Below are 45,845 nucleotides of genomic sequence, written 5' to 3'. Positions count from 1 at the left end.
GGGTTTTTATTTGAAGCGGATGTCCTTGTGTTTTTGTTTGTAGTTGAAATACGTGATTTAAGTGGGATTACCGTAATATTTATGCCGCTATCGTCACAGTATGCTTTCTTCAATATCAACTCTATATAGCGTTATTATAAACTTGAGTTTTATTTGGGGTGTTACATTATCGTAATTAGGGCTGAATAATTACTATTATTGTAACTGTTCAGGGGTCCGGAAATCGGGCGCTAATGAATCATTTGCTGGGCCGCTCAAGCCATCCATGGTCGCTATATAAGCGCTCCTAGCGCTTAAATGCCCAGAAAATAACCCATCAGCACCCTGTTGAGAGGTTTTTTGGGTTCGGCTGAATAGTTACTATTATTTTACATTATGATGAGTATAGGGCACTAAAAAATGGCACCCTATTTTACTGTTTACTCTAAAGTGCTTAAAATTTTAATGTCTGATTTTTTTGCCACTGTAAGGCTGATAGCAAAGCCACCACCAGGGGCTGAGTATTGGGTGAGTGTGCTTTTTTTACTGACAATTTTTTTCTTAATTGTATAAGCTTGTGGGTTGGTTTTAAAGTGGGCGTCGTCGGCATCGGCATAAATGGTCGCGATATACTTTTTTCCCTCTTCTAAAAAGTCAAAAGAGAGGGTGGTTGTTCTTTTTTGTATGCCGTTGACATTGCCCACAAACCAGTTGCTGCTGCCCTTTTCTTTGCGGGCAATGGTAATGTAATGGCCCGGCTCTGCTTCTAAATAGCGACTCTCATCCCAGTCAATAGCGACATCTTTGATAAATTGAAAAGCATCCAAAAAACGATTGTAGTTTTCGGGTAAATCGGCTGCCATTTGTAGAGGGCTATACATTGTGACATACAACGCTAATTGATTAGCAATGGTGCTGTTTACGTGCGAGGTATTTTTGGGATTTAATTTGCTAATATCCATTTCAAAAATACCCGGCGTATAATCCATAGGGCCACCGAGTAAGCGAGTAAATGGAAGCACCGTGACATGATTAGGTTTTGAACCGCCAAAAGCTTGGTATTCGGTGCCGCGGGCAGACTCATTGGCTATGAGGTTGGGGTAGGTTCTGGCTATACCGGTAGGGCGAACAGCTTCATGTGCATTAACCATGATTTTATAATCGGCGGCTTTTTCGAGGGCGTATTGGTAGTGGTTGATCATCCATTGACTGTAGTGGTTTTCGCCTCTGGGGAGTATGTCGCCGACATATCCGCTTTTAACTGAGTGATAACCATGCTTGTTCATAAAGGCGTATGCTGTATCTAAATGCCGCTCATAATTGCGGACAGAAGAGGAGGTCTCGTGGTGCATAATCATTTCGACACCTTGACTTTTAGCATATTGCTTAATAGCCACGATATCAAAATCGGGGTAAGGCGTTATAAAATCAAAAACATAATCTTTGGAATGGCCAAACCAATCTTCCCAGCCGATATTCCAGCCTTCTACTAATACAGCATCAAAACCATGCTCTGCAGCAAAATCAATATAGGTTTTTACGTGCGCGGTATTTGCACCATGGCGCCCATTAGGCTTTACCTTGCTAAAATCTGTTTGGCCTAAGACTACGGCGTTGAGTTCATCAGTATAAGCCCAGCTACTCTTTCCGGTAATCATCTCCCACCAAACACCAATATATTTTATTGGCTTGATCCACGATGTGTCTTCTATTTTACTGGGCTCATTTAAGTTGTAGATCATGCGAGAAGCCAAGATATCGCGAGCATCATCGCTAACAATAATAGTGCGCCATGGCGTTGTAGAGGGGGCGACCATAAAGGCTTTGTCGCCGTTAACATTAGGTGTGAGCCAGGCTTCAAAAATCATGTTTTTATCGTCTAAATTTAAATGCATGGCAGGGTAATTAATGAGTGCTGCTTCGTGAAGGTTGATATACAAACCTGCGGCGGTTTTTAATATTAATGAGGTTTGCACGCCTGTGGGTGAAAAAGACGTTTGGGATAAGTTCTCAGTGACCGATTGACTCATTAGGTGTCTTATTTGTGAGAGTTTAGATTCTGAATAATCGTATTCTTGCGTATCATAGTCGCCAGGAATCCAAAATGCCGTGTGATCACCGGTCATGGCAAACTGTGTTTTTTCATCTTCTATAACAAAATGCCCTAAGTTTTTTTGTTGAGGAAATTCGTAACGAAACCCAAGACCATCATTAAAGAGCCTAAAGCGTACTATTATTTTTCGTTGAGACTTTTTTTGGCTAAGGTTAACTTCTAGCTCGTTATAATGATTGCGTATTTCTTTCTCTTCGCCCCAAACGGGTTTCCATGTTTCATCAAAAGTAGAAGCCTTTACATCCTCGATTATAAAATTAGCTAACAAAGGCTTTTGATTTTTTATGGCAAAGCCTAGCGCGCTAGGCTTAATAACCGCTTCTCCTTTGTAGCTCAACGCATACATCGGGGCGCCATTTTTTTGTAGTGAAAACTGCATTGTTAAGCTGCCGTTAGGCGAGGTTAATTGCTGTGCTAAGCTTGTGCCTGAATGTAGAAGAACAAAAAATAACAATAAATAGAGAGTTTTTTTCATATCGACCTCTGTATGTTTTATAGGTATGCGTTGCATTATGACCTGTGACGATCAGTAAAAGCTAAAAATACCTGATTGATAGGATAGGGGTGTGCTAACGCCGTCTTTAGTGCATATCATTTTTAACAGGTTCAGCGCCTAAGTTTATGCTTTCATGCCTTTCGCACCAACCGCTGCCGAGGTGCTGTGATTCAAGATAGGCCGTTAAAATATATCTCAACGGCGTCACTTACTATACACTGATAATAAAAGGTCTTTTAAAGACAGTCACTTAAAAATAACGAGTCGTAGCAGCTGACAGCCAATGCTTGTAGGTAAATAGCCTTGACTCTATCGTGTAGCGCTGTAGTTACATGTCACCGACTCGATGAGCGATTATTAATGTGCCTGTATCATAGCTATTGCTTTAATCAGCTTTAAAAATACTCTACACTTTGGTTTTCGAGTGATTTAGGAGCTTTTTGCTTATGTTGATGCAGCAGCGCAATATTGTATTGATCGGTATGCCCGGAGCTGGCAAAAGTACAGCGGGTATATTACTGGCTAAAAATCTCGGTATGGATTTTATAGATACCGATATTGTGATTCAAAATACGCAGCATAAAACCCTGCAAGCGATTATTGAAGACGATGGTTATTTAGCGTTACGTGCCATTGAAGAAAGCGTCATTAGCGGGCTGGTTTGCCATAATACCGTCATCGCTACCGGCGGTAGTGCCGTGTACAGCACCGCGGCTATGCTTCATCTTAAAAAAAATGCTACGTTCGTGTATTTGGATGTCACACTAGCGCAGCTTAGGCTACGCATCCACAATTACGATGACCGCGGTATTGCCATGGCGCCAGGGCAAACCTTTGAAGCGCTATTTGACGAAAGGGCTAAGTTGTACCATCAATTTGCCGATATTATTATTCACAGCAGCCAACAAACCGCCCAACAAACTACCGACAATATAGAGCGGCAACTACCTTAGCCGCCAATTAAGCGCTTGGCGGCCACAGTACAGGCTTCAAAGCCCTGCGACGGTTTAAAAATCACGAGGCATACTACTGACTGCGAATATTTTATCGGTGAGTGTCTAAGATGTGACTTAATGGTTTTTGATAGTAGTGATATATTTTTCGCTTTTCATTATTCAGCTTAAACTTCAAAAGCGATAGGGTCTCTCTATTAGAAGCTCTCTGCGCAAGAGCGTTGCGCAGCCAGTGCATAGTTTACGGTGATTTTGCTGGCGTTACCCTGCCTTAACACCGTTATTTAAGGTGCTGAAATACACCTAAAATAATCCCATTTGTATTGTTGTTATAGAGTCAAAGCTGAGGCCTATAAATTGTAAAACACTATCGGCGATGGGTTTGAGTTGGCGCTCTATATATTGGTCGTAGGCTATGGGGCTGGTGGGTATATTTTTGTTTTGTGCAATAGGCTCGGGTCCGTTAACCGTGAGTAGGTACTCGATCCAGTCGCCTTTTTGTGGTGGTGGCTGCCAGTCGTAAGCTGTTGTTTGCTGAGTGTATTGCCGGGCAAGTTTATGAGCCGCTTGTACATGCGGAGGGATATTTTTTTGGTAGTCTTCTAGGTTTCTGCGTAGGCGTTTTCGGTAAATAAGTTGCTCATCCATATTCCCCTTTAAAACATTTTGTACGGTGTCATTAATATACTGCTCGACAGGCTCGTTATTAAATACCTTGGTGTAGAGGGCAAGTTGAAAATTTTTTGCTAACGCTGTCCAGTCAGTGCGGACATTCTCTAGGCCCTTAAAAATAATCTTTTTTTGGCCGTCATGATGGACAACACCAGCATAGCGCTTTTTACTGCCTTGGCTAGAGTTGCGAATAGTGGGCATTAAAAATTGTAAATACAGAGTTTCAAATTCTATCTCTAATGCACAGGGTATATCGTATTCGCTGCGTAATACATTTTGCCAATATTGATTTAGCCCTGCGGCCAAAGTTGTGCCTATGGCTAGAGCTTGCTCTTCGGTTTTATCGTTGCCGACCCAAACAAAAACCGAGTCGGTATCGCCATAAATCACTTGGCTGCCATTTTTCTCAATCCAGTGTTTTGTTTGTTGAATAATTTGGTGGCCGCGCAAGGTAATAGAGCTGCATATTCGCGGATCAAAAAAGCGACAACCCGTAGAGCCCAGTACGCCATAAAAAGAATTCATAATAATTTTTATCGCTTGCGATAAGGGTTGATCGTTGTTGGCTTTGGCTTGGTCGCGTGCTTGCCATAGCTCTTTAATAATAGTGGGTAATAAATGCTCTTCTTTAGAAAAGTATGCGTCGTTAAAGCCTGGAATCGTTACGCTTGGGCTAAGCTGTTGGTGCTGGGCGTACCAGTAAGCGTAAGGGTCGATATGAAAAGTGCGAATAATACTGGGATATAGGCTTTTGAAGTCGAGCACTAAAACATTGTTATAAATGCCGGGTTGCGAATCTAGCACGTAGCCGCCGGGGCTAATAATAGAGGATTGTAGCTCGCCTAAATTAGGGGCTATGTAGCCTTTGCGGTGTAGCTTGGGTAAATACGAAAACTCAAAGGCAGCTACCGAGCCGCCCATGCGGTCCATAAGTAAGCCGGTAAGCTGGCTGCGTACAATAGCAAATTCAAAGAGCTTAGTTTTAGCAAATATATCCCAGACTAATTTACAATCTTGTAAATTGTATTTTGCCAATTGTTGCTGATTAGTCTTGTAAAGCGTGGTGATGGCTTGCCCGCCTTGCTGGCTATTGAGCGGGTTGTTTTCGATGAGTTTTCTTTCGCCGAGTAGCTCTTGAGCGACATTGTCTAATTTAAAACTGGCAAAGTTGTAGGTGGCGGCTTTTAGTAACTCTATACCATCGAGTGCTAGGCGCCCGGGTATAGTGATGTAGTAGCGGTTGGTGCTTTTATCTTCACGCCATTTGATGGGTTGTTGTGCTCGGCCTAGATTAAAGGCGACTTTATGTTTTTGGCATAAAGCTTTTAACACTTTTAAATCGAATTGGATAAAATTCCAGCCAATAAGGCAGTCGGGGTTGTAGTGTTGAATAAAATGTAAAAAAGCACCTAGGCAGGCGTGCTCGCTAGGGAGGTAGTGAATATGATTGTTAATATTCTCGGTATCGGTATCGGTATCGGTATCGGTATCGGCATCACTGCTGTCGTGAGCTGTTGTGTGATTAACCATAAAAACATGTTGTGCTTCATGGTTGTAGGCAGCAATGGAATACAGCTGTTGCGCATCCATGCTGGTTTCTATATCAACCGATAAGCTGCGTAATTGCGGGGTAAAAATAAGAGGGCTTAATTTAGGGTTGTAGTATTCAATGTGGTCTGTATAGGTACGGCTTGGGCCTTCTATAGTGAGTCCGCCAGTAATGAAACGCTCCATCAAATAACGCTCGGGCGGGCGAATATCAGCCTCCCAAACGGGAATATTGTGTTGTGTTAGGCGCGCTTCGTTATCGCGTGCGGCGCGATAGCTTAAAAAATATAACGGTACAACGGGCGTATTTTGGTCATTTTTAAAAACCTTGGTGCCCGTGCGATAACTGTTATTAGCTGAGTTATGTTTAGCTGAGTTATTTTGGGTTGAGCGGTTATCAGTCAGTAATTGCGCTATGCGTGTAAGATCTTTTTGTTGAACAAAAAAAACGGCTTCTTGTTGCGTGATAAGAATGCGAAGGGCGTGCGGCGGTGGGTTTTTTGCTATGGGCGTAGCACAGGTACACCATAGCTCTAATGTGATGCCTTGAGGGGTGTCGTGCCATTGGCGAGTCAGTAAAAATGCCTGCATGCGGTTTACATTTATCGGTCAAAATATATTTATGGGTCACAATCCCTTTTTTGGCTCAAAAAGAAGTGATACAAAAAAGCCCGCGCAGGTCATCTGCGCGGGCTTTTAAGTTTAATCAGTGTTTAAAATAATGATTAAACGCTGTAGTACATTTCAAACTCAAGTGGGTGAGTTGTCATGTTAATAAGCTCTACTTCTTCTTTCTTAAGCGCAATGTAGGCATCGATTGTATCGTTGGTGAACACACCGCCGGCAGTCAAAAACTCACGATCGGCATCAAGCGCTGCTAAGGCTTCTTCTAAAGAAGCGGCAACAGTTGGGTATTCTGCCAATTCTTCGGGCTCAAGGTCGTACAAATCTTTATCGGCAGCATCGCCAGGGTGAATTTTGTTTTTGATGCCGTCAAGGCCGGCCATTAAGAGCGCAGAGAAGCACAAGTAAGGGTTGGCGGTACAATCAGGGAAGCGGGTTTCAATACGCTTACCTTTGGGTGAGGTGACGTATGGGATGCGGATAGAGGCAGAGCGGTTACGTGCTGAGTAAGCCAAAATAACCGGAGCTTCGTAGCCAGGCACTAAACGCTTATAAGAGTTGGTTGATGCGTTACAGAAGGCGTTAAGCGCTTTAGCGTGCTTAATAACACCACCGACGTAAAACAAGGCCATCTCAGAAAGACCGGCATAGGCATCACCCGCGAATTGGTTGGTACCGTCTTTAGTAATTGATTGATGCACGTGCATGCCAGAACCGTTATCACCGACTAATGGCTTAGGCATAAAAGTCGCTGTTTTGCCGTAAGCATGAGCAACATTGTGTACGCAGTACTTAAGCACCTGAACTTCATCGGCTTTTTTAACGAGTGTATTGGCGTTAACGCCGATTTCACATTGGCCAGCCGTTGCGACTTCGTGATGGTGAACCTCGATGGTGAGGCCCATGGCTTCCATTGCGTTACACATAGCGCCGCGAATATCGTGTAATGAATCGACTGGAGGTACTGGGAAATAACCGCCTTTAATGCCTGGGCGATGACCCAAATTGCCGCCGTCTACTTTTTGGCTGCTGGTCCACGCTGCTTCTTCAGAATTGATTTTGTAAAATGCACCGCTCATATCAGCGCCCCATTTTACGTCATCAAAAACGAAAAACTCTGGCTCGGGGCCAAAAAAAGCTGTGTCGCCTATGCCGGTAGACGCTAAGTAGGCTTCTGCGCGCTTAGCGATAGAGCGTGGATCGCGCTCGTAACCTTGACCGGTTGTTGGTTCAACAATGTTACAGCGAACGATAACCGTAGGCTCTTCGGTGAATGGATCCAATAAAGAGGCGTCATCGTCAGGCATAAGGATCATGTCTGATTCATTAATAGTTTTCCAGCCGTCGATAGAAGAGCCGTCAAACATTTTGCCTTCAGTAAAGAAGCTATCGTCCACTTCGGATACAGGGATGGTGACGTGTTGTTCTTTACCTTTGGTATCGGTAAAACGTAAGTCAACCCAGCGGGCTTCGTTTTCTTTGATCAGATTCAGAGTGTTCTCTGACATTTGGTTGCCTCCGTAATGGTCCAAACGGGATTAATAAGTAATGAAAGTGATGACAGTCTATCACCGGCTTTCGACCGCACAATCTACGGCTTTATTCGGTAATTAGCAAGGATAACTGGTACGGTTGACTGGCAACTTGTGTGCCATAATACGAGTTTGGCTGCTAGCGTTAGCTTCTATGGCTTTAAAGATGGCAGCGCCCTTATTGTTGTGTTCTTTTTTGGTGCGATAAGATCTTTATTGCACTTTATTGGTGATTTTTATGCATTTTATTCTTCGTCTATTTCCAGAAATAACCATTAAAAGCCCGTCAGTGCGTAAGCGTATGGCACGCCAGCTAGCTGATAATACGAGGATCATTTTACGTCGCGAGTATCCGAGTGCAAGGGTGAAGCAAGATTGGGATAAGTTGGATGTTAATATTCGCGGTTTAGAAGATGCTGTCACCGCAAAGGGGGTATCGGCATTATTAAGTCGTATTCCGGGTATTGCCAATTTTTCGCGTGTACGTATTTTTGAGGCTGGCGATTTACAGCAAATTTATGAAGATACAGCCTCGGTGTGGGGTGAGGCGCTAGCGGGTAAAACCTTTAGAGTGCGAGCCAAACGAGTGGGTGAGCATGATTTTGGCTCGATCGAGCTTGAGCGATACGTGGGTGGTGGTTTAAATCAAAATTTTGATGCGGCAGGTGTTAATCTCAAAGCGCCCGATGTTACGGTGCATATTGAGGTGCGCGGCGATGTACTGTATGTCATCGAGCAAAAAACACAGGGTTTGGGCGGTTTTCCTGTGGGAACCCAAGGGCAGGTTTTGTCGTTGGTATCGGGTGGATTTGACTCGACGGTGGCGAGTTATCAGTGCATCAAGCGTGGCTTGCGCACGCATTACTGCTTTTTTAATTTGGGCGGTAAGGCTCACGAGCTGGGCGTTAAAGAGCTGTCGTATTATTTATGGAATCGCTATGGTTCATCGCATCGAGTTCGGTTTATTACCGTACCGTTTGAAGAGGTAGTGAAAGAGATTATCGAAAAGGTTGACCCCGCTTGTATGGGGGTTGTACTTAAGCGCATGATGTTCCGTACGGCTGAAAAGATCGCTATGCGCGCAAAAGCCGAAGCGCTCGTAACCGGCGAGGCGGTTGCGCAAGTCTCAAGCCAAACACTCACCAATTTAAAATGTATTGATCAGGCGACCGATGCCTTAGTGATCCGACCTTTAGCGCTAATGAATAAAGGCGATATTATTGATGAGGCGCGCTTTATTGGTGCAGAGGCCTTAGCGGCGAGTATTCCTGAGTATTGCGGTGTGATCTCTATTAAGCCATCGGCCTCGGTTAAAATGCACCAATTAGAGGCTGCTGAAGCACACATGGATATGACGGTGTTGGATCGTGCACTTGAGGCCTCTAAAGCGCAATTAATTGATGAAGTGATGGCTGATGTCGAAAAAGGGCAGGCTGAGGTTGATCATGTTGCTGTGCCGCAGGCAGGCGATGTGGTGGTGGATATTCGCCATCCCGATGAAATTGAGTTTAAACCGCTCACCGTTAGCGGCGCGCTAGAGGTGATTCCCTTCTATAATTTAAACGAGGCATATTCCGCACTCGATGCGACTAAGCGCTATTTACTCTACTGTGACAAAGGCGTTATGAGCCAGCTACATGCCTCGCATTTGAAAGACGAAGGGCATCGCAATGTCGCGGTGTACCGCCCCTAGTACAGGTAAGCCGCACGCTTAATAGGATACTATGACGGATAAAGGTAAATTAAGGCGTATGCGCAATGTGAGTACGGCTGTGGCATTGCTGGTGGTTATGATTGTGGTGGCGGTAGCTTCTTGGTTTTATATGCGGCAAATGTCTTCGAGTGCTCAGCAAGATAAAGCCTACCGTAACGTAACCTTGACCGATGCTTTGTTAAAATGCCGTGAATTTAGTGAGCAGCGGTATGGCACAAAACTGAAAAGCCTGACGTTTGATAGCCATTCTAGTCGCTGGGACCAGCAAAGTGGGCAATATAAGGTGTTTTTTACAGCAGTTATGAGCAGCGGCAAGCGCGGCGCTATATCGTCAGATTATTGGGTGTCGTGTGATGTAAGCGGGCGTAATGGCAGCGTACGTGATTACGATATGCTAGAAGATCAAAGCCTTAAAACCGAAGCGCAGCGCGCCGATAGCGGCGGTATGTTTGGCTGGCCTTAGGCTGAATGCTGTGGGTATTAGCCGCACAGCATTATTATGAGGCTATAATTTTTTTGATGAATTATAGTGCTAAGCTTTTGGTGACGGCTTTTTCGAGCTTTGAATCCAGTGGTTTTGTTCTGCTACCAAACTGAGTGACGGTGCCGTCTTGTGTGATCAAGTATTTGTTAAAGTTCCAGCTTGGTGCTTTTGTTTTGCTGGCAAGGTAGGCAAAGGCTGGGTGTGCGTTTTTGCCCTTAACATCGGCGTGCTCAGTCATCACAAAGGTAACGCCGTAGTTTTGATAGCAAACACGGGCGGTACCCTCTTCACTTTTTTCTTCTTGTTTAAAGTCATTGCTAGGTACTCCCACTACCACTAAACCTTTGTCGGCGTATTTTTTATGCAGCGATTCTAGCCCGCTAAATTGCTTGGTAAAGCCGCAATGGCTGGCTGTATTAACAATCAGCATAGCCTTGCCGCTGTTGTATAGCTCACAAAGGTTGACGTTATCTTTACTGTGCAATTTACGCATATCAGTATTAAAGGCTTCTGGGCATTCGCTGGCAAAGGTCAAGCTGGCTTGTACAAGTAAAAGTGTGGCTGTGATTAATTTAAGCATGGTGGCTCCTAGAGAGGCAGAAGTTGACTGTTCTGAGAATAATTATCTTAAGGGTGATTGACTTGCGGTTGTACGTTATAAGAAGGGCAATGGATGTGAGGTGAGATACTAATATAGAGGCCAAAAAAAAGCCCCGAGGGGCTTTTGGGGCTTACCGATTAGAACAAGCTATAGGTTACGCTCATGCTAAGATTGGAGGTTTTGAATGCAAGGCCGGTATCGCCAAGTTTGTCAGAGTCGGCAATGCTCTTCCATTCGGTGTTGAGGGTCCATCGGTCAAAAAAGAAGCTAACACCTAAACCAAAAGAGAGATAGGCACCTGTTTGCGAAATGGTGTCGCTATCCGCTGCATCCACCCAGCTACCGTTATTCCATAGCTCTATTTCGTTTGGCTGACCAATGGTGCCTAAGTAAGAGACTTGTCTTGAGCGACTGTTACCGACTTTGTATTCAATATCAAGAAAGCTAGCACCAATAAGGCCGTAAAATGCGGCAGTATCATTTTTGATTTGTGGCTTTAAATGTACACTTGTGTAGTAGTTGACGTTAGCTTTGATAGGTTGTTGATAAAACATTTTACCAACGGCCGCTTCTTTAACTTCGGCAACGGCTTCTACGGGTGGTGTTGCTGTAGGGTCGCCTGCAACGCCTGCTTCTGTAACGATATCAGCGATGGGGTAAAGTATAGATGATGATTGAAAGGTAGCTTTTTCATTTTCAACGCCGGTACCTATTTTGCCGTCAACGAGTAACCATGGGAATATGCTGTAGCTACCCACGGCCTCTACAGTGGTGAGGTTGAATTGTCCGCGTACAACGTTGGAGTCGGCGGCTAATTTCCAAGCGCTAACACCTCCGCCCACGTGAAACTTTTTATCATTAGCTGCATGGGCGCCCATGGCCAAAGATGTTGAGAGGGCAATCAGCAATAGCTTTTTCATGGCTTTGGTGTCTCCTGGAGTGTCGCGCCCGTTGGCGCAGTTCATTATTGTTAGTTCCCGCGCCAAGTCTTAGCTTGGCAATGGGTCAAGTATTCGACGAATTTCTGTGATTGTCAAACATACCTTAAAGGAGATGCGACAAACGTCGGAAGGTGGCTATCGTTTAAGGGTAGACACCGCTATAATGCGCGCCAGAAAATGTGCTCTTAGCCTACCTTTTATTGCATTTTTTTTACTGCATTTTGAGCTTGCGCCAAACAGAACTTGGATTTTTAAGTAAAACCTGGATTTTTAAGTCACGCACAGGTTGTTAAGTATAACTTTGTTTCTTTAAGTATTGTTTTGCGGTTTGCTCTTTTATACGTTAGCTCTTTTTACACTCCCTGAGGTGTTCTGTGATAGATAATTTGCGCAATGTTGCCATCATTGCCCACGTAGACCATGGCAAAACTACATTAGTTGACAAGCTGCTTCAGCAGTCTGGCACTCTCGATCGTAAGGATCAAGGCGCTGAGCGCGTAATGGACTCTAACGATCAAGAGAAAGAGCGCGGCATCACCATTCTAGCCAAAAATACGGCTATTCAATGGAACGATTACCGCATTAACATTGTAGATACCCCTGGACACGCCGATTTTGGTGGTGAAGTTGAGCGCGTATTATCGATGGTTGATAGTGTGTGTTTGTTGGTTGATGCGGTTGATGGTCCAATGCCACAAACGCGTTTTGTAACCTCTAAGGCGTTTGAGCAAGGTTTGCGCCCCATTGTTGTTATCAACAAAATCGACCGTCCAGGCGCACGCCCTGATTGGGTGATGGATCAAATTTTTGATCTGTTTGATGCTTTGGGTGCGACGGATGAGCAGTTGGACTTCCCGGTTGTTTATACCTCTGCTCTAAACGGTATTGCCGGTTTAGACCCAGAAAATATGGCGGAAGATATGAATCCGCTGTATCAAATGATTGTTGACCAGTGCCCCGCACCCAAAGTGGACCCCGAAGCGCCTTTCCAAATGCAAGTATCAGCTTTAGCGTACGATAGCTATGTAGGCGTGATTGGTGTTGGCCGTATTACTCGTGGTCGTCTTAAGCCTAACCAGCAGGTGATTGTTAAATCAGCTGATGGTAAAGAGCGCAAAGGTAAGGTCTTGAATGTGAAGGGTTACTTAGGGCTTGAGCAAGTGGAAACTCAGCTAGCGCAAGCAGGTGATATTGTCTGTATTAACGGCATTGATGGCTTAAGTATTTCTGACACCTTGTGCGACCCTGAGCATGTTGAGGCGCTACCTGCGCTGAGTGTTGATGAGCCAACTGTCAGTATGACTTTTATCGTGAACGATTCACCGTTTGCCGGTAGAGAGGGTAAGTTTGTTACCACGCGAAATATTAAAGACCGCTTAGATCAAGAATTGATTCATAACGTAGCATTGCGTGTAGAGCCTGGTGATACACCGGATAAATTTATTGTTTCGGGTCGTGGTGAATTGCATTTGTCGGTACTGATCGAAACCATGCGTCGCGAAGGCTTTGAAATTGGTGTGTCTCGCCCCGAAGTGGTTCAGCGCGAAATTGACGGAGAAATTCAAGAGCCTTATGAGCAGGTGGTGATTGATGTTGAAGAGCAGCATCAAGGCTCTATCATGGAAGAAATTGGTTTGCGTAAGGGTGAATTAACGAATATGGAGCCCGACGGTAAAGGCCGCGTACGCTTAGAGTTCATGATGCCCTCGCGTGGCTTGATTGGCTTCCGGGGTGCATTTTTAACTATGACCTCGGGCTCTGGTATTATGACCAGTATCTTTGATCATTACGGTCCAGTGAAAGGCGGCGATGTTGTGAGTCGTCAAAATGGCGTACTTGTGAGTATGGTGAAAGGTAAAACGGCAGCTTATTCGCTCTTCAACTTACAAAGTCGTGGTCGTTTGTTCTTGGGCCATGCGGTTGATATTTATGAAGGCCAAGTCATCGGTATTCATTCTCGCGATAATGATTTAGCGGTTAACCCGACCAAAGGGAAGCAGTTAACTAACGTGCGTGCCTCGGGTACCGATGAGGCGTTAACATTGGTCCCACCGATTAAGCACACACTTGAGCAGGCGCTTGAGTTTATTGAAGATGATGAGCTCGTTGAAGTCACACCCGTGAGCATTCGTATTCGTAAAAAGCTCTTGACCGAAAACGAACGTAAGCGCGCTAAATAAGCTTAAGTGAAGTTAAATAGGGAGTGCTTACCCCCTAAAAAAAGGCCGCAGATGCGGCCTTTTTTTATTGTTGTTGATGTATTTTTTATTGATTGAGGGTTTTTGGGGGTCCACTGAGGGCTTTTTGGACCTTAGGTATAGCGCTGATATTTTATGCGATGTGCATATGGGCGCCCGCTTGTAGATTTTGGGCGCCATTGAGATTTATTTTTTTTAGAATATTTCTTCATGATATTCAATAGCGTTATTCGGAATATTGCTATTTGACTGTGGTTTGGCTTTGGGTGCATTATTGACGCGGAACACCTCAAATATGGCGTCAGGATCATCGGTGCGGGCGCGCTCGCCTGTTTCGGGGTCGATACGGACTGCGACAACACTGGACGGCTGAACCTGATGGAGCTGCGGCTTGTTTTTGAGAGCCTCGCTCATGTAGTCAATCCAAATGGGGAGCGCAGCAGAGCCGCCAAATTCGCGAATACCTAGTTTTTGGTTTTCATCAAAGCCCACCCATGCTGTGGTGGCTATACCGCCAGCATAGCCTGAAAACCAAGCATCAAGAGGCCCATTGGTGGTGCCTGTTTTGCCTGCAACATCGGTGCGCTTGAGTGCTTTTGCTTTTCGCGCGGTACCACGTTGTACAACATCTTTGAGCATCGAGTCCATTAAATAGGCCACATCTTCTGCAATTACGCGGGGCGCTTGTATAACCTGTGCTGCATCGGAGGTGCTGTTTGATTGTTCTTCGAGCGGGGCGTTAGGGCCGGCATTTTCAAAACGGTTATTTTCTAGGTTTTGGCTTTCTAGAGCTAGCGCCTTAAGTGCTTGGCGTTCATCGTACGAGCTGTCATCGTCTGGGTGGGTCGCGCTTAAGGTATCGCAATCGTTGTGGCGACTATTGCCATGGCTATTGCTATGGCAAATCACGGTTGTGGGTTTTTGAAAAATAATAGTGCCATCGTCGCTATCTATTTTGCTGACAATTGATGGCACAACTTTGTAGCCACCATTTGCAAACACCGCGTAACCACTGGCTACATCAAAAGGTGTCATCGCATAGCTGCCAAGCGCGAGTGACAGGTTTTTGGGTATTTCGTCGGGGTTCACATTAAAGCGATCTAGATCTTTGATCGCGGCATTGATACCAATCGTCCGTAAAACGCGAATAGACACTAAATTGCGAGAGAGATAGAGTGCTTTGCGCAAGCGAGTAGGGCCGTAGAATTTACCGCTGGAGTTTTCGGGACGCCAGGTGCTCTCGAGTTGATCGTCGTCAAATACGATAGGTGCGTCGTTAATCAGTGTGGCTGGTGTTAGGTTGTTTTCGAGTGCAGCAGTGTATAAAAAGGGTTTAAAGTTAGAGCCGGGTTGTCTTTTGGCTTGCACGGCGCGATTGAAACTACTGATATCAAAGCTGTAACCCCCAATGAGCGCCAGTACATCGCCGCTGAAGGCATCTATTGATACTAGCGCCGCCTGAACCTCAGGTATCTGACTGAGTCGCCACTGAGCCACCTGAGGTGCCTCAGTAACGCTGTCATTTGTTTCGTCTTGCGCGTCTGTGGGGTTGGCGGTTATGGCTTCTAGGCGAATAATGTCACCGACATTAAAAAGTTCGGTTGCGCTTTGAGGGGCGGCTTTTGTGCGGTTTTCTGATACGAATAAGCGCAGGCCTTTGCTGAGCACTGACCAATCGATGGAGGTGGTTGAGTCATCACGAAACCTTACCGTTAAGCTATTTTCGGAGATCTCTTCAATGAGTGCCGCTTTAAGTGTATAAGCGCTGGGTCTTTGTTTGAGCTCTTTGAGTTGATCTTCCGGTGTTGCGTTGGGCTGGCGTAATTCTGGCCCTTTATAGCCGTGGCGAAGGTCGTAGGCGTGCAGCCCTTTTGCGACAGCGCTCTGTGCATGTGCTTGTAGCTTGCTATTAATGCTTGTGTAGACTCTATAGCCATCAGTGTAGGCGCTTTTGCCGAGCCTTTTGATCGCATCTTGACGCGCTAACTCGGCGACGTAAGGTGCGCTAAAATCTAGCTCGTGACGATGATACTCAGCCGTGACAGGCTCTTGTTGGGCGCTGAGCATGGTGGCTTTGTCTATTTTTCCAAGCTCATACATGCGCGATAAAATCCAGTCGCGGCGCATCTTGGCCTTACTGGGGTTAGCAATCGGGTTATTGATTGAGGGGGCTTGCTGCAGGCCTGCAATCATGGCGACTTGGGCAATAGAGAGGTCAGCCATTGACTTGCCGTAGTAAATCTCTGCAGCGGCCTGAATACCATAGGCGCGGTTACCCAAAAAGATCATATTCACGTAAAGCTCGAGAATTTCTGCTTTACTGAGTTCTTTCTCTATCTCAATCGCGAGTAAAATTTCATTAAATTTACGTCTGAAATGCTTTTTGCGGTGAAGAAAAAACTCGCGTGTGACTTGCATGGTGATTGTGGAGCCGCCGGATTTTTTTTCGCCGGTCATCAATAAATGTGAAGCTGCTCTCACAAGCCCTTTTATGGATACACCGTTATGAGAGTAGAATCCCTCATCTTCTGCAGCTAATAGTGCATCGATATACCCTTTGGGGATGTTTTTGTACTGAATGGGCGTACGGCGCTGTTCGCCAAATTCCCCAATTAGTTTATGATCTGCAGAGTAAACTCTTAACGGTGTTTGTAATTTTACATCTTTTAAGCTTTCAACCGAAGGAAGAGCAGGGCTGAGATACAGGTACATACCTGCTAAGCTTAAGAGTGTACCGCCGACAAAAGTCAGTGCGAGCCAAATAATAAAACGAAAGAATGATTTAAGCATTGTTTTTGCGGGCATGAACGACAGCAATTGCCATTTCATTGTTATCCAGAGTGCATGAAGGGCTTACAGTATATAGCCTTTTACATATCTGCATAGCTCGCGTACTGTTGCAGGCGCGAACGCAAGTGCTATAACATTAACAAGCAGCTCAATAGCGGATAAGAATATAAAATGAGTGTTCTCAGCTTTCTCGGTAAAAAAAGCAAGCCATTACTTGGCTTAGATATCAGCTCGACAACGGTCAAGATGATAGAACTCACTAGGCATGGCGATAGCTACCGTGTTGAGAACTATTCAGTCAGACCTCTGCCACCAGGCGTTGTTGTTGAGAAAAACATTAGTGATGTTGATGCCGTTGCGCAGGTTGTTAAGTCAACCATTCAGCAGGTTAGAACCAAGGTGCGCGATGTTGCCGTTGCTGTGCCGGGCTCTGCGGTGATCACAAAAACTATCTCGATGCCTTCGGGGTTGAACGATGACGCCATGGAATTGCAAATTTCTTTAGAGGCTGATCAATATATCCCCTATCCTTTAGAAGAGGTCTCTATTGATTTCGATGTTTTAGGGCCCTCTGACAAAAGTCCAGAGGAGGTTGACGTGCTTTTAGCGGCATGCCGTAGCGAAAATGTCGAAATGCGTGAAGCCGTTCTGGAATTAGCTGGCTTAACGGCTAAGGTAGTTGATGTTGAGGCTTATGCTCTTGAGCGCTCTTTTGATCTGCAAGCGGACCAAATCGAAGGTGCTTACGAGAAGGTGATCGCAATCATTGATATTGGTTCAACAATGACAACACTGAGCGTGTTGGTCGATGGTAAGATTATTTATGCCCGAGAGCAGCTATTTGGCGGTAAGCAATTGACCGAAGAAATTCAGCGTCGATATGGCCTGTCGGAAGAAGAGGCGAGTTTGGCCAAGCGTCAAGGTGGCCTGCCTGACGATTATGAGGCTGAGGTACTTGAGCCCTTTAAAGATAATGTTGTTCAGCAGGTGACGCGTTCATTGCAGTTCTTTTTCTCTTCGAGTCAATACCATGAAGTAGATCACGTACTGCTTGCCGGTGGCGTCGCTTCGATGGATGGACTCGTTGATATGGTCGAAGATAAGCTTGAAACGCCTACTTCGGTGGCAAACCCTTTTGCGAATATGTCGGTTTCGTCTCGTGTCAATTCCGCATCGCTAGCCAATGATGCGCCTTCACTCATGATTGTAACTGGCTTGGCATTAAGGAGCTTCGATTAATATGGCTAAGATTAACCTACTCAATTGGCGTGAAGAATTCCGCCAAGAGAAAAAGCAAGAATTTATACGGCATACGGTTTTAGTATGCATTATTGCAGGTATTGTTGCCTTTGCCTGGGTGAGCATTGTTAATGGCTCGATTGAAAACCAAAATGCTCGAAACCAACTCATCAAAGATGAGTTAATCGTATTAGATAAGCAAGTTAAAGAAATACAAGAGCTCAAGCGTAAGCGAGAAGAGTTGATATCGCGCATGCGAGTAATTCAAGATTTACAGGGTACACGGCCCATTATTGTCAGATATTTTGATGAGTTTGTACGTGCAGTGCCCGATGGTGTGTTTGTACTATCGATGGTGCGTAAAGGGCAAACAATCACCTTGGATGGTGTTGCTGAATCCAATAGTCGAGTGGCTTCTTTAATGCGAAATATTGATAATTCACTCTGGTTTGATGAGTCAAACCTTAAATCTGTGACGGCTGACCCAGCTTATGGTGAACAAGCCGTACGCTTTTCTGTAGTATTGAATACCGTGCTACCTTCTGATAACAATGATAATAAAAATAAATAGGAGGGCGATTGTATGGCGAATATGAATGAGCTAGTAGAGCAGCTTCAAGGTTTCGATATATCGTCCCTTGACTGGGAGCGCGTCGGTGTATGGCCGCTGGCTGGGCGCATTTTTATGTGGATTGCGGCACTGTGCGCAATTATTTTAGGAACATACTTTTTAATCGTCAAAGATAAAAATATACAACTTGCCACGGCAGAACGACAAGAAATTACCATAAAAAAAGATTTTGAAGCGAAAGCCTTTGAAGCCGCTAACCTTGATAAATACCGCAAGCAAATTGCGGAAATGGAAGATTCGTTTGAGGCACTTAAAAAGCAGTTGCCTGATGATACCGAAGTCCCCGATTTGGTTGATGACATCGATGAAAAAGGTACGCAGAGCCGCTTAGTGATCAACAGCGTTAAGTTACAGGCTGAAAAGCCTGCAGAATTTTATATTGAGCTGCCAATCGAAATTAAAGTATCGGGTGGTTATCACGAATTTGGCGCTTTTGTTAGTGGAATCGCAGGTATGCCCCGTATTGTGACTTTACATGACTTTTCTATTAAGCGTGATGGCGATAGTAGCGCTACGCTTAACATGGATATATTGGCTAAAACTTACCGCTATAAGGATCAGGAGTAATTAAAATGCCGAAACTTATGTGTAAGCTGTTTTGTTTGATGCCTGTTGTATTGCTGGCGGGGTGTGCATCTTCTGGTAATACTTCTGATTTGGTGCAGTATATTGCCGAAGTGAAAGCGAGGCCGCAGGGTACTATTGAGCCATTGCCGCCGGTAAGAACTTTTGATCCATTTATTTATGGTGCTACCGCAATGCGCAGCCCATTTGATGAGCCTGTAGTGGTAACAGCAATTGCTGGCACACGAGATCCTGATGTAAAGCCCGATCCTTTAAGGGTTAAGGACTTTTTAGAGTCGTTTAACTTAGACTCGTTAACAATGGTGGGTACATTGGAGCAAAATGGTGCCTTGTGGGCCTTGGTACGCGACCCCAGTGGCGGTATTCATCGTGTCACTTTGAATAACTATATTGGTAAAAACCACGGCAAGATTACAGCTGCCTCACCTACTCAGCTCAATCTTGTGGAGATTGTGGGTGATGGTTTAGGTGGCTGGGTCCAACGTCCTAGAACAATAAAATTATCTGAGAAGGAATAACTGGCATGTTCATACAATATCGAAAAATTGCTGGAGTTCTATCTGGTCTCCTGATGACTCCACTTGCTTGGGCCAGTGAACTTCAAGATGTAAAGTTTTCTGAATTACCCGGCGATCGTGTAGAGATACGCTTGGTATTTGATGAAGCTCCGGATGTGCCTGATGGCTATACGATTGAACAGCCGGCTCGTATCGTATTGGATTTTGCCGAAGTTGAAAACGCTTTGACGCAAAAGAAATTTAATATGGATATGGGGAGCGTCAGTAGCGCTGTAGTTATTGCTGGCGGTAATCGCACGCGTCTAATTGTCAACATGAATGATTTGCAACCCTACTCTACGCGTATTGAAGGCGCTGACTTAGTTATGGAAGTTGGCGGCGCTGCACAAGCCGCAGCGGTACCTCAGGCGGCTCCTGTTGCTGCGATAGCTGGTGGCGAGTCGGTTTTATCAAAACCTAAAAATCGCTTTGATAAAGCGGTCTCTGAAATCCAAAATATTGACTTCCGTCGTGGTGATGCAGGCGAAGGTAAAATTATTGTTCAGCTAAGTAATCCCGGCGTTAGTATTGATGTAGAAGAGGTCGCTGGAGGTATAGAAGTTGGTTTTTTACAAACAGACTTACCTGATCAATTGAGAAGAAAGCTAGATGTGACCGATTTTGCAACACCCGTAAATATGATTGATGCAACCGTCGGTAGCTTGCGCTCAGTATTAAAAATTGATGCATCGGGTGAATACGATTACCTAGCCTATCAGGCTGACAACGAATATGTGGTCAGTATTAAGCCATTAACAAGAGCCGAAGTTGAAGAGAAAAAAGCAAAGTTTGCTTACACTGGCGAAAAACTATCGCTTAATTTCCAAAACATTGAAGTGCGCTCGGTATTACAGTTAATTGCTGACTTTACAGACCTTAACTTGGTCGCCAGCGATACCGTTAAAGGAAGTATTACTTTACGTTTAGACAATGTCCCTTGGGACCAGGCGTTAGAGTTGGTCTTAAAAACAAAAGGCTTGGATAAGCGGCAGGTGGGGAATGTCTTGATGGTGGCGCCAGCGGCAGAAATAGCTGAGCGTGAACGTCAAGAGCTCGCGACACAAAAGCAACTCGAAGAACTTGCACCGTTAAGGACCGAATATATTCGCGTACGTTATGCCAATGCGCGTGAATTATTTGACTTGTTTGTTTCTGAAGGGGGTGCCGGCGGCGGCGCTGGTGGTGGCAACGGTGGTTCAGATCGTAATTCAACAGGTAGTATTCTGTCGGATCGAGGCCATGCCATTGTTGACGAGCGTACAAACTCAATTATTTTGACGGATACCGAAGAAAAAATTAGTGATTTTCGTAAGGTTGTAGAGCAGATCGATATACCGATTCGCCAAGTTATGATTGAGGCTAGAATTGTTATTGCAAACAATGATTTCCGCAAGGAGCTAGGGACTCGAATTAACTTAGCAGGCCAGTCACACGCTAATAACGATGAGTATAACTATAGTGGTAGTATGGATGAATTCTTCAATAACGGTGGCGAAGGCGGTGCATTGCGTTTAACCGATAATGAAGGTGATTCGATTGGTAACGTGGAATCGCGAGCCGTTAATCTCGGTGTAACTGAGGCATTCGGTGGTTTAGCGATGAGTGTCATCAGTGGCGATGTCTTGCTGGGGCTCGAATTAACGGCGCTTGAAGAAAGCGGCTTTGCAGAAATCGTGAGTCAGCCAAAAGTGGTTACCGGCGATAAGCAGCAGGCGTCTATTGCCAACGGTACTGAAATTCCGTATCAAGAGGCATCTGCTAGCGGTGCAGCAACTATTACCTTTAAAGAGGCTGTGTTAAAGCTGGATGTAACACCACAGATCACACCTGATGACAACATTATAATGGACCTTAAAATCAACCAAGACTCAGTCGGTAGAATATTTCAAAATATTCCCTCTATTGATGTGACAGAGCTGCACACGCAAGTGTTAGTGGCTGATGGACAAACGGTTGTATTGGGCGGGATCTTCCAAAATGAAGTCAACAGAACAGTTTCAAAAATTCCTTTACTAGGCGATATCCCTGTAGTTGGGCGCTTGTTCCGTAAAAATGTTAATAAAGACACAAAGCGTGAACTTATTATATTTATTACCCCACGTATTATGTCGAGTACTTTGACCAATAACTAATGACTGATTTAAATAATATTATACTTGTCGGCCCGATGGGGGCCGGCAAATCTACCGTCGGGAGGCTTTTAGCCTCCCGACTTGGTTTTGGCTTTGTTGATACAGATTCGGTTATTGAAGAGCGAACAGGCGCTGATATTTCATGGATTTTTGATGTTGAAGGGGAGTCAGGTTTTCGTGTGCGTGAGACCAGTGTTTTGCGTGATTTACTGGTAGACAAGTCGTCGAAAGTGATAGCAACAGGCGGGGGAATCGTGACTACACCAGAGAATCTTTCTTTGTTGAAGGAGCTGGGAACCGTATTTTTTTTGCAGGCTTCTATAGAGCAGCTGGTTACGCGAACCAGCAAAGATAAAAAACGGCCTTTATTGCAAGTTGAAAACCCTAAGGCCAAAATACGGGAACTGCTTGAGCTGCGGGCGCCGCTTTATGAGCACGCAGCCGATGCCAATATAGTCACAGATGCTCGTGGTGCAAAAGGGGTTGTTCAGCAAATTTGCGCATATTTAGGTGTTTAGTGGTTTTATAACGATCTATAAAATAGATTTGGTGGGTTGGTTTATATAGCATTCAGGCCGCTCTGTTGTTTTTTGTAACCATTCAGAGACCCAAAATTGGGCACTGATAAACCATTGTTTGGGCCGCTCAAGTCATCAATGGGTGCCATAATCAGTACTCTCGGCACTTAAATGCCCAGAAAATAATCCATCAGCACCCTATCAGGTGATTTTTTTCGGCTTGGCTGAATAGTGACGTTTTGTTTACTTGCCTTTAATGCTTTACTCGCTATAGCATGCATTGTGATGGCGCCTACTTTGAGGCGCTTACTTGAAGACAGCGAGCTATTGGTTATGACGACGCAAACCTTAACGGTCGATCTTGGCGATCGTACCTACCCCATTACTATTCAATCGGGTGCTTTGACGAGCGCACAAGTGTGGTCGCCATTGGTGGCAGATCGTCAGGTAATGATTGTTACAAATGAGACATTGGGGCAGTTGTTGCTGCCGCGTTTTCTTGAGTGTATTGAGTCTTTGGCGGTACCACCTAAAAAGATGAAACATGTTCTTTTACCGGATGGTGAGCAGTATAAAACCCTCGATACACTTAACCTAATTTTTGATGCGTTACTTGAGCAGCGCTTTGATCGGCGCTGTTTGATTATTGCTTTGGGTGGCGGTGTTGTGGGTGATATGGCAGGTTTTGCTGCAGCATGTTATCAGCGTGGCGTTGAATTTGTTCAGGTACCCACTACATTGTTGTCCCAAGTTGACTCATCGGTAGGCGGTAAAACCGGCGTCAACCATCCCTTGGGTAAAAATATGATTGGGGCATTTTATCAGCCTCAAGCTGTCATTATTGATACGGATGTTCTCAGCTCGTTACCACCGCGAGAGCTATCGGCAGGTTTAGCCGAAGTGATTAAATATGGCTTAATTGCGGATGCATCTTTTTTGCTATGGCTTGAAGAGCATATGGAAGGCTTAATGGCATGTAATACTCAGCTGTTGGCGGATGCGATTTATCGAAGCTGCCAAATTAAAGCGCAAGTGGTTGCTGCCGATGAGCGCGAAGGCGGTATTCGCGCTATTTTAAACTTAGGTCATACCTACGGTCATGCTATCGAGAGCGCGCAAGGTTATGGTGTGTGGCTTCACGGCGAGGCTGTCGGTGCAGGGATGGTGATGGCGTGTGAGTTATCTCAGCGCTTAGGTTGGATTACTGAGGCCGATAGCGAGCGTGCAAAAAAACTGATTATGCGTGCAGGGCTACCGGTGGAGCCGCCTAAAAATATGACCCAAGATGAGTTTCAAGCGGGCATGTCTGTCGATAAAAAAGTATTAGATGGGCAGCTGCGATTAGTGTTATTGAGGTCTATTGGGCAGGCAGTAGTGACAGCAGACTTTGATGTAGCGCAACTTGAGGTGCAATTGTCTGAATTGGGCTAAATCACCTAACCCCTTAATTTAAACGCTCAATACGTTAGCGAGTGAAAAAAGGACACTGCAATGATTAATGCCTCAAAGGTTGATACTATAGAGACGACTTCGCTCGAGAGTGGCCATTATTTTTGCCCACCTGCTTGGTTGGGTTTAATTAAGCAGCTTGTGCATCTTGCGCAGTTTTCGGGTGGCTTGCAAGTACTTGATGGTGAGCGCGGATCGGGCAAGACTGTAATGGCCCAGCAGCTTGCGCAAGCATTGGGTAATGATGTGTCCCTTGGAGTATTAGCGCTGCCAGCTGGCTTGCCTGCAACTCAGGTTTTTGATTGTTTATTGGCCGCATTGGGGATTAATGCTGGATACGCTTTGAGTGTAGGGCAATCGATTGTTGCACTTCGAGAATTTGACGCAAGCCTGAAGTCGGAGCAGTTGCGCAAAGTGTTAATTATTGATGATGCGCATCATTTTGATGACCAAGTATTAGCGGCTTTAGCGAGTGTATTTCAAGGGAATAATGAAACAGAAATTGGTTTATCATTAATTTTTATTGCTGAGCCAGGCCTAGCACAACGCTTAGACCGTCTTAATTTGGTCGATATTGAAGTGCGTGACAGCCGTATTCCTAAGTTCTCCCTTAAAGAGAGTAAAGCGCTTGTGATTGCGGCATTTGCCACTGCGCATCCTGATTTGGAATTCCCGCTAGAGGATGAGCTTATGGCGGCCATCTGGCGAGAGGGCGACGGTAAACCGGGTGACATCTTGCAAATGGCACAAGCGGCTTGGCTTGAAGACGATGAGGCAGTACCTATGTGGCATAAACGCGTTCCTGTCTGGCATGTTTTTGCGCTTGTTTTTTTGTTGTTAGTATTATTTTTAGGTTATTTATCGAAGAGCGAAGAGCCGCAGTCGTCAGAGGATCAGCTGCTGGATTCTCAAGCGCGTCCAGCCGAGATAACGGTTACGCGCTCGACCTTACCTGTGATCGATGACAGCCATCAACCTACGTATCATTTCTCCTCTTTATCGGATGCTGTGCAATCGTCACAAGTGGCTTTGACCAACGAAGATTTAGAGGTGTTTGCAGGAACCTCTTCTGTCTCGAATACAGTCTCTCAACCACTGAAAAAAGCGCCGATCACCTTAGCACCTAAAGTCATTACCTCCCAGCGCACAACAGTGATGTCAGCCCCTCAACCTACCAAGCAAGCGGTAAGCCCAGCGACAGCGCCGCAGACCAGTAGTGTAGAAATATCAAAACCAGCAAAAGTACCCGCTGCTGCGGAAATAGCGGCTTCACCTAGGCCTAAGCCTGCGCGCAAAGTACCAACCCCCGAGAGGCTGAGTGAAGATGAAAGGTTTTTAATGGCGCGCCCTAAGCAAGGCTATGTATTACAGCTATTGGGTGCGAGCTCACGCCAATCACTTGAGAACTTTGTTACGCAACAGCCAAATCGCAAAAATATACGTATCTATCGTGCGTTGAGATCTGGTAAGAGTTGGTATGTGGCAGTAGAGGGCTTTTATGCGGATAAAGATTCGGCTTTGGCGGCCATGACTAATTTACCCAAAGAGCAGCTCAAAGCAGGCCCTTGGGCGAAGCCGATGGCTGCAGTGAGGCTCGAAATCACCACGTTTAAGCAGCAAGCGCCCTAAAATGGCGCATAAATAGTGGGGAATTCAGCGGTTACACTGTAGCCACCTTGCCAATTTTGTACTTTGCCGTTAAGATTCTGCGCCCATTTATCGGGTATATCCTGTTAAATTTGGACTTTATTCTTTTTTTAAAGGGTTTGAAAGGTGTTTTATGCCTCACAAGGGCGTTCTTTACCTTAATCAAGCTTTATTCTGTAGTGTAGTCATATCTCCGCATTGGTGTGAATGTCGCATTAAAGAGTCGATAGAAAGGGCGTACTCCCCTAGACTCTTTAACAGGTTTCGGTTACAACAGCCGTACATAAATTGATAATAGAGTGAGCGGATTTAATTCGCTCCATCGCGATGCATGTTTTAGCGCTAGTGCCGCTAGTACCTGCTCGATGTATTTAACTACTTAGTGAAGTGAATCTGCTTATGAATACTGGCCTATACCGGTTAGATGAGTTTAAAGACAATTGTGGCTTTGGCCTTATTGCCCATCTTAAAGGGCAAGCGAGCCACAATTTGCTATTAACTGCCATTGAATCGCTAACATGTATGACGCACCGCGGTGGTATTGCTGCTGACGGTAAAACGGGCGATGGTTGTGGACTTTTGATTAAAAAGCCAGATAGCTTTTTCCGGACAGTTGCTAAAGAAGATGCAGGGTTTGAGCTTGCACAGTTGTATGGCGTTGGCGCGTTCATGCTGAGTAAAAATGCTGGCGATGCTATGCGTGCTAAGCAAATCATTGTTGATGAGCTGGCCAAAGAAGGCTTGCGTGATGTGGCATGGCGCCAATTGCCGACCAACCCCGAGTGCTTAGGGCCTATCGCAAAAGATAGTGAGCCTGACTTCTTTCATTTGTTTATCAATACTGCGCAAACTGATGAGCAAGCTTTTACTGCTAAGCTATTTTTGGTGCGCCGTCGTATCGAAAAGATACTGGCAGACGATACTGATTTTTATGTGGCCAGTTTAAGTAGCGCCGTTGTATCGTTTAAAGGCTTGATGATGCCTGTTGATCTCCCTAAGTACTTTTTAGATTTAGGTGACGAACGCATGGAAACGGCCATTTGTGTCTTTCATCAGCGTTTTTCAACCAACACTTTACCTCGCTGGCCCTTAGCGCAGCCATTTAGAATGCTAGCGCATAATGGCGAAATCAATACTATTGTCGGTAACCGCAATTGGTCGATTGCCCGCACGCCCAAGTTCCAAAACGATTTACTTCCAAGCCTTGATGAAATTGCACCGTTGGTAAACCGTACAGGTTCAGATTCTTCTAGTCTAGACAATATGCTCGAAGTACTTTTGACCGGGGGTATGGAATTACACCGTGCTGTGCGTATGCTTGTACCGCCAGCTTGGCAAAATGTCGAGACCATGGATCAGGATCTTAAAGCATTTTACGAATATAACTCGATGCACATAGAGCCTTGGGATGGCCCAGCAGGTTTGGTGGTAACCGATGGTCGCTATGCTGTGTGTACACTCGATCGCAATGGCTTACGACCGTCGCGCTGGGTGATTACTAAAGATGACCTTATCACGGTGGCCTCTGAGGTCGGCACATACGATTACGCCCCTGAAGATGTTGTGGCAAAAGGCCGTTTAGGGCCTGGTCAAATGCTATCGGTAGATACGCAAACTGGTAAGCTCTACCACACTGAAGATATTGATAATCAGCTGAAAAATAGTCAACCTTATCGCAAGTGGTTGAATGAGCAGGCAACGCGTATTGAGTCGAGTTTAGCGCGCGATACCGCTGAAACCAGCCTAGATGACGAGCTCATCAAGGTGTACATGAAGCAAAACCGTGTGTCATACGAAGAGTGCGATTCAGTGCTTCGCCCCCTTGCTGAAGGCGGCCAAGAAGCGGTGGGTTCCATGGGTGACGATACGCCAATGGCTGTTTTATCGCAGCAACAACGCTCGCTGTATGACTATTTTCGGCAGCAATTTGCGCAGGTGACTAACCCGCCTATTGATCCGTTGCGTGAAGCGATTGTGATGTCACTTGAAACGTGCTTAGGCCGTGAATTGAGCGTGTTTGATGAAACCGAAGCTCATGCGCGCCGTATTATTTTGAGTACCCCGGTGTTGTCGCCCGATAAATTCCGTGCATTATTAAATGTCAACGCCGAGCGCTACCCCTCTAAAACCTATAGCTTACTGTACAACGCTGATAAAACCACGCTGCAAGCTGCGCTGATACAATTGGTCGAGACCATTGTAACCGACGTGAAAGCGGGCGTTTCGATTATTGTATTGAGTGATACAGGCCTTAAGGAGGACTTAGTTCCAATCCATGCGCTACTCGCGACCGGTGCTGTACATCAACGCTTAACCCGCGATGGTTTGCGCTGCGATGCCAATATTGTCGTCGAAACCGCTACGGCGCGTGATTCACATCAAATTGCCACACTCATTGGCTATGGTGCCACGGCTGTGTGCCCTTATTTAAGCTATTACGTTATTAATAGTTTAATTGCATCGGGCGATTTAAATGCCGATGTAGATACCGCGTACAAAAATTATCGCAGAGGGATTAACAAAGGGCTATTGAAAATCTTATCTAAGATGGGTATTTCAACAATCGCCTCCTATCGCGGTGCGCAATTATTTGAAGCGATTGGCTTGAGTACCGAAGTGGTGTCTTATTGCTTTGATGGCACGCCAAGCCGTATTGAAGGGGCTGAATTTGTTGATTTAGAAGCCGATCAAAAAATCTTGGCGAAGTTGGCGTGGAAAGCACGTAAGCCAATTAATCATGGCGGCATTTTAAAGTATGTGTATGGTCATGAATATCACGCCTACAACCCTGACGTCATTCAGCACTTACATGCGGCTGTGCAAACAGGTGAATATTCAGCCTGGAAGGCCTATGCGAAGCTTGTTAATGAGCGTCCTGTAGCCACACTACGTGACTTATTAGCGATTCGCGGTGATTTGCAAGCAATTCCACTTGAGGAGGTTGAGCCCGTTGAAAATCTCTTTAAGTGCTTTGACTCTGCAGGTATGTCTCTAGGCGCATTATCACCTGAAGCGCACGAGGCATTAGCCGAGGCGATGAATACTTTAGGTGGCCGTTCCAACAGTGGTGAAGGGGGTGAAGACCCTGCGCGTTACGGGACTATTAAGGTTTCTAAAATTAAGCAAGTTGCCTCGGGCCGTTTCGGTGTAACCCCCGCTTATTTAAGTAATGCAGAAGTGCTGCAAATTAAAGTGGCGCAAGGCGCTAAACCTGGTGAAGGCGGACAGTTGCCCGGTGGCAAAGTCAACGATTTAATTGCGCGGTTGCGCTTTGCGGTCCCTGGTGTCACGTTGATTTCGCCGCCACCACATCATGATATCTACTCGATCGAAGACTTGGCACAATTAATTTACGACTTGAAGCAAGTGAACCCTAATGCGTTGGTTTCGGTTAAGCTCGTTTCACGTCCGGGTGTAGGTACTATTGCCGCCGGTGTGGCTAAAGCCTATGCTGATTTGATTACTATTTCGGGCTACGATGGCGGTACAGCTGCAAGTCCGCTGACCTCTATTTTACATGCCGGCTCTCCTTGGGAGCTTGGCTTAGCCGAAACCCATCAAACACTTTGCGCTAATGACTTGCGTGGCAAAGTACGGGTACAAACCGATGGCGGCTTAAAAACTGGCTTGGATGTTGTGAAGGCAGCCATCTTGGGGGCTGAAAGCTTTGGGTTTGGTACCGCACCAATGGTCGCTTTAGGTTGTAAGTATTTACGTATTTGCCACCTGAATAATTGCGCCACAGGTGTTGCGACACAACAAGATAAGTTGCGCAAAGAGCACTACATAGGGACTGTGGAAATGGTCATGAATTTCTTTCGCTTTATTGCCGAAGAGACTCGCGAGTGGATGGCGAAGTTAGGTGTGCGCTCGCTACGCGACCTTATAGGCCGCGTAGATTTACTGGAGGTCATTGACGGTGCTACCGCTAAGCAGGCCAAACTTGATCTTTCGCCAATTATTTATACTGACGATTTAATTAAAAGTAAGCCCCAGTTCTGTCAAGTTGAGCGCAACCGACCGTTCGATAAAGGCTTAAAAGCCGAGCAAATAGTTGCTGCGGTATTACCCGCTATTGAAGCAAAAACCGGGGGTGAGTTTGAGTTCTCGATCACTAACTGTGACCGCTCAATCGGTGCTCGTATTAGTGGCGAAATTGCTAAACGCTATGGCAATTTAGGCATGAGTAACGCCCCTATTAAACTTAAGCTCAAGGGAATAGCGGGCCAAAGTTTTGGCGTATGGAATGCTGGCGGCTTAGAAATACACCTAGAAGGCGATGCCAATGACTATGTTGGTAAAGGTATGGCTGGTGGTAAGTTGGTTATTCGTCCGCCACAAGGCTCCACCTTTCAAACACAGGAAACTAGTATTGTCGGTAATACCTGTTTATATGGCGCAACCGGCGGTAAGTTATTTGCAGCAGGCTGTGCAGGTGAGCGCTTTGGCGTGAGAAACTCGGGCGCATTTGCCGTGGTTGAAGGTGCTGGCGATCATTGCTGTGAATACATGACCGGTGGCGTAGTGACTGTACTTGGTGATACGGGCTTAAACTTTGGTGCAGGTATGACGGGTGGGTTTGCCTATGTGCTTGATCAGCACAATACATTTGTCGATCGCTATAATCACGAGCTAGTGGATATTGTTCGTGTTAATACCGAGGCCCTAGAGGCTTATCGCAACCACTTGCGTGGCGTGATTACTGAATTCGCGGCCGAGACCGAAAGCCGTTGGGGCCAAGAAATTTTAGATAATTTCGATCGTTTTGTTGGCCGCTTTTGGCTGGTGAAACCAAAAGCCGCAAGCTTGCAAAGCTTGTTAACCAGCTTGGGTTCTCGCGGAGAGTAATTCAGCCAATGCCCAGCTTTGTGTTGGGCCACAGCTATGAGATATCGTTATGGGTAAGCGTTTAAATAACAATTTTCAGTTTTTAGATGTTGGTCGTCAGGATCCATCAAAAAAAGCGATCAACGTCCGCAAGACGGAGTTTGTTGAAATTTATCAGCCGTTTAAAGAAGAGCAAGTGCAAGGCCAATCGCACCGCTGCTTAGATTGCGGCAATCCCTACTGCGAGTGGAAGTGCCCTGTGCATAATTTCATTCCCAATTGGTTAAAGCTAATTTCTGAAGGCAATATAACAGAGGCGGCTGAGCTCTCTCATCAGACTAATTCACTACCAGAGGTGTGTGGTCGTGTTTGCCCACAAGATCGCCTGTGCGAAGGCGCGTGTACACTGAATGACGGTTTTGGGGCGGTGACGATTGGCAATGCTGAAAAGTATATTACAGACACCGCCTTTGCGATGGGCTGGCGTCCTGATATGTCTAAGGTTGTACCTACGGGCAAAAAAGTGGCTGTTATTGGTGCAGGGCCTGCCGGTTTAGGTTGTGCCGATGTACTTGTGCGCAACGGGGTGACCCCTGTAGTGTTTGACCGCTACCCCGAAATTGGCGGGCTGCTAACATTTGGGATTCCTGAATTTAAGCTTGAAAAGTCAGTCATGACGCGTCGGCGTGAAATTTTTCAAGATATGGGCATTGAATTTCGATTAAATATCGAAATTGGCACGGATGTTACCATGGAGCAATTGCTCGAAGAGTATGACGCTGTCTTTATGGGGACCGGGACTTATACCTACATGAAAGGTGGCTTTGACGGCGAAGACCTACCCGGCGTTTATGATGCGTTGCCCTTTTTGGTCTCTAATGTGAATCGCAATTTGGGGTTTGAAAAAGACCCTGCCGACTTTATTGGCGTTAAAGGCCAGCGCGTTGTTGTACTTGGCGGTGGTGATACCGCGATGGATTGTAACCGTACTTCTATTCGTCAAGGGGCTAAGACTGTTTCGTGCGCTTATCGCCGTGATCGTGAGAATATGCCAGGCTCGCGCCGTGAGGTGCAAAACGCAATAGAGGAGGGGGTGGAGTTCTTATTCAATCGCCAGCCTATAGGTATTGTGGGTGATGGCAAAGTTGAGGGTGTTAAAGTGGTCACCACGCAGCTGGGTGAGCCTGATGAGCACGGCCGTCGCCGACCTGAGCCTGTTGCTGGCAGCGAAGAAATACTACCTGCCGATGTAGTCTTAATTGCCTTTGGTTTTCGACCAAGCCCTGCAGATTGGATCGAAGAAAATGGCGTTAAGCTGACTAACTGGCAAACGGTGATCGCACCAGAAGAGCAAGAGTTTAAATTCCAAACCACCAACCCTAAAGTGTTTGCCGGTGGCGATATGGTGCGCGGCTCTGATTTGGTTGTGACAGCCATTTGGGAGGGGCGCGAAGCGGCCCAAGGTATTCTTGATTATTTGGATGTATAAGATTTTGGTCTTTATAGACTGTGTATTGACTCAAAAAACCGGCTTTTGCCGGTTTTTTTGTTTCTAAGGTCGCTTTTCTTTTGATGGTCACTTTATTAATTGTTGCAGCGGTTGTATAAAAGGCCGCTATATTTTTATTGTGCCTCAGTAGGGCATTGATTGGGTGAGTCGCTGGTTGTACTCAGGCTGTCTTATCTACAGGATTACTAACAAAAGGTTTACTCATGTCTGAACTTAAAAATGATCGATTCTTACGTGCCTTAATGCGCGAGCCCGTTGATGCAACTCCAGTATGGATGATGCGCCAAGCAGGTCGCTACTTACCCGAATACCGGGCATCGCGCGCCAAGGCCGGTAGCTTTATGGATTTATGCATGAATCCTGAAATGGCCTGCGAGGTCACATTGCAGCCTTTAGAGCGCTATCCATTGGATGCGGCTATTTTATTTTCAGATATATTGACTATTCCTGACGCCATGGGCTTGGGCTTATACTTTGAGACCGGTGAAGGTCCTCGCTTTAAAAAGACGGTGACAACAGCTGCTGATGTCGATGCGCTGCCTATTGTGAATACCTTAAAAGATTTGCCGTATGTTCCCGATGCCGTACGTACCATTCGTCGAGAGCTTAACGGTCGTGTACCACTTATTGGCTTTTCAGGTAGCCCCTGGACTTTAGCGACTTATATGGTTGAAGGTGGTTCGAGCAAAGATTTTCGTAAGGCTAAGGCAATGGCCTACAATGAGCCCGAGCTTATGAAAATGTTGCTGGATAAGCTGGCAATATCGGTGACTGAATATTTAAACGAGCAAATTAAAGCGGGAGCCCAAGCTGTTCAAATATTTGACTCGTGGGGCGGCGCATTGGCACATGATGCGTATTTAGAGTTCTCTCTTGCGCCTATGCAAAAAATTGTGAATGGCTTGATTCGTGAGCATGACGGTCGCAAAGTGCCTGTGATTATGTTTACTAAAGGCGGCGGTCAGTGGTTAGAGCCTATGGCCGAGACCGGTGTAGATGCTTTAGGACTTGACTGGACAACACCTATTTCGGGTGCCAGAAGCCGCGTGGGTCATAAAGTGGCACTGCAAGGTAATATGGATCCATCTATTTTATATGCCAAGCCCGATAGAATTCGTGCCGAAGTGGCAAATATTTTATCTGATTTTGGAGCGGGAAGCGGTCATGTTTTTAACCTTGGTCATGGTATTACACCCGAGGTTAAGCCAGAGAACGCGGGCGCTTTCATCGAGTGTGTACATGAACTTTCTCGTCAATATCACTTGCAGGATTAAGTCTGTCACTATGTGACAAAATTAATAGATATTGATTAAAAAACGTACATTAGGTTATTATCCCCCCTTGTAGCTAAGTGCGTCATCGGAGTGGTTGACTTAGCTTTGTGTGCGTTAAGTGTTTTATATAAGCTTTGTTGAGGTTTTTATATAAACTTTAATGTGCCTTTTTCATGTTGTTGAGGGTAAGCGCGTGGGCGTTAAGCAAATAAAAATAGATGCAAGTGAAGTCACAGTCGGTATGTTTGTCTCTGGGTTGGATCGCCCTTGGACGCAAACGCCATTCCCACTGCAAGGCTTTTATGTGCATGACTTAGAAGAAGTCAATCAGCTCAAGATCCATTGTCGTCATGTGTATATTGACGTGATCAAAGGGGCTAAACCGGTAAAGGCTAGCCTAAAGTCAACCTATTCAACGTCGCCAGTCAAAGCGAGGCGTTTGGTGCGCAGTGTTGAAACTGAAAAAGTAACAGACTTACCACCGCTTAAAATTAAGCCTAATCTTTATCCCGTGGTTGAAACCTTAAAGCAAGAGGTGTCAGGGGCTCGTGAGTTGCACCGAGAAGTGTATAGTGCGGTAGGTCAGGTTATGGATAGTCTCGGCAAAGGCGATGCTAAGGCTGCCATCCTCGATACTAAGCGAGCAGCTAGTGCTATGGTGGGCAGTGTGTTGCGCTGTCCAGATGCCTTTACGTGGCTTACGCGAGTCAAGAAAAAAGATAGTCATACTTATAGCCATGCTGTGCGATCATCTGTATGGGGTATTCTACTAGGGCGTCATTTGGGCCTATCTAAGCCTGAGCTTGAAATTTTAGCCATGGGCTTGCTTCTCAAAGATGTCGGTAAGACGTTATTGCCAACCGCTTTACTCGAAAAAAAGCAGCGTACTGCGGCCGAGATTGCTGAGTATGAGCAATTTGTGACTTTAGGGGTAGAGCTCTTAATGAAAACGCCTGATGTGGTCCCTCGGGTTATTTCAGTTGTCCGAACTCACCAAGAGCGGGTTAACGGCTCTGGGTTTCCTGCCCATTTACGTGGCGATAAAATTCCCTTGTTGGGGCGTATTGCAGGTATTGTGACTTTTTATGATGAGGTAACAAACCCCCGAGGTGAGCGCTATCCGCTTTCTCCCTCACGTGCTGTGGCACAGTTATACGAAGCGCGCGACTCATTGTTTCAAGGGGATTTAGTGGTTGAGTTTATTCGAGCTATTGGTTTATACCCGACAGGCACGCTGGTTGAGCTTAATACAGGAGAAGTGGCCGTTGTTGTTGAGCAAAATTTTGAGCGACGTTTAAAACCTCACGTCATGGTGGTGATGGACCCTTACAAGCGTTTACTAGAGCAGCCCATTTATCTCGATATGGCCGAAGACGATAGGAAGAAGCAAATTAAAGTCGATGCGGGTAAAGTGAGTGCGAGCGAAGTTGAGTGGATTGAAATTGCACAAGATTTAGAGCCTGGTGCTCATGAAATTAATGTATTGCAAATATGTAATCAATATATAGCGCGCACAGCATCGACTAAGGGTTTATTTGGCTTTTTAAAGAGTAAGCGTCTCGCAGGAATGTTTGGTTAACCAAGACGAACCTGTCAGTACTATAAAAGCCATGATTTAATGTTCAAATCTATACTGGTATCGCCAGAGAGGCTAGGCCACTTCGTCAAGACCTCTGCCCATTGATTATCTTTGTGCTCTTGCAGGTATTGAGAGCAATGCGGTGAGCAGATAATGCCATCCTCTTTAAATAGGTGCTCAATGGAGTAATGTACGGCAAGGTCAAGTTGGTTGGCAAATTCATCGCCAAGCAGTGTATGGACGATGATATTTGAAATGCTCATGTCGGTTGGGCATAGTGGCGTGCCACACTTAAGTGATACTCTATCGTTAATTTCCTCGATGATACGATGAGCCAAATAAGCCTCATCAAGTAAAGCGACTAACCCTGAATGCTCTTTGACAAGTACGGGCGGGCTGATAAAAAAGTCTTCGGCAATGGTAATAAATACACCGCCCTGATCGTAAATGTTAGCCTCTAACATTAAGTCATTGAGCGCCTCCAAAAAAAGCGGCGCATGCTCAATATACTGAGTGATAAACTGTTTTAAAGCTTGTTCAGGTTGGCTTGAAGGCAGTTGAATGATGTTGTGCAGCTCAGAGGTTTTTGATTGCACAAATGTTAGCAGGGCCCCACTTTTGGCGTCCTGTTCTTTTGCTTCAGCAATAAGCTTGTGAATAATTAATGTATTAGGTGTTGTCATGCTATTAAACATAGCTAAAGACTGAAGATGTCACAAGCTTTAGCTATTTACTGGATGTTTGAAAGGGTGCTAGCTTAGCAGATAGGTGAGTATCATTAATAGGTGGGTTAACAAAAGGCTGAATAAGGTGGTCTCAAAACAGCGATTCTGCATAAAGAGGGTTGTGTTATGGCACGTGGTGCAGTGAGCTACCTATGTAGGCATTGTTGCCAATGAGTCATTTTATAATATATAACTCAAATTTTATAAGTCGTGCCTCTTTATGCTTATAAACTCTATAGAATGATGTCGGTTAACGATACGCAGTCTAAATAGCCGGCTGCGTTTTTAGAGTGTATTTACGTTGAGGAGTGACTATGTCTGAAATGACTTTATCCCCGTTAGTTTTAGGGTTTTGGCGACTAGGCCAGTGGGGCTATGGCAAGCAAGAGCTTTTGAGGCTTGTTGAGCGATCAGTTGAACTTGGTGTGAGCAGCATGGATCACGCTATGGTATATCGCAGCGAGGCTCCATTTGGCGAGGCTTTGGCCCTCAACCCCAGCCTTCGAGACAATTTACAAATTATTACTAAGTGCGGCATTCGTCCCTGTGGGTTTGGCGTGCTCGGGGCAAATGCGGTTAACCATTACGATTTTAGCCAAGCCTATACAGTACACTCTGTTGAGGCGTCTTTGCGTGACCTAAAGACAGATCGTATTGATTTACTCCTGTTACATCGGCCCGACTTTTTAATGGATATTGCCGAAGTTGCGCAAACGTTTGAGCAATTGCATGCTACAGGTAAGGTGTTGCACTTTGGAGTGTCTAATTTTACCGTTCAGCAGCTAGAGGCTTTGCAAAGCGCTTTGCCTCGTGCCTTGATAACTAATCAGGTTGAGTGCTCACCGTTGAATATGACAGCAATTGCCGATGGTACTTTTGATCAGGCGCAACGTTTGGGTATGCGGCCTATGTTGTGGTCTTGTTTAGCGGGTGGCCGGTTAGCAGAGCCTAAAACCTCGCAGCAGCATAGCGTTGTAGCGGCTTTACAGGTTGTTGCTAAAGAGTTGGGTGCGAGCACGGTCGAGGCAGTTATTTATGCTTGGTTGATGGCGCTGCCTTGTAAGCCTTATCCCATCTTGGGCACAAGTAAGGTTGAACGAGTTCAAGCAGCCGCTGAGGCGGTTAATTTGCAGCTTAGTCGCGAGCAGTGGTACCGTATTTGGGAGGCCAGTAATGGCGCGAGTGTACCTTAGGGGTGCGCTTGTTTTTTAGTGATGAGCTATACCTTCTGGCTATTATGGGTTTTGCGCCACTTGGCCGGATTGCTCTATTTGACACTGATTAAACTGGCAGCTAATGGCAAACTCTGGTTTGCCCCAGCATTGTGCCGTGTAAATTTCAGTCGCGTATTCTTGTTGGGTGAGGGTTATGCCATCGCTTAACAAGTTACAACCAGCAGTTTTGGCGACTTGCTCTGCGGTATATTGATGCTTGCCTACTGTGTGATTTTCGTAAGTTTTTTTCGGCAACCAGGTTCTGGCAAGTAATCCACCATTGGCTTCAATTTCGAGTTGATTGGCGGCGGTGGCCAATGCTTTGTCAAAAGCGTCTTGTACGGTTTCACGCACAACAAGCGTGCCCACTGCGGTACCTAACATGGGAATAAAGTAGCCCGCAACACCTGTTCCCAGTCGTGCGGCACTCAAAAATGATGAGCTGCCTCCACTTGTAATCGTTGTTACCGGCCTGCCGTTGGCATCAACAATGTCTAATTGAATTTCAACGGTCGATTGCATAGATACTTTGCCGATTTCTACTTGAGTAATTTTGGGACGAATAATAAGCCCGCAATCATCACAGCTATGACCTATAACGGCTTGGCTATACGTATTTTTTACTAAAGCGAGTGTAGCGTCAGGAAGGCTTTGGTTTAAATCAACATCCCAGCTATTCACTAAGCCCAGCACGATCAAGCCTGTCTCGGTATGAATTTCTTGACTAGCCTTTGTCGGCGGCTGTATCAACACCTTTGTATCAATACTGGCTGCAGAGTGGTCCTTGATGAAGTCAGAGTGAGATACTCTAACGACTTGTGTGCAACCACTTATCAGTAGGGCCGTTAATATGAGTGTAAAAATATACATAGAGAGAATTCTTTGTGTGGGCTAGGTTTGCATGCGTTTAATGGCGATGATCAATCTATCGCTCGCTAGTCCTGTACTTAGAAGTGTATGTGTTTTTTATCAGAAATGGAATTTTACGCGACATTTCATTACCACTTTTGTGACGTGAACAAAATATTATGTATACGTTAGCAGTGTTTTTTAAATAAGGTGATGACAAATATACCGCTGGCAGCGAGAACAATGCTCGGGCCTGCGGGTGTGGCGTACCAGTAAGAGGCCCACATGCCCATCGCGACGGCTATACAGCCAATAATACTGGCACCTATTGCCATGGACTCGGGCGACTGCGTTAACCGACGACTGGCAACGGCAGGTACGATGAGCATCGCAGTAATGAGTAATACGCCAACAACGCGCATTGCAAATGCCACGACAATAGCAATCGCAAAAAGGAGTAAGGCGCGCATGAGAGCTACGGGAATACCTTCGACTTTGGCTAAGTTAGCGTCAATAACGCTCAGTAGTAATTTGCGCCAAAATACGCATAAAATGCCTAATACCATCATGCATACCGTCACTATTAAAATCGTATCTGAGGCGTCGGTAGTGAGCAAGTCGCCAAATAAATAGCTGAATAAATCCACAGAGTTACCCATAAGGCTGACGCTGACTAAGCCGGCTGCTAGAGCTGAGTGTGACAAAAGCCCTAAAAGAGAGTCATCCCCTAGTTGCGGGCTGCGTTGCAACCACAGCAAAATAGCAGCCAAACTCAGGCAGCACAGCGTAATTGCCAGGGTAATATTTATACTGGCAAACAGCCCCAGCGCCACGCCCAGTAGCGCGCCATGAGCGAGCGTATCGCCAAAGTATGCAAGCCTCTGCCATACAACAAAAGCGCCAAGTGGGCCAGCTACAATCGCAATAGCAAAAGCCGAGATAAGTGCATAAATAAGAAAGTCCGGCATGATCGTCGCTTATGAGTGGTTGTGGGAGCAGTGTGAATGATTGCTGGCCGCTTGTTGCTCGACGACATCGCCATGAATATCGTGTTGATGATCATGATGGTGTGTGTAAATAGCAATATCTTCGGCGGCCTGACGACCAAAGAGTTGTAAGTACTCGGGGTGCTGGCTGACGCTTTCGGGGGCGCCGTGACAGCACACATGCTTATTGAGGCAGAGTACTTGGTCGGTTTGAGCCATCACGATATGTAAATCATGAGAGACCATCAACACACCGCAGCCGAGTTCGTGGCGTAGCTCACCCAGCAAGTGGTATAGCTCGGCTTGGCCTGTTACATCAACGCCTTGAGCGGGCTCATCGAGCACTAAAAGCTCAGGGTTTTGCATAATGGCGCGAGCAAGTAGTACGCGCTGCATCTCGCCGCCAGAAAGCTTTTGTACTGGGGTGTTGAGCAAGCACTCAATGCTGAGCCTTTTGATGGCGTGCTGTAGGCGGCTTGAGTTGCCGCATAGCGACAAAAAACGGCGAGTGCTCAAAGGTAATTGAGGGTCAATGGCCAGTTTTTGAGGCATATAGCCAATACGAAGGTTTTTCTTGCGCGTAATAGAGCCTTGGCTGGGGGATTGTAAACCAATAATAAGGCTAACCAGCGAACTTTTGCCTGCGCCGTTAGGGCCGATAACGGTCACTATTTCGTTGGCATGAAGGTTAAGATTTATATCACTGAGCACTTTATTGTCATTAAAGCTTAAATTGACGCGATCTAGTTGCACAAGCGCAGTCGCTGGCATGGGGGGGATTAACTTTTTAGGCTCTAATGCGCTGAGTGTGGGTGTTGTTTTTAACATGAGTTGGGCTGCTATGTGTCAAGCGGTATCAATACAAAATGATATACTACAACATTTTAACAGGTGCGCTGTGTGGTATTTGAGTTGTCGTTATGTTTGTGAGGTGTGTTGTGAGTTGGGCGCATAAAATGTTAGGGCGAAGCTCTATAAGGGGTTGTGCATATCGGTTGTGTGGGTTGGTTGCTGCTTTTTTTCTCTACAGCGGCAGTCAGTGTGCATTAGCTGATCGTGTAATAGGCCAGCAATCTTTTTTTGAGCCGGAGCCTTTTTTGGCGACGGATGAGAGTAAGCCAAATATTGTTGTCACCATCAAGCCTCTTGCGCTCATCGCTGCGGAGTTAATTGGCGACGACTTTACGATCACGACATTATTGGCACCTTCGGCTAACCCTCACGCTTTAGCGATGAGTATTCAGGAGCGACAAGTATTAGCGGGTGCTGAGCTTGTCATATGGTTGGGGGGGCGTTTTGAGCGTTTTTTGGTAAAGCCTATGGCCCAGCATACCACGGCGCAACTTGAGCTTGGTGCTTTGAGTACGCTCACTTGGCCTGGGCGCCCTCAAGAGGATTTACATATTTGGCTCGATATTCAAAATGTTAAAGTGATTCTCGATGCCTTGGCTCAGCAGCTAATTGCATTAAAGCCATTGAGTGCTCAAGCCATCCAAGCACGCTTGCAAGTGGCACTACGTCGGCTCGATGCTACTGATCATCAGATACATAGGCGGCTGAGTCAGGGGCGCGAGCAGTCTTTTATTGTGAGTCATGACGGCTATGGTCATTTTGTGAATGCTTATGGTTTAAAGCAATTGGCTGCTGCGTCTCGACTGCCTGAAGAGCAGCTCTCTATGCGCAAAATGGTTCAGTTGAATCGTGCAGGAGGTGATCCAAGATGCTTAATTGCAGAACCTAATGAGCGCGCAGGGGCAAGACTCGCAGCAGCACTGGGTTTACCGTTAATACTTGCAGACCCTTTGGGTCGAGATGATAGTATCACCGATATTCACGGACTCTTATTGGCTTTATCTCAGCGCTTCGAAACCTGTCTGCAGCAACGCTAAATCGGCAGTTCCATTTTTTTGTGTTATTTACCGTGAGGTAAGCCGCTCATCAAGCGCGCTGTGAGTATTTTTGCTCGGTCGATTTTAATATTTTGCGGCGTCGCATCATCAAGAATGCGGGTTTCAAGATCTGCCTTCCAAATAAGCGCATCTGAAGGTGGCGGTGCTGCCCCCCAGTATTTTTGCTCAAAAATACCGACGAGCGCGCGCGCGGTTTTTTTATGTGTTGAGGTGGCGCTTAAGTTGAAGTATTGCGTAAAGGCTTGTGAGCCCTTGTAGTCATCGGTGGTAATGACCATACCAATAATGAAATCAGCTTCTTCGGGCGCTGTACTCATTGTGTACCCACGTGCTGTCAGCTCTTTTTCGATGGTTTGTATAATTGATTGCTCGATAGCGCTGTTCGCTGCAATAGGGTCTGTAGTTGCCCAAGTTACTGCGGGCGTATACCAAGCAAAGCGCTGCCCTACTGTGGGTGCAAATAAGGGGTTGCTAACGGATACCGACCTAAAGGGTTGGCGTTCAGCGTGCAAGCTATGTGTGGACGGCATATTGCAAGACACTAAAAATAGGCTACTAAACAATACTACGGCGAGAAGTCTTGTCATGTGGGTATTCTCATATTGGGTATCTATCAAAGGAGTATAAGCTTCACACGCTTTAACGCTCGGGTCAAATAGGCCATTTTATTGGACACACCACAACGTGCGCGAGCACTTGCCTTTATGGCCGTTGGCATGCATTGATTTTATGACTGGGCTGTATGCTTAGTTAAGGCTTAAAAACCAGTACGCTTGTCTCTGGGTCTCTTGTTTTATTGGCTTTGTTAAGGTTGATAAGATAGGTTTCCCACAGTAATTTTTCTTGGTTGCACAGTGTATAAAGATAATCCCAAGTAAAGAGTCCGCTGGCGTGACCGTCGTCAAAAATAATACGTATAGCGTAGTTGCCTGCGGCTTCTATGCGGATCATTTTGACATGCGATTTGGCTGCGGGCAGTTGACCACCTTGGCCGCCATGGCCTTTTACTTCGGCAGAAGGGGAGTGAACGCGTAAAAACTCCGCACTGAGTTCGTAATGTTTATCACCAAATTCCAATGATAAAACTTGTGTTTTTTTGCGTAGATTGATTGTGGTTGGTGTCATTTTATAAGTGTCTGCGAGAGAGGTGCTTTGGATGATAATTAATGACGTGTCAGTATTGCCCGTGGTATGTGAGCACGCCCAGTATTGCAGGTTTTGAAGCCCCTGTAACTGAGGGTAAGTTACCCGTTTGCCGGCGTGTAAACTGATGAGCCAGCCAAGCAAAGGCGGCTGCTTCTATGTGCATAGGGTTAAAGCCTAAAGCATCAATGGTATAAACAGTAGGCCGAGAGAGCTGCTTAAGCCTGTTGATGAGCTGTATGTTGAATGCGCCACCACCACACACAAAAGCTTCAGCGGATGGCGAGCGACTAACGTGATTAATGTCGGTGGCGATGGTTCGGGCTGTGAGTTCGAGCAAAGTGGCTTGTACATCGGCAGGTTTAATCGATGGGCAGTGCGAGTGAGTCAAACGCTCTAGTGAACTGTGGGTAAACTCTTCTTTTCCTGTGCTTTTTGGGGGCTTCTTTTCAAAATAAGGATGCCCAAGCAGTTGATCAAGTAACGGCCTGTTAACCTGGCCGCTAGAAGCCCATTGCCCAGCATGATCATAAGGTTTTTGTCGGTGTTTGGTTATCCAGTAATCCATAAGGCCATTGCCGGGCCCAGTATCCCAGCCGGTGATAGCATGCTGCGGCGACAGATGCGTAATGTTCGCTATTCCACCAATATTAATGATAAAACGTTCATGGTCATTGGCGTGAAAAGCCGCATGATGAAAGGCGGGGGTGAGTGGTGCGCCTTGTCCGCCAAGCGCGATATCTGCTTTGCGAAAATCGCTGACCACATCAATATGCGTGGTGTTAGCAAGTACACTGGCATCGCCAATTTGTAGAGTGAACGGGTGGGGGTTGTTGGGTCGATGCCGCAGTGTTTGTCCATGGCACCCAATAGCTGTAATATCAGCAGCTTTTAGCTTTGCTTTCACTAGCAGCTGGTTAACGCATTGTGCATAGAGTAAACCTAGCTGTTTATCCAGCTCACCAAGTCTATCTATTTCATTATATGAGGGCTCAAATAGCTCGAGTATTTTTTGCTTTATAGTCGGCGTAAATGCGTGCGAAAGGCTTGCCAGTACGGAGAATTGAGAGTCGGTGATTTGAAGTACAACAGCATCAATGCCATCCACGCTTGTGCCTGACATTATGCCAATATATAACTCATGATTCACGCGAATGCCTTAAGGGTATGCGGCTTGTCATACAACCGCAGATGTACAGAGGTTTATGGGGTGTTTGAGGCCGAGTAACGTGCGGATTCGGCAATTATGAGACATGCAAATATTGGGTTACCTATTATCTGAGTTATCTGAGTTATCTGAGTTATCTGAGTTATCTGAGTTATCTGAGTCGACATGCACACCTTGCAGGTTTTGCTATGGGCCTGCATGGGCATATTACTCAATCAAAGCGCCATAGCGTTGACTAATGAATGCTCAAAACGTTACATAGCGGTAGTACCGGAGGCGTCTGTTTTTTGAGTCGCAATTTGAGTGGCTGGGGGTAAGTTGTTGAGTTGCGCAATAAGTGGTTTAGTTTGAGCAAAAAAACGTTCTCGCTCCGCTTTGGCTATGGGGTTTGCCTTGGGTAGTTTAACCGTTACAGGGTTGCGTACAGCACCGTTCACCCTAAATTCATAATGCAAGTGAGGTGCTGTTGATAGTCCTGTAGTTCCCACATAGGCGACTACCTGCCCCTGCTTAACAGTCTTTCCTCGACGCACATTTTTTGCAAAGCCTTTAAGGTGTGCATAGCGTGTTTCATAAGTTTGCCCATGCTGAATAATAAGGACATTGCCATACCCGTTTTTACGGCCTGCAAATATGACTTTCCCGTCGCCAGTTGTCTTAATTGGAGTGCCGCGCGGTGCCGCGTAATCGGTACCTTTGTGTGCACGTATGGTGTTGAGTATTGGGTGTTTACGCTTAAGGTTAAAGTGCGAACTAATTCGAGCAAACTCAATAGGGCTGCGCAAAAAGGCTTTGCGCATAGTGCGGCCTTGCGGTGTGTAATATTGCGCGTTACCTGTTGAGTCTACATAGCGAACGGCTTGATAGTTGTCGCCTTTATTGGTGAACTCAGCGGCAATAATATCACCGGTGCCCAAGCGCTTACCATCAAGATACTTCTCTTCGTAAACGACTGCAAAGCTATCATTTTTACGAATATCTAAGGCGAAATCCACATCCCAGCCAAAGATGTTCGCTAAACTCATCGTGAGCCGGTCTTCTAGGTGAGCCTCTTTAGCCGCTGCATATAATGAATGGGTGATAGTTCCTTCTGTGCGCGCTAGACGTATTTCTGGTTCCCTAACAATTTCTTCGTGGTCGTAGTTAGCTTCGTTTCGAGTAAATACCTGCTTATTTAGAGCGTCTTTAATGTGGTGCAGAGCAATGAGTTTGCCTTTGTCATCACTTACAAATTTCAGTTGATGGCCCGGAAATATCTTTGCGAGAGATTTTGCCTCTTTGTGATTATGCAGTAAATGATACATATATTTTGCGTTAACGCCGGCGCGTTTAAATACGGCTGCAAGAGTATCACCCTTATTCACCGTTTCTGTATGGTAGGTGTTTTTATCGACGGGTTGCGTCACTATTTGCTGTGCGGCCAATGGGTTGAGAATATGCTCAATATTTGTTGGTTTGGCCTGTGATATGTCAATATCAGTAGAAGCATCGGTGTCGGCACTGTTATCAATAGACGGTTGCGTGACGTTAAGCATATTTAGAGCAGACGCTTGCGCATATTCGTTAATGGGTGATGCATGTGCCGATGTTGCTAAGATGCTGACATTATGTATTGGGATGGGTTGTTCTTTATTCGATTGTGTGCGTGTTAACCCGACTACAATTAATAGACCGCAGAGTGTAATCAAGCCTAAACGATGAGGCTTGGGCAAAAGTGCAAAGATCTGAAGTGCGGACTTTCTTGGAGTTTGAGTCATGGTCTTTTAATAAAATATAAGGGCAGATTTATGTAGTTATATCAGAAATTATCGTTCATGGCAGTAAAGTTGCCAGTAAACAAGGATAAAAAGCAGGAATTAATGCTTAGGTGCCTTGTTTTTGTTCTTCATTTAGGTATTGTTGCTCGCTTTTGAATCATCCTGTTCTGGGTAAGCGTTAATTTTGTTGTACGGATTTTATTTATGTCAGATTCTCTATCTTTATTAGAAGACCTTAAAGCGCGCGGCTTGGTTGCGCAAATGACCAGTGAAGAGCAGCTGGTTGAGCATCTAAACGAGCCCCGTACGCTTTATTGTGGGTTTGACCCTACAGCAGATAGTCTGCATATAGGCAGTTTAGTTCCACTCATAACACTTAAGCGCTTTCAGGATGCTGGTCATAAACCTTTGGCTTTGGTTGGTGGGGCGACAGGCCTCATTGGCGACCCTAGTTTCAAATCGCAAGAGCGCAAGTTAAATACACCCGATGTAGTGGCGGCCTGGGTCGATAAATTACGGGCACAGGTTTCTCGCTTTATTGCGTTTGATGCAGGTTCAAAAAGTGCCGAAGTTGTGAATAATCTTGATTGGGTTGGGCAGCTAAGCACGCTAGACTTTTTGCGCGATGTCGGTAAGCATTTCTCGATCAATAATATGATAAACAAAGAATCGGTAAAGCAGCGTATCGATCGTGAAGGTGAAGGGATATCATTTACTGAGTTCACTTACATGTTGTTACAGTCTTATGATTTTGCTGAGCTGTACAAGCACAAGCAATGCACCCTGCAAATCGGTGGCTCAGATCAGTGGGGCAATATTACAGGAGGCATTGATTTGGCGCGCCGCATGCATGGGGCGCAGGCGTTTGGTTTGACGTTACCGCTGGTGACTAAGTCAGATGGTACAAAGTTCGGCAAAACCGAAAGCGGAACAATCTGGCTAGATGCTCAAAAAACATCCCCTTACGCTTTTTACCAATTCTGGTTAAATACCGCAGATACCGATGTTTATAAGTTCCTAGCTTACTTTACTTTTTTAAGTGTTGAGCGAATCGCAGATATTGAAGAGCAAGATAAGGTTGCTCAGGGTCGGCCGCAGGCTCAAAGTGTATTAGCTGAAGAGGTTACGCGCTTGGTGCATGGCGAGGAGGGGCTGGCTGCGGCGCGTCGAATTACGCAAGCTTTATTTGCCGGCGATACCAGCGAGTTGTCGGAAGGTGATTTCGAGCAGCTTAAGCAAGACGGTTTACCTTCGGTTGATCTAACTCAGGTTGCGCAAGATGTTACCTTAACGGCGGTTTTGGTTGATGCCGGCTTAGCAACTTCGGGTAAGCAGATTAAAGATGCTCTTGGGCGTCAAGCCGTCACCGTCAATGGTCATGCGGTCACGGCAGAGCAGAGCGTCAATCTCGATTTGGCCTTTCCAGCGGCAAAGTCATTGTTTGGTCGTTTTTTCTTATTAAAGATGGGCAAAAAGAAGTACCTTTTGCTCGATTCAAAA

The 45,845-nt window shown here is 45.8% G+C and carries 33 protein-coding genes; 19 read left to right on the top strand and 14 right to left on the bottom strand.

What is annotated here, in order from left to right:
* Positions 1 to 419: 419 nt before the first annotated feature.
* A complete protein-coding gene (locus tag AC438_RS13350; RefSeq protein ID WP_053981762.1) occupies positions 420 to 2,567 on the bottom strand; it encodes a glycoside hydrolase family 97 protein in 2,148 nt (715 codons plus the stop codon).
* Positions 2,568 to 3,034: 467 nt separating this feature from the next.
* On the opposite strand from AC438_RS13350, the gene AC438_RS13345 reads away from it, so the two are divergent.
* The gene (locus AC438_RS13345; protein ID WP_238376398.1) at positions 3,035 to 3,541 is read left to right on the top strand and encodes a shikimate kinase; all 507 of its coding nucleotides are present in this window, start codon (positions 3,035 to 3,037) and stop codon (positions 3,539 to 3,541) included.
* Between the two features lie 303 nt (positions 3,542 to 3,844).
* On the opposite strand, the gene AC438_RS13340 is transcribed toward AC438_RS13345, so the two are convergent.
* Entirely contained in the window at positions 3,845 to 6,352 is a 2,508-nt protein-coding gene (locus AC438_RS13340) for a DNA polymerase II (RefSeq protein WP_053981761.1), read from the bottom strand.
* 134 nt (positions 6,353 to 6,486) lie between these two features.
* On the bottom strand, positions 6,487 to 7,893 hold the full coding sequence (glnA, locus tag AC438_RS13335; RefSeq protein ID WP_053981760.1) for a glutamate--ammonia ligase: 1,407 nt from the start codon (positions 7,891 to 7,893) through the stop codon (positions 6,487 to 6,489).
* A 262-nt stretch (positions 7,894 to 8,155) separates the two neighbouring features.
* Here glnA and thiI point away from each other — a divergent pair, with 262 nt between their 5' ends.
* On the top strand, positions 8,156 to 9,610 hold the full coding sequence (gene thiI, locus AC438_RS13330; protein ID WP_053981759.1) for a tRNA uracil 4-sulfurtransferase ThiI: 1,455 nt from the start codon (positions 8,156 to 8,158) through the stop codon (positions 9,608 to 9,610).
* A gap of 31 nt (positions 9,611 to 9,641) precedes the next feature.
* Positions 9,642 to 10,094 carry a hypothetical protein gene (locus AC438_RS13325; RefSeq protein WP_053981758.1) on the top strand — a complete coding sequence of 151 codons (453 nt, stop codon included), beginning with the start codon at positions 9,642 to 9,644 and terminating at the stop codon, positions 10,092 to 10,094.
* A 61-nt stretch (positions 10,095 to 10,155) separates the two neighbouring features.
* Here the strand turns inward: AC438_RS13325 and AC438_RS13320 are convergent, their stop codons facing one another.
* Both AC438_RS13320 and AC438_RS13315 read right to left on the bottom strand, forming a co-directional pair.
* Entirely contained in the window at positions 10,156 to 10,695 is a 540-nt protein-coding gene (locus AC438_RS13320; protein WP_053981757.1) for a glutathione peroxidase, read from the bottom strand.
* A gap of 158 nt (positions 10,696 to 10,853) precedes the next feature.
* Positions 10,854 to 11,681 carry a hypothetical protein gene (locus AC438_RS13315; protein WP_053981756.1) on the bottom strand — a complete coding sequence of 276 codons (828 nt, stop codon included), beginning with the start codon at positions 11,679 to 11,681 and terminating at the stop codon, positions 10,854 to 10,856.
* Between the two features lie 350 nt (positions 11,682 to 12,031).
* On the opposite strand from AC438_RS13315, the gene typA reads away from it, so the two are divergent.
* A complete protein-coding gene (gene typA, locus AC438_RS13310; RefSeq protein WP_053981755.1) occupies positions 12,032 to 13,837 on the top strand; it encodes a translational GTPase TypA in 1,806 nt (601 codons plus the stop codon).
* 213 nt (positions 13,838 to 14,050) lie between these two features.
* Here the strand turns inward: typA and AC438_RS13305 are convergent, their stop codons facing one another.
* Positions 14,051 to 16,660, bottom strand: a complete 2,610-nt coding sequence (locus tag AC438_RS13305) for a penicillin-binding protein 1A (RefSeq protein WP_238376397.1) — start codon at positions 16,658 to 16,660, stop codon at positions 14,051 to 14,053.
* 156 nt (positions 16,661 to 16,816) lie between these two features.
* Here AC438_RS13305 and AC438_RS13300 point away from each other — a divergent pair, with 156 nt between their 5' ends.
* The 12 genes from AC438_RS13300 to AC438_RS13245 all read left to right on the top strand — a co-directional run bounded on the left by AC438_RS13300 (position 16,817) and on the right by AC438_RS13245 (position 34,593).
* On the top strand, positions 16,817 to 17,884 hold the full coding sequence (locus tag AC438_RS13300) for a pilus assembly protein PilM (RefSeq protein WP_053981754.1): 1,068 nt from the start codon (positions 16,817 to 16,819) through the stop codon (positions 17,882 to 17,884).
* 1 nt (position 17,885) lies between these two features.
* Complete coding sequence (locus AC438_RS13295; protein WP_053981753.1) at positions 17,886 to 18,455, top strand: PilN domain-containing protein; 570 nt, start codon at positions 17,886 to 17,888, stop codon at positions 18,453 to 18,455.
* Positions 18,456 to 18,467: 12 nt separating this feature from the next.
* Complete coding sequence (locus tag AC438_RS13290; RefSeq protein ID WP_053981752.1) at positions 18,468 to 19,082, top strand: type IV pilus inner membrane component PilO; 615 nt, start codon at positions 18,468 to 18,470, stop codon at positions 19,080 to 19,082.
* A 5-nt stretch (positions 19,083 to 19,087) separates the two neighbouring features.
* Complete coding sequence (locus AC438_RS13285) at positions 19,088 to 19,618, top strand: pilus assembly protein PilP (protein WP_053981751.1); 531 nt, start codon at positions 19,088 to 19,090, stop codon at positions 19,616 to 19,618.
* A gap of 5 nt (positions 19,619 to 19,623) precedes the next feature.
* Positions 19,624 to 21,789 carry a type IV pilus secretin PilQ gene (locus AC438_RS13280; protein ID WP_053981750.1) on the top strand — a complete coding sequence of 722 codons (2,166 nt, stop codon included), beginning with the start codon at positions 19,624 to 19,626 and terminating at the stop codon, positions 21,787 to 21,789.
* Positions 21,789 to 22,307 carry a shikimate kinase AroK gene (aroK, locus tag AC438_RS13275; protein ID WP_053981749.1) on the top strand — a complete coding sequence of 173 codons (519 nt, stop codon included), beginning with the start codon at positions 21,789 to 21,791 and terminating at the stop codon, positions 22,305 to 22,307. The genes AC438_RS13280 and aroK overlap by 1 nt, the downstream gene beginning before the upstream one ends.
* Before the next feature lie 333 nt (positions 22,308 to 22,640).
* Positions 22,641 to 23,738 carry a 3-dehydroquinate synthase gene (aroB, locus tag AC438_RS13270; protein ID WP_053981767.1) on the top strand — a complete coding sequence of 366 codons (1,098 nt, stop codon included), beginning with the start codon at positions 22,641 to 22,643 and terminating at the stop codon, positions 23,736 to 23,738.
* A gap of 60 nt (positions 23,739 to 23,798) precedes the next feature.
* Positions 23,799 to 25,385, top strand: a complete 1,587-nt coding sequence (locus AC438_RS13265) for an SPOR domain-containing protein (protein ID WP_053981748.1) — start codon at positions 23,799 to 23,801, stop codon at positions 25,383 to 25,385.
* A 417-nt stretch (positions 25,386 to 25,802) separates the two neighbouring features.
* The gene (gene gltB / locus AC438_RS13260; RefSeq protein ID WP_053981747.1) at positions 25,803 to 30,251 is read left to right on the top strand and encodes a glutamate synthase large subunit; all 4,449 of its coding nucleotides are present in this window, start codon (positions 25,803 to 25,805) and stop codon (positions 30,249 to 30,251) included.
* Between the two features lie 49 nt (positions 30,252 to 30,300).
* The gene (locus AC438_RS13255; protein WP_053981746.1) at positions 30,301 to 31,719 is read left to right on the top strand and encodes an FAD-dependent oxidoreductase; all 1,419 of its coding nucleotides are present in this window, start codon (positions 30,301 to 30,303) and stop codon (positions 31,717 to 31,719) included.
* A 224-nt stretch (positions 31,720 to 31,943) separates the two neighbouring features.
* Complete coding sequence (hemE, locus tag AC438_RS13250; protein ID WP_053981745.1) at positions 31,944 to 33,014, top strand: uroporphyrinogen decarboxylase; 1,071 nt, start codon at positions 31,944 to 31,946, stop codon at positions 33,012 to 33,014.
* Between the two features lie 193 nt (positions 33,015 to 33,207).
* Positions 33,208 to 34,593, top strand: a complete 1,386-nt coding sequence (locus AC438_RS13245) for a cyclic di-GMP phosphodiesterase (RefSeq protein ID WP_053981766.1) — start codon at positions 33,208 to 33,210, stop codon at positions 34,591 to 34,593.
* A 20-nt stretch (positions 34,594 to 34,613) separates the two neighbouring features.
* Here the strand turns inward: AC438_RS13245 and AC438_RS13240 are convergent, their stop codons facing one another.
* Positions 34,614 to 35,276: a hypothetical protein gene (locus tag AC438_RS13240; protein WP_053981765.1), complete on the bottom strand. Its 663-nt coding sequence runs from the start codon at positions 35,274 to 35,276 to the stop codon at positions 34,614 to 34,616.
* Between the two features lie 356 nt (positions 35,277 to 35,632).
* Between AC438_RS13240 and AC438_RS13235 the strand changes: the two genes are divergently transcribed.
* Complete coding sequence (locus tag AC438_RS13235; protein WP_053981744.1) at positions 35,633 to 36,511, top strand: aldo/keto reductase; 879 nt, start codon at positions 35,633 to 35,635, stop codon at positions 36,509 to 36,511.
* A 42-nt stretch (positions 36,512 to 36,553) separates the two neighbouring features.
* Here the strand turns inward: AC438_RS13235 and AC438_RS13230 are convergent, their stop codons facing one another.
* The 3 genes from AC438_RS13230 to znuC form a co-directional block, all read right to left on the bottom strand.
* Positions 36,554 to 37,402: a hypothetical protein gene (locus tag AC438_RS13230; protein WP_053981743.1), complete on the bottom strand. Its 849-nt coding sequence runs from the start codon at positions 37,400 to 37,402 to the stop codon at positions 36,554 to 36,556.
* Positions 37,403 to 37,569: 167 nt separating this feature from the next.
* On the bottom strand, positions 37,570 to 38,349 hold the full coding sequence (locus tag AC438_RS13225) for an iron chelate uptake ABC transporter family permease subunit (protein ID WP_053981742.1): 780 nt from the start codon (positions 38,347 to 38,349) through the stop codon (positions 37,570 to 37,572).
* 9 nt (positions 38,350 to 38,358) lie between these two features.
* Positions 38,359 to 39,138: a zinc ABC transporter ATP-binding protein ZnuC gene (gene znuC, locus AC438_RS13220; protein WP_053981764.1), complete on the bottom strand. Its 780-nt coding sequence runs from the start codon at positions 39,136 to 39,138 to the stop codon at positions 38,359 to 38,361.
* 167 nt (positions 39,139 to 39,305) lie between these two features.
* Between znuC and AC438_RS13215 the strand changes: the two genes are divergently transcribed.
* The gene (locus AC438_RS13215) at positions 39,306 to 40,256 is read left to right on the top strand and encodes a metal ABC transporter substrate-binding protein (RefSeq protein WP_162230746.1); all 951 of its coding nucleotides are present in this window, start codon (positions 39,306 to 39,308) and stop codon (positions 40,254 to 40,256) included.
* A gap of 23 nt (positions 40,257 to 40,279) precedes the next feature.
* Here AC438_RS13215 and AC438_RS13210 read toward each other — a convergent pair whose 3' ends face one another.
* From AC438_RS13210 to AC438_RS13195, 4 genes are all read right to left on the bottom strand, one after another.
* Positions 40,280 to 40,864: a DUF4136 domain-containing protein gene (locus AC438_RS13210; RefSeq protein WP_053981740.1), complete on the bottom strand. Its 585-nt coding sequence runs from the start codon at positions 40,862 to 40,864 to the stop codon at positions 40,280 to 40,282.
* 163 nt (positions 40,865 to 41,027) lie between these two features.
* Positions 41,028 to 41,402, bottom strand: coding sequence for a gamma-butyrobetaine hydroxylase family protein (locus tag AC438_RS13205; protein ID WP_053981739.1), 375 nt, complete (start codon positions 41,400 to 41,402; stop codon positions 41,028 to 41,030).
* 49 nt (positions 41,403 to 41,451) lie between these two features.
* Entirely contained in the window at positions 41,452 to 42,570 is a 1,119-nt protein-coding gene (locus AC438_RS13200; protein WP_156317080.1) for an anhydro-N-acetylmuramic acid kinase, read from the bottom strand.
* A gap of 272 nt (positions 42,571 to 42,842) precedes the next feature.
* Entirely contained in the window at positions 42,843 to 44,300 is a 1,458-nt protein-coding gene (locus tag AC438_RS13195) for a peptidoglycan DD-metalloendopeptidase family protein (protein WP_238376395.1), read from the bottom strand.
* A 249-nt stretch (positions 44,301 to 44,549) separates the two neighbouring features.
* On the opposite strand from AC438_RS13195, the gene tyrS reads away from it, so the two are divergent.
* On the top strand, positions 44,550 to 45,845 hold a 1,296-nt coding region (gene tyrS, locus AC438_RS13190; RefSeq protein WP_053981737.1), incomplete at its 3' end, for a tyrosine--tRNA ligase.

Source organism: Marinagarivorans algicola (genome assembly GCF_001292705.1).
GTDB classification, from domain to species: Bacteria; Pseudomonadota; Gammaproteobacteria; order Pseudomonadales; family Cellvibrionaceae; genus Marinagarivorans; species Marinagarivorans algicola.
The sequence above is the reverse complement of the archived record's forward strand: the minus strand, read 5'-3'. Positions and strand labels throughout refer to the sequence as shown.

Bases quoted from the DNA above. Each gene is read 5' to 3' on its own strand.
- AC438_RS13345 (WP_238376398.1), top strand. From the start codon at position 3,035: ATGTTGATGCAGCAGCGCAATATTGTATTGATCGGTATGCCCGGAGCT.
- thiI (WP_053981759.1), top strand. From the start codon at position 8,156: ATGCATTTTATTCTTCGTCTATTTCCAGAAATAACCATTAAAAGCCCG.
- aroB (WP_053981767.1), top strand. From the start codon at position 22,641: ATGACGACGCAAACCTTAACGGTCGATCTTGGCGATCGTACCTACCCC.
- aroK (WP_053981749.1), top strand. From the start codon at position 21,789: ATGACTGATTTAAATAATATTATACTTGTCGGCCCGATGGGGGCCGGC.
- AC438_RS13235 (WP_053981744.1), top strand. From the start codon at position 35,633: ATGTCTGAAATGACTTTATCCCCGTTAGTTTTAGGGTTTTGGCGACTA.
- gltB (WP_053981747.1), top strand. From the start codon at position 25,803: ATGAATACTGGCCTATACCGGTTAGATGAGTTTAAAGACAATTGTGGC.
- AC438_RS13315 (WP_053981756.1), bottom strand. From the start codon at position 11,681: ATGAACTGCGCCAACGGGCGCGACACTCCAGGAGACACCAAAGCCATG.
- AC438_RS13240 (WP_053981765.1), bottom strand. From the start codon at position 35,276: ATGACAACACCTAATACATTAATTATTCACAAGCTTATTGCTGAAGCA.
- AC438_RS13285 (WP_053981751.1), top strand. From the start codon at position 19,088: ATGCCGAAACTTATGTGTAAGCTGTTTTGTTTGATGCCTGTTGTATTG.
- AC438_RS13300 (WP_053981754.1), top strand. From the start codon at position 16,817: ATGAGTGTTCTCAGCTTTCTCGGTAAAAAAAGCAAGCCATTACTTGGC.
- AC438_RS13205 (WP_053981739.1), bottom strand. From the start codon at position 41,402: ATGACACCAACCACAATCAATCTACGCAAAAAAACACAAGTTTTATCA.
- AC438_RS13210 (WP_053981740.1), bottom strand. From the start codon at position 40,864: ATGACAAGACTTCTCGCCGTAGTATTGTTTAGTAGCCTATTTTTAGTG.
- AC438_RS13320 (WP_053981757.1), bottom strand. From the start codon at position 10,695: ATGCTTAAATTAATCACAGCCACACTTTTACTTGTACAAGCCAGCTTG.
- AC438_RS13295 (WP_053981753.1), top strand. From the start codon at position 17,886: ATGGCTAAGATTAACCTACTCAATTGGCGTGAAGAATTCCGCCAAGAG.
- AC438_RS13325 (WP_053981758.1), top strand. From the start codon at position 9,642: ATGACGGATAAAGGTAAATTAAGGCGTATGCGCAATGTGAGTACGGCT.
- hemE (WP_053981745.1), top strand. From the start codon at position 31,944: ATGTCTGAACTTAAAAATGATCGATTCTTACGTGCCTTAATGCGCGAG.
- AC438_RS13290 (WP_053981752.1), top strand. From the start codon at position 18,468: ATGGCGAATATGAATGAGCTAGTAGAGCAGCTTCAAGGTTTCGATATA.
- AC438_RS13255 (WP_053981746.1), top strand. From the start codon at position 30,301: ATGGGTAAGCGTTTAAATAACAATTTTCAGTTTTTAGATGTTGGTCGT.
- AC438_RS13265 (WP_053981748.1), top strand. From the start codon at position 23,799: ATGATTAATGCCTCAAAGGTTGATACTATAGAGACGACTTCGCTCGAG.
- AC438_RS13340 (WP_053981761.1), bottom strand. From the start codon at position 6,352: ATGCAGGCATTTTTACTGACTCGCCAATGGCACGACACCCCTCAAGGC.
- AC438_RS13305 (WP_238376397.1), bottom strand. From the start codon at position 16,660: ATGCCCGCAAAAACAATGCTTAAATCATTCTTTCGTTTTATTATTTGG.
- AC438_RS13230 (WP_053981743.1), bottom strand. From the start codon at position 37,402: ATGTATATTTTTACACTCATATTAACGGCCCTACTGATAAGTGGTTGC.
- glnA (WP_053981760.1), bottom strand. From the start codon at position 7,893: ATGTCAGAGAACACTCTGAATCTGATCAAAGAAAACGAAGCCCGCTGG.
- AC438_RS13280 (WP_053981750.1), top strand. From the start codon at position 19,624: ATGTTCATACAATATCGAAAAATTGCTGGAGTTCTATCTGGTCTCCTG.
- znuC (WP_053981764.1), bottom strand. From the start codon at position 39,138: ATGCCAGCGACTGCGCTTGTGCAACTAGATCGCGTCAATTTAAGCTTT.
- AC438_RS13225 (WP_053981742.1), bottom strand. From the start codon at position 38,349: ATGCCGGACTTTCTTATTTATGCACTTATCTCGGCTTTTGCTATTGCG.
- AC438_RS13350 (WP_053981762.1), bottom strand. From the start codon at position 2,567: ATGAAAAAAACTCTCTATTTATTGTTATTTTTTGTTCTTCTACATTCA.